The organism is Paraburkholderia dipogonis, from assembly GCF_046027395.1.
Lineage (GTDB): Bacteria > Pseudomonadota > Gammaproteobacteria > Burkholderiales > Burkholderiaceae > Paraburkholderia > Paraburkholderia dipogonis_A.
This window is the reverse complement of record NZ_JAQQEG010000039.1, coordinates 1-57,671: the sequence shown is the minus strand read 5'-3', so window position 1 is coordinate 57,671 and position 57,671 is coordinate 1. Positions and strand designations below refer to the sequence as shown.

General features: G+C 59.9%; 47 protein-coding genes and 5 pseudogenes (1 of these 52 running past the window's edge). 31 read left to right on the top strand and 21 right to left on the bottom strand.

Annotated features, from left to right (window positions below; genetic code table 11):
• Positions 1-935: the 3' portion of an FAD-dependent monooxygenase gene (locus PQR32_RS32210; RefSeq protein WP_408236741.1), read on the top strand. It extends 283 nt beyond the left edge of the window; only the last 935 of its 1,218 coding nucleotides appear in the window; its start codon lies off the left edge, out of view; it ends in the stop codon at positions 933-935.
• A 303-nt stretch (positions 936-1,238) separates the two neighbouring features.
• Here PQR32_RS32210 and PQR32_RS32205 read toward each other — a convergent pair whose 3' ends face one another.
• Complete coding sequence (locus tag PQR32_RS32205; RefSeq protein WP_408236738.1) at positions 1,239-2,141, bottom strand: LysR family transcriptional regulator; 903 nt, start codon at positions 2,139-2,141, stop codon at positions 1,239-1,241.
• Positions 2,142-2,248: 107 nt separating this feature from the next.
• Here PQR32_RS32205 and PQR32_RS32200 point away from each other — a divergent pair, with 107 nt between their 5' ends.
• The 4 genes from PQR32_RS32200 to PQR32_RS32185 all read left to right on the top strand — a co-directional run bounded on the left by PQR32_RS32200 (position 2,249) and on the right by PQR32_RS32185 (position 6,974).
• Complete coding sequence (locus PQR32_RS32200) at positions 2,249-3,502, top strand: MFS transporter (RefSeq protein WP_408236735.1); 1,254 nt, start codon at positions 2,249-2,251, stop codon at positions 3,500-3,502.
• 11 nt (positions 3,503-3,513) lie between these two features.
• A complete protein-coding gene (locus PQR32_RS32195; protein ID WP_408236732.1) occupies positions 3,514-4,401 on the top strand; it encodes an amidohydrolase family protein in 888 nt (295 codons plus the stop codon).
• Between the two features lie 252 nt (positions 4,402-4,653).
• A complete protein-coding gene (locus PQR32_RS32190) occupies positions 4,654-5,946 on the top strand; it encodes an MFS transporter (RefSeq protein ID WP_408236729.1) in 1,293 nt (430 codons plus the stop codon).
• Positions 5,947-6,026: 80 nt separating this feature from the next.
• Positions 6,027-6,974, top strand: coding sequence for a LysR substrate-binding domain-containing protein (locus tag PQR32_RS32185; RefSeq protein WP_408236726.1), 948 nt, complete (start codon positions 6,027-6,029; stop codon positions 6,972-6,974).
• A gap of 11 nt (positions 6,975-6,985) precedes the next feature.
• Here the strand turns inward: PQR32_RS32185 and PQR32_RS32180 are convergent, their stop codons facing one another.
• Positions 6,986-7,789 carry a class II aldolase/adducin family protein gene (locus tag PQR32_RS32180; protein ID WP_408236723.1) on the bottom strand — a complete coding sequence of 268 codons (804 nt, stop codon included), beginning with the start codon at positions 7,787-7,789 and terminating at the stop codon, positions 6,986-6,988.
• Between the two features lie 451 nt (positions 7,790-8,240).
• On the opposite strand from PQR32_RS32180, the gene PQR32_RS32175 reads away from it, so the two are divergent.
• The 3 genes from PQR32_RS32175 to PQR32_RS32165 all read left to right on the top strand — a co-directional run bounded on the left by PQR32_RS32175 (position 8,241) and on the right by PQR32_RS32165 (position 12,237).
• Positions 8,241-9,797 carry a M81 family metallopeptidase gene (locus tag PQR32_RS32175; protein WP_408236720.1) on the top strand — a complete coding sequence of 519 codons (1,557 nt, stop codon included), beginning with the start codon at positions 8,241-8,243 and terminating at the stop codon, positions 9,795-9,797.
• A 76-nt stretch (positions 9,798-9,873) separates the two neighbouring features.
• The gene (locus PQR32_RS32170; protein ID WP_408236717.1) at positions 9,874-11,217 is read left to right on the top strand and encodes an MFS transporter; all 1,344 of its coding nucleotides are present in this window, start codon (positions 9,874-9,876) and stop codon (positions 11,215-11,217) included.
• Between the two features lie 48 nt (positions 11,218-11,265).
• Positions 11,266-12,237 (top strand): ornithine cyclodeaminase family protein, encoded by a 972-nt coding sequence (locus PQR32_RS32165; protein WP_408236714.1) that lies wholly within the window; start codon positions 11,266-11,268, stop codon positions 12,235-12,237.
• Positions 12,238-12,303: 66 nt separating this feature from the next.
• On the opposite strand, the gene PQR32_RS32160 is transcribed toward PQR32_RS32165, so the two are convergent.
• Both PQR32_RS32160 and PQR32_RS32155 read right to left on the bottom strand, forming a co-directional pair.
• Positions 12,304-13,293 carry a LysR family transcriptional regulator gene (locus tag PQR32_RS32160; protein WP_408236711.1) on the bottom strand — a complete coding sequence of 330 codons (990 nt, stop codon included), beginning with the start codon at positions 13,291-13,293 and terminating at the stop codon, positions 12,304-12,306.
• Between the two features lie 158 nt (positions 13,294-13,451).
• Entirely contained in the window at positions 13,452-13,724 is a 273-nt protein-coding gene (locus PQR32_RS32155) for a helix-turn-helix domain-containing protein (protein ID WP_408236708.1), read from the bottom strand.
• A gap of 153 nt (positions 13,725-13,877) precedes the next feature.
• Here PQR32_RS32155 and PQR32_RS32150 point away from each other — a divergent pair, with 153 nt between their 5' ends.
• The 3 genes and pseudogenes from PQR32_RS32150 (at position 13,878) to PQR32_RS32140 (ending at position 16,616) form a co-directional block, all read left to right on the top strand.
• Positions 13,878-14,465 (top strand): hypothetical protein, encoded by a 588-nt coding sequence (locus PQR32_RS32150; RefSeq protein ID WP_408236705.1) that lies wholly within the window; start codon positions 13,878-13,880, stop codon positions 14,463-14,465.
• 869 nt (positions 14,466-15,334) lie between these two features.
• Positions 15,335-15,748, top strand: a pseudogene (locus PQR32_RS32145) (response regulator); the annotation flags it as partial.
• A gap of 130 nt (positions 15,749-15,878) precedes the next feature.
• Complete coding sequence (locus PQR32_RS32140; RefSeq protein WP_408236702.1) at positions 15,879-16,616, top strand: hypothetical protein; 738 nt, start codon at positions 15,879-15,881, stop codon at positions 16,614-16,616.
• 255 nt (positions 16,617-16,871) lie between these two features.
• On the opposite strand, the gene PQR32_RS32135 is transcribed toward PQR32_RS32140, so the two are convergent.
• From PQR32_RS32135 to PQR32_RS32105, 7 genes and pseudogenes are all read right to left on the bottom strand, one after another.
• On the bottom strand, positions 16,872-17,810 hold the full coding sequence (locus tag PQR32_RS32135) for a hypothetical protein (RefSeq protein WP_408236699.1): 939 nt from the start codon (positions 17,808-17,810) through the stop codon (positions 16,872-16,874).
• A 519-nt stretch (positions 17,811-18,329) separates the two neighbouring features.
• Positions 18,330-18,698 (bottom strand): hypothetical protein, encoded by a 369-nt coding sequence (locus PQR32_RS32130; protein ID WP_408236696.1) that lies wholly within the window; start codon positions 18,696-18,698, stop codon positions 18,330-18,332.
• A 935-nt stretch (positions 18,699-19,633) separates the two neighbouring features.
• Positions 19,634-19,816, bottom strand: a pseudogene (locus tag PQR32_RS32125) (hypothetical protein); the annotation flags it as partial.
• A gap of 306 nt (positions 19,817-20,122) precedes the next feature.
• Positions 20,123-20,581 carry a hypothetical protein gene (locus PQR32_RS32120; protein WP_408236693.1) on the bottom strand — a complete coding sequence of 153 codons (459 nt, stop codon included), beginning with the start codon at positions 20,579-20,581 and terminating at the stop codon, positions 20,123-20,125.
• A gap of 383 nt (positions 20,582-20,964) precedes the next feature.
• Positions 20,965-21,393 (bottom strand): hypothetical protein, encoded by a 429-nt coding sequence (locus PQR32_RS32115; RefSeq protein WP_408236690.1) that lies wholly within the window; start codon positions 21,391-21,393, stop codon positions 20,965-20,967.
• A gap of 1,427 nt (positions 21,394-22,820) precedes the next feature.
• A pseudogene (locus PQR32_RS32110) lies at positions 22,821-23,043 on the bottom strand (SOS response-associated peptidase family protein); the annotation flags it as partial.
• 101 nt (positions 23,044-23,144) lie between these two features.
• Positions 23,145-23,459: a hypothetical protein gene (locus tag PQR32_RS32105; protein ID WP_408236688.1), complete on the bottom strand. Its 315-nt coding sequence runs from the start codon at positions 23,457-23,459 to the stop codon at positions 23,145-23,147.
• A gap of 726 nt (positions 23,460-24,185) precedes the next feature.
• Here PQR32_RS32105 and PQR32_RS32100 point away from each other — a divergent pair.
• Positions 24,186-25,493, top strand: a complete 1,308-nt coding sequence (locus PQR32_RS32100; protein WP_408236685.1) for a tryptophan leader peptide — start codon at positions 24,186-24,188, stop codon at positions 25,491-25,493.
• 233 nt (positions 25,494-25,726) lie between these two features.
• Here the strand turns inward: PQR32_RS32100 and PQR32_RS32095 are convergent, their stop codons facing one another.
• Together PQR32_RS32095 and PQR32_RS32090 are read right to left on the bottom strand one after the other, a co-directional pair.
• Positions 25,727-26,215: a diguanylate cyclase gene (locus PQR32_RS32095; protein ID WP_408236682.1), complete on the bottom strand. Its 489-nt coding sequence runs from the start codon at positions 26,213-26,215 to the stop codon at positions 25,727-25,729.
• Between the two features lie 236 nt (positions 26,216-26,451).
• Positions 26,452-26,829, bottom strand: a complete 378-nt coding sequence (locus PQR32_RS32090) for a DUF2442 domain-containing protein (protein WP_408236679.1) — start codon at positions 26,827-26,829, stop codon at positions 26,452-26,454.
• Between the two features lie 258 nt (positions 26,830-27,087).
• Here PQR32_RS32090 and PQR32_RS32085 point away from each other — a divergent pair, with 258 nt between their 5' ends.
• Positions 27,088-27,432, top strand: coding sequence for a hypothetical protein (locus PQR32_RS32085; protein ID WP_408236676.1), 345 nt, complete (start codon positions 27,088-27,090; stop codon positions 27,430-27,432).
• A 52-nt stretch (positions 27,433-27,484) separates the two neighbouring features.
• On the opposite strand, the gene PQR32_RS32080 is transcribed toward PQR32_RS32085, so the two are convergent.
• Positions 27,485-28,288, bottom strand: a complete 804-nt coding sequence (locus PQR32_RS32080; RefSeq protein ID WP_408236673.1) for a tetratricopeptide repeat protein — start codon at positions 28,286-28,288, stop codon at positions 27,485-27,487.
• Positions 28,289-28,855: 567 nt separating this feature from the next.
• Between PQR32_RS32080 and PQR32_RS32075 the strand changes: the two genes are divergently transcribed.
• A complete protein-coding gene (locus PQR32_RS32075; RefSeq protein WP_408236670.1) occupies positions 28,856-29,773 on the top strand; it encodes a dienelactone hydrolase family protein in 918 nt (305 codons plus the stop codon).
• 73 nt (positions 29,774-29,846) lie between these two features.
• Positions 29,847-29,954, top strand: a pseudogene (locus PQR32_RS32070) (2-hydroxy-6-oxo-6-phenylhexa-2,4-dienoate hydrolase); the annotation flags it as partial.
• Positions 29,955-30,139: 185 nt separating this feature from the next.
• On the opposite strand, the gene PQR32_RS32065 reads toward PQR32_RS32070, so the two are convergent.
• The gene (locus PQR32_RS32065) at positions 30,140-30,898 is read right to left on the bottom strand and encodes an IclR family transcriptional regulator (RefSeq protein ID WP_408236667.1); all 759 of its coding nucleotides are present in this window, start codon (positions 30,896-30,898) and stop codon (positions 30,140-30,142) included.
• 146 nt (positions 30,899-31,044) lie between these two features.
• On the opposite strand from PQR32_RS32065, the gene PQR32_RS32060 reads away from it, so the two are divergent.
• The 5 genes from PQR32_RS32060 to PQR32_RS32040 all read left to right on the top strand — a co-directional run bounded on the left by PQR32_RS32060 (position 31,045) and on the right by PQR32_RS32040 (position 36,661).
• Positions 31,045-32,316, top strand: coding sequence for a Rieske 2Fe-2S domain-containing protein (locus tag PQR32_RS32060; RefSeq protein ID WP_408236832.1), 1,272 nt, complete (start codon positions 31,045-31,047; stop codon positions 32,314-32,316).
• A 60-nt stretch (positions 32,317-32,376) separates the two neighbouring features.
• Positions 32,377-33,156, top strand: coding sequence for an SDR family NAD(P)-dependent oxidoreductase (locus PQR32_RS32055; protein WP_408236664.1), 780 nt, complete (start codon positions 32,377-32,379; stop codon positions 33,154-33,156).
• Positions 33,157-33,167: 11 nt separating this feature from the next.
• Complete coding sequence (locus PQR32_RS32050) at positions 33,168-34,133, top strand: PDR/VanB family oxidoreductase (protein ID WP_408236661.1); 966 nt, start codon at positions 33,168-33,170, stop codon at positions 34,131-34,133.
• Positions 34,134-34,232: 99 nt separating this feature from the next.
• Entirely contained in the window at positions 34,233-35,483 is a 1,251-nt protein-coding gene (locus PQR32_RS32045; RefSeq protein ID WP_408236658.1) for an MFS transporter, read from the top strand.
• Positions 35,484-35,575: 92 nt separating this feature from the next.
• Positions 35,576-36,661, top strand: a complete 1,086-nt coding sequence (locus PQR32_RS32040; protein WP_408236655.1) for a porin — start codon at positions 35,576-35,578, stop codon at positions 36,659-36,661.
• Between the two features lie 363 nt (positions 36,662-37,024).
• On the opposite strand, the pseudogene xylB reads toward PQR32_RS32040, so the two are convergent.
• The 3 genes and pseudogenes from xylB to PQR32_RS32025 all read right to left on the bottom strand — a co-directional run.
• Positions 37,025-38,284: pseudogene (xylB, locus tag PQR32_RS32035) on the bottom strand (xylulokinase); the annotation flags it as partial.
• The gene (locus PQR32_RS32030; RefSeq protein ID WP_408236829.1) at positions 38,232-38,783 is read right to left on the bottom strand and encodes an HAD domain-containing protein; all 552 of its coding nucleotides are present in this window, start codon (positions 38,781-38,783) and stop codon (positions 38,232-38,234) included. The pseudogene xylB and the gene PQR32_RS32030, both read right to left, overlap by 53 nt.
• Before the next feature lie 395 nt (positions 38,784-39,178).
• Positions 39,179-39,598 (bottom strand): HAD domain-containing protein, encoded by a 420-nt coding sequence (locus tag PQR32_RS32025; protein ID WP_408236826.1) that lies wholly within the window; start codon positions 39,596-39,598, stop codon positions 39,179-39,181.
• 212 nt (positions 39,599-39,810) lie between these two features.
• Between PQR32_RS32025 and PQR32_RS32020 the strand changes: the two genes are divergently transcribed.
• The 6 genes from PQR32_RS32020 (at position 39,811) to PQR32_RS31995 (ending at position 49,988) form a co-directional block, all read left to right on the top strand.
• A complete protein-coding gene (locus tag PQR32_RS32020; RefSeq protein ID WP_408236652.1) occupies positions 39,811-40,269 on the top strand; it encodes a helix-turn-helix domain-containing protein in 459 nt (152 codons plus the stop codon).
• 53 nt (positions 40,270-40,322) lie between these two features.
• A complete protein-coding gene (locus PQR32_RS32015) occupies positions 40,323-40,553 on the top strand; it encodes a hypothetical protein (protein WP_408236649.1) in 231 nt (76 codons plus the stop codon).
• 367 nt (positions 40,554-40,920) lie between these two features.
• Complete coding sequence (locus PQR32_RS32010; RefSeq protein ID WP_408236646.1) at positions 40,921-41,757, top strand: IclR family transcriptional regulator; 837 nt, start codon at positions 40,921-40,923, stop codon at positions 41,755-41,757.
• Between the two features lie 365 nt (positions 41,758-42,122).
• On the top strand, positions 42,123-43,523 hold the full coding sequence (locus tag PQR32_RS32005; RefSeq protein WP_408236643.1) for an MdtA/MuxA family multidrug efflux RND transporter periplasmic adaptor subunit: 1,401 nt from the start codon (positions 42,123-42,125) through the stop codon (positions 43,521-43,523).
• An 18-nt stretch (positions 43,524-43,541) separates the two neighbouring features.
• Entirely contained in the window at positions 43,542-46,664 is a 3,123-nt protein-coding gene (locus tag PQR32_RS32000) for an MdtB/MuxB family multidrug efflux RND transporter permease subunit (RefSeq protein WP_408236640.1), read from the top strand.
• A 3-nt stretch (positions 46,665-46,667) separates the two neighbouring features.
• On the top strand, positions 46,668-49,988 hold the full coding sequence (locus tag PQR32_RS31995) for an efflux RND transporter permease subunit (RefSeq protein WP_408236637.1): 3,321 nt from the start codon (positions 46,668-46,670) through the stop codon (positions 49,986-49,988).
• On the opposite strand, the gene PQR32_RS31990 is transcribed toward PQR32_RS31995, so the two are convergent.
• The gene (locus PQR32_RS31990; protein ID WP_408236634.1) at positions 49,888-51,495 is read right to left on the bottom strand and encodes an aminotransferase-like domain-containing protein; all 1,608 of its coding nucleotides are present in this window, start codon (positions 51,493-51,495) and stop codon (positions 49,888-49,890) included. The genes PQR32_RS31995 and PQR32_RS31990 overlap by 101 nt on opposite strands.
• Before the next feature lie 71 nt (positions 51,496-51,566).
• Between PQR32_RS31990 and PQR32_RS31985 the strand changes: the two genes are divergently transcribed.
• The 4 genes from PQR32_RS31985 to PQR32_RS31970 are packed head-to-tail and all read left to right on the top strand — an operon-like array spanning position 51,567 to position 55,300.
• The gene (locus PQR32_RS31985; protein ID WP_408236631.1) at positions 51,567-52,460 is read left to right on the top strand and encodes a DMT family transporter; all 894 of its coding nucleotides are present in this window, start codon (positions 51,567-51,569) and stop codon (positions 52,458-52,460) included.
• Positions 52,461-52,467: 7 nt separating this feature from the next.
• Positions 52,468-52,938, top strand: coding sequence for a M67 family metallopeptidase (locus PQR32_RS31980; protein WP_408236628.1), 471 nt, complete (start codon positions 52,468-52,470; stop codon positions 52,936-52,938).
• 3 nt (positions 52,939-52,941) lie between these two features.
• Positions 52,942-54,363 (top strand): molybdopterin-synthase adenylyltransferase MoeB, encoded by a 1,422-nt coding sequence (moeB, locus tag PQR32_RS31975; RefSeq protein ID WP_459252009.1) that lies wholly within the window; start codon positions 52,942-52,944, stop codon positions 54,361-54,363.
• Positions 54,335-55,300: a PLP-dependent cysteine synthase family protein gene (locus tag PQR32_RS31970; RefSeq protein ID WP_408236625.1), complete on the top strand. Its 966-nt coding sequence runs from the start codon at positions 54,335-54,337 to the stop codon at positions 55,298-55,300. The genes moeB and PQR32_RS31970 overlap by 29 nt, the downstream gene beginning before the upstream one ends.
• Before the next feature lie 97 nt (positions 55,301-55,397).
• On the opposite strand, the gene PQR32_RS31965 is transcribed toward PQR32_RS31970, so the two are convergent.
• Both PQR32_RS31965 and PQR32_RS31960 read right to left on the bottom strand, forming a co-directional pair.
• The gene (locus PQR32_RS31965) at positions 55,398-56,168 is read right to left on the bottom strand and encodes an alanyl-tRNA editing protein (protein ID WP_408236622.1); all 771 of its coding nucleotides are present in this window, start codon (positions 56,166-56,168) and stop codon (positions 55,398-55,400) included.
• Between the two features lie 5 nt (positions 56,169-56,173).
• Positions 56,174-56,872: a serine O-acetyltransferase gene (locus PQR32_RS31960; protein WP_408236619.1), complete on the bottom strand. Its 699-nt coding sequence runs from the start codon at positions 56,870-56,872 to the stop codon at positions 56,174-56,176.
• A gap of 599 nt (positions 56,873-57,471) precedes the next feature.
• Here PQR32_RS31960 and PQR32_RS31955 point away from each other — a divergent pair.
• Positions 57,472-57,671 (top strand): hypothetical protein (locus PQR32_RS31955; RefSeq protein WP_408236616.1); only part of this gene is annotated, 200 nt, incomplete at its 3' end.

The following is a 57,671-nucleotide window of genomic DNA, read 5'->3' as shown; positions in this document are numbered from 1 at the left end:
GCTATCGCGAGCAGTTCGGCGGCTCGTACTGGGGCATTCATCGTGCTGATCTGCAGGCGGTGCTGTCCCGAGCCGTCGGCCTTGAACGCATCAAGCTCAGCCATCGGCTGGTCGATCTCGTGCAGCACCCGGATCGCGTGCGTCTGGCGTTCGATAACGGTCAGCGCATCGACGCCGACCTCGTGATCGGCGCCGACGGGGCCCGCTCGATCACGCGGCGTTGGATGCTTGGCTATGACGACGCCCTGTATTCGGGTTGCTCGGGCTTTCGCGGCGTGGTGCCGGCTGAACGCATGGACCTGCTGCCCGATCCCGAGACCATCCAGTTCTGGGTCGGGCCCGGCGGCCATCTGCTGCACTATCCCATCGGCGACAAGGGAGACCAGAATTTCCTCCTGGTCGAGCGTCATCCCTCGCCGTGGCCGATACGCGACTGGGTGATGCCCGCCAGCGAGGGCGAGCAACTACGCCTGTTCAAGGACTGGCATCCGGCCGTCGTGGAGATGATTACGGCTGTGCCGATCAGTCAGCGCTGGGGCCTGTTCCACCGCCCCCCGCTCGGCCGCTGGAGCAAGGGCCGCGTGACGCTGATCGGCGACGCCGCGCATGCGCTTGTACCGCATCACGGCCAGGGCGCCAACCAGTCGATCGAAGATGCCGTGGTGCTGGCCGCGCAACTGGCCGCGGCCGGTCCGGGCAATTGGCGCGAGGCGCAGGAAGCCTACGAGCGCCTGCGCCGGGGCCGCACGCGCAAGGTGCAGTACGCGTCGATAGCCACTGCGGACGTGCTGCATCTGCCCGACGGACCGGCCGCGCAGGCCCGCAATGCCCGCCTCGGCGCGCGCGACAGCGTGCTGAATCACCTGGACTGGATTCACGATTTCGATGCGCTTACGGACGAGCCGAGTGAACGGCAGGGTGGCACCTGGCTTTGAGCAAGCTCTGGTTGAGCGATTCCTGCGCGTATCAAAGTCGCTACGCGGCATGATCCAGGCTGTCATGCCGTGTGGCGATGTGTGGCCAGCAGCTTGTGCAACGAGTTGTTGCACAAGACCCTGAATCGAGGTTGAAACCGCCGTTCGATACCTGGCGCGTGCGGACGTTCACAAGCCAATCGCTAAAAGAAACCACTCCCAGCAACAGCACAGCAGCATGCCAGTGCACGCACTTCTGAAACCGCTAGCCTGCTAAAGGCTTCCAGTCGCAGTGACCACCGCATGAACCCATTGCCCATCCCTCTACACCAGTGAGCTTGCAGGGTAAGGCTCAATCAATTCCGCGAAACGGTCAGCGAGCGTCTGCCTCGCACGCGCTGGCCAGATCGCGCTGAGTTCGAAGCGCGGCAGCGCGGCGCCGTCGATGATCTCGCACAGCCTGACTCCGCTAAATTGCAGCGCCCGCACCGAACGCGGCAGCAGAGACACACCGCACCCCGCGGCGACGCACGCGAGCACGGTCAGTGACCGGTTCGCGTCCTGCACGATCTCCACCGCGCAATCCGCCTGCCGGAACGCGCTCAGGATGCCCGCGCGAATGTTGGGTAACTGGCCCTGCGGGAACCATACGAGCCCATGCTGCGCGAGCTCGCGTAGCGACACACTCGCGCCGGCCTCCAGCGGAAACGTCGCCGGCAACACTGCGATTAATTGCTCCCGCGCGATCAGCTTCTCCCGCATCTTGCCCGCGACCGCCACCGGCGTATGCAGCAAGCCGATATCGATTTCCCCTTTCTCGAGCGCACTTGCCTGCTCCGCGTTGCTCATCTCGCGCAGCACCAACTCGACATCCGGCACCGATGCGCGCAACGCCGCAATAGCGCGCGGCAGCACCTCGAACAGCGCCGCCGACGCGAAGCCCACCGTCAGACGCCCTGCCCGTTGCGCGCCGATTTCGCGAGCGCGGTGCGAGGCGGCGTCGATTCTCGCGACGCTCATCCGCACGTCCTCGACGATCGACAGCCCGGCGGCGGTAAGGTCCGCACCACGCCGCGTCCGGTTGAACAGCTTGACACCCAGTTCCTTCTCCATGCGCGTGAGCGCCTGACTCAGCGCGGGTTGCGCGATGTTCAGCCGTTCAGCGGCGCGCGTGACGCTGCCAGCATCGGCGACGCAGAGGAAGTATTTCAGGTTGCGGGTGTCCATATTAAAACGATATGAAAAATGATCATTTGCATCATATATCTTTATCCAACCGCTCACTAGAATGCCTCCACATACGATGCAGCAAGCACGAACAACAGGAGACAACGATGAACTGGTACCGCGAGATATCGACACTCGAAAAACGCACCCTCTGGAGCTGCTTTGCCGGATGGGCACTCGACGGCGTGGACACGCAGTTGTTCAGCCTCGTGATCCCGACCTTGCTCGTGACCTGGGGCATCGGCAAAGGCCAGGCGGGCTTGATCGGAGGCGCAACGCTAGTCGCCGGTGCGTTGGGCGGACTGCTTGCGGGCATGCTGTCGGACCGCTACGGGCGCGTGCGCGCGTTGCAGATCACCGTGGTCTGGTTCTCGCTCTTCACCTTTCTCAGCGCCTTCGCGCAGAACTTCGAACAATTGCTTGTTCTCAAGGCTTTGCAAGGCGTGGGCTTTGGCGGCGAATGGACCGCGGGCGCCGTGCTGTTGAGCGAGACCATGCGCGCGGAGCATCGCGGCAAGGCGATGGGCATCGTGCAAAGTGCGTGGGGTTTTGGCTGGGCGGGCGCAGTGCTTCTGTACACGCTGGTTTTCTCGTTCGTGTCGCCGGATTGGGCGTGGCGGTTGCTGTTCGGCATCGGCGTGATTCCTGCCGGCCTCGTGCTCTACCTGCGCCGTAACGTGGTGGAACCACCACGCGCCGCCGCGCCGGTCGCGTCGCCGAGGCAGGCGCTCCCCGCCGCACGGAATATCTTCGACCGGTCGGTGATTCGCACGACGATCGTGGGCGCGCTGATCGGTGTCGGGGCGCACGGCGGCTATCACGCGATCACGACATGGCTGCCGACTTATCTCAAGACCGAGCGGCATTTGTCAGTGCTCGGCACCGGCGGGTATCTTGCCGTCATCATTACGGCGTTCATCTGCGGCTGCTTCGTGAGTGCGTGGCTCCAGGATCGGATCGGCCGCCGGCTCAACGTGATTCTCTTCGCCGTGTGCTGCATCGCGACGGTCAATCTCTACGTCTTCCTGCCGATGGGCGACACCGCCATGCTGTTCCTCAGCTTTCCGCTGGGCCTCTTTGCTGCCGGCATCCCCGCCACGCTCGGCGCACTGTTCAACGAACTTTATCCGCAAGGCATTCGCGGCACCGGCGTGGGCTTTTGCTACAACTTCGGACGGATCGTCTCGGCAGGTTTTCCGGTGCTGGTCGGACACATGGGCAACTCGATGCCGCTCGGCTCGGCACTCGGCATCGATGCCGGCATTGCCTACGGACTCGTGGTCGTGGCCGCGCTCATGTTGCCGGAAACGAAGAACCGCCGGATCGCGACGGTAGCAGCCAATGCCACGAGCCGCGCCTAACGGGGAAGCACATGATCGACGAACAGATTCAAACGATGCAGACACAAGGCACGGCGGTGGCGGACCAGTGGTACCACACCAAAGATCCGCGGATCACCGCAATCGACGCGCATGCCCATGTGTTCGTACGCGGCTTGCCGCTTGCGCAGCAGCGCCGCCACGCGCCGGATTACGACGCAACGGTGGATGCCTACGCCGGTCACTTGCTGTCGAACGGTGTCTCGCACGCCGTGCTCGTGCAACCCAGTTTTCTCGGTACCGACAATTCCTTTTTCCTCGAGGTGGCGAAGCGCTATCCGCGACGTTTTCGTGGGGTGGCGGTCGTGGATTGCGCAGTCACCGATAACGAACTCGCACTGCTCAATAGCACAGGTGTAGTGGGTATCCGCTTGAATCTCGTCGGCTTGCAGCTTCCACAACTGACCGCACCCGACTGGCGGCGGCTGTTCGCGCGTGTCAACGCGCTCGGCTGGCATGTCGAGGTTCACCGTCAAGCCGTGGACTTGCATGCCGTTGTCGGGCCGCTGCTCGAGCTGGGCTGCACGGTGGTCGTGGATCATTTCGGCCGGCCCGATCCGCGCACTGCTGCCGACGATCCAGGCTTCAAGTATCTGCTGTCGCTTGCTGCTACCGGACGCGTCTGGGTGAAGTTGTCGGCAGCTTACCGGAGCGCGGTGGACGATGATGGTGCAGCATTGGGCACCGCTCTCGCGAGCCAGCTTCTCGACGCTTACACGCCCGCGCGACTGGTCTGGGGCAGCGACTGGCCGCATACGCAGCATCAGCAACTCGTCGATTACACCGCAACCTGTCGGGCACTCGATCAGTGGGTTCCGGACGCGGTGCAGCGCGCGTCTATTTTGGCGAGCTCGGCGCGCACGCTTTATCGATTCGAATAAGCGCTCGACCGCGCGGCGGCAAATCCGCCGGAGCGGCGCGTCACAACGGCAGAGATTTCAGCCTGCAGCAAACACGAACGCAAAAAGCGCCGGTTCTACCCTGTGACGTTTGCTCACAAAGTCAATATTTTTCGTGCATTGTCCTCCCACCGGTCACGGCGCTTAATCTCCCTTGAGAGCAACCCGCAACGTGTAGATCTGGGGAAAACCATGGACCTTGAGGCGCTCAAACCCGCGATTTCCGATCGGTTGATGAAGCGAATCGCCTGGCGGCTCGCGCCGCTGATGATCCTGATGTACGTCGCGAACCAGCTTGACCGCGCAAACATCGGCTACGCCGCGCTGACCATGAACGCTGAACTGCATATGACAGCGGCGCAATACGGTTTCGCGGCAAGCCTGTTTTTCCTTGGCTATATTCTCTTCGAAGTACCGAGCAACCTGTGCATGCATCGGTTTGGCGCCCGGCTGTGGATGACACGCATCCTACTGAGCTGGGGTCTGCTCTCCTCGCTGACGAGCTTCGTTCCCGACTCCCGCTGGCTCTATATCGCCCGCTTCTTTCTTGGCGCATTCGAGGCGGGCCTGTTTCCGGGTATGGTGTACTACCTCACGCTATGGATGCCCGCACGCAATCGCGTGTGGATGATGTCCCTGTTCGTGACCGCCATCCCGCTGACCGGCGTGCTCGGCGCGCCCGTGTCCACGTGGTTGATGGCACACGCGAACGTGTTCGGCGTGACCGGCTGGCGCGCGATGATTCTGCTGGAGGGGTTGCCCGCGATCATTCTTGGCGTGGTGGCCTATTTCTGGCTGACGGACGACCCTTCCCGCTCGCGGTGGCTTTCCGCTGCTGAAAAGGGCGAAATCGCGGCGGCGCTGGCTGCCGAACGGGCTCAGGCAGCGGCCGCCACCTCACCGTCCGGCGTCTTGGGAGCGCTGCGAAATCCGAAAGTCTGGGCGCTCGGTGTCGTCTACTTCGGCACCAATGCCGGCATCATCGGCTTGCTCTATTTTCTGCCGCAAGTCATCAAGACGTTTGAAAGCACTTTTGGGGTGAAGTACAGCCTCATGGATATCGGGCTGATTACGGCGATTCCATTTGGCGTTGCTGTCATTACGATGCTGATCTGGGGCCGTCTGGTCAGCCGCCACAACGTCGGCGCCTGGCATGTGGCCGGCCCGCTGCTGGTGTGCGCGGCCGCGCTCTCGGTGGCGCTACTGCTGAAGTCGCCCTACCAGTCGATCATTGCGCTTTCGATTGGCGCGTCGGCCTGCTTTTGCAGCATCACGACTTTCTGGCAGTTGCCCAGCCGCCTACTCACGGATCGTGCCGCAGCGGCCGGCATCGCGCTGATTACCAGTATCGGGGTATCGTCAGGATTTTTGCTGCCGTATTTTATCGGGTGGGTAAAGGATACGACCGGCACGTTCGTGCTCGCGTTCGTCGGCATTGCAGCGACGATGGTGCTCGCTTCCATCGTGGTCATGCTGCTCGAGACGCGCTGGCGCGAGGTCGGCCTGCGCCGGCTTGCGAGCGAATAGACGTCGCCAGCGCCTCGCCGCACGAAGGACTATCATCGGCGTATCCATTGCCCATTCCTTTTCGCCAGCAAGGATTCTCGATGCGCCGCGGTGTTCCCAGTCTCAGCGCCCTGCAAGCTTTTGAAGCAGCGGCGCGCCATGAAAGTTTTTCAAAGGCCGCGGCCGAGCTGTCGCAGACGCATGGCGCGGTCTGCAAGAAGGTCAACGAACTCGAAGCGCATCTGGGCATCCCGCTCTTCGAGCGAGTCCGTCAGCGGCTGGTATTGTCCGCGGCGGGCGCGGAGTACGCACGGCGGATCCGCGTCCATCTCGACCAGATTCGGCGCGATACGCTCGAGCTGGTAAGCAAGCAGAGCGAAGTGAAGCTCCAGCTAGCCGTCGGTGTCACATTTGCATCTCAATGGCTGATTCCACGACTGCATGATTTCTACGAGTCCAATCCGGATCTGCAACTCCACATCATGGGCCGCGATCAGCCTACTTTCTTCGACGATTCGAGCTTCGATGCCGCGATCTATTTTGCGCAGAGCTTGTGGCCTGCGATGCCGGGACAGCCGCTCGTCAGCGACGATGAAATTCTCGCTGTCTGTGCGCCCTCGTTGATCGGTACGCGCGGAGCGTTGAGTGGCGAAGGGATCAGCGCGCTGCCCTGGATCCACACTCGCGATCTACCACGCGCGTGGCTTGCATGGTCCGAAACGGCGTGCGCGCAGGTCATCGAACCTAGCACGTCGAACCAGCACTACGATATGTTCATCATGGCCATTAATGCCGCGATTTCCGGACTGGGTGTGGCCTTGCTTCCGCACATCCTGATCGAACGGGAGTTGCGCAGCGGTGCACTCGTCCAGATCCACCCTCATTCGATCCCGAATCCGGAGACCGTCTACTACTCGTTTCCCGAGCAGAAACGCGAGTGGGAACCGCTCAAACGCTTTGATCAATGGCTAGGCGCCGCGGTTCGCGACTATCGTGACGGCTGCCGCGACCGCGCAGCAGCTATCGAAGCGACGCTTGCGCCACATTAGCAACATCCGCTTCAGGCGAGTTCGCGCAGATCAGGGTTGTCGCGCAGGAGTTGCTGATAGAGGCCCTGGAATCCAAGCCATGCGACATAGTCGGATCCCAGTTGCGCGCGCGTGGCCTGCGCCTCCTCGTCGGATAGCGGCTCGATCGGGCCGGCCGCCTCGGCGAGTAACTGCACCTGGCAGCAACGCTCCATCGCGATAAAGCGATACGCCGCGGCGTCGACGGATGAACCGACGGTCAGCAGGCCATGATTGAGCAGAACAGCGGCGCGCTTCGTGCCCATCGTCTGCGCGATCCGGCGACCTTCTTCGGTGGCGAGCACCACTACGTCGCCACGAAATAGCACATGATCCTCGTGGAAGAGACACGCTTCCTGATTGAGCGGAGCAAGCAGCCGTGCGCGCGCGGAAAACGCGCGACCGAAAGGCGTGTGTGTATGGGCTGCTGCAACGACATCGGGATTCGCGCCGTGGATGCCGCAGTGAATCGCCGCAGCAGCGGCGTTGACGGGTCCGGTCCCGTGGTAGACATTGGCCTCCTCGTCGATGCAAACGAGATCGTCGGGATGGATCGACGAAAAATGCTGTGCGTACGGGTTGACCCAAAATCGATCGTGAAACTCCGGGTCGCGAACCGTGATGTGTCCGGCTATACCTTCGGCGAGCCCGAATCGCGCGAAGATGCGAAATGCCGCAGCGAGTTTGAGCTTGCGATGTTGCCGCTCATCGTCGAGGCTCGCGAATACCGGCGGCTCCGGCAAGCGTCCGCCAATTGGCTTGGGAATCTGCAACTCGCGGACTTCCGCGTGGCCCATGACATGCTCCTTCGTGCTGAATGAAGCATTCATTCTCGGCCGCGCGGACCGCACGGTCCATCGACGATTTGTCACAAGTTTGCTTCTTGCGCTCACAACGCGCGCCCCGCTTCTCCAGGCCTGCCGAGGCCGGCCGCACTCACGCTTGCGGCGCCCACGCTTCTTCGAACATCCCCGATGCCTCCCCGCGACCGATCGCGCGGCCGACCGTGTCCACTGCTTTCGTGCGAGACGGTTAACTCCAACGTGAATGAAGCAATCAGTCGACGTTAACCCGCATGGCATTTTGGCAACCAATACTTTCACGAGCATGCGAAATCAGGTGTCGACGCTTGCATGCTGGCGGCCAATCGCCGCGTCGTCGAAAGCAACGCAATGATGCGTTGATGACCCGCCGGGAACACCAGCGTGCGATGCCGATCTGGGTGACGCCGGCGATGAGGAGTGACTGATGAAAAACCCGCGCATTGCCATGCTTGGCTTCGCGATCGAGTCGAACCGGTTTGCACCGGTGTCCACGCGCGCCGATTTCGTATCGCGCGCCTACTTGCAAGCTACCGCGCTGCTGGACGACGCACGCAAGGAAGCGCCGGTGATGACGCCGGAAATTCCCGCATTCGTTCGAACGATGGATGCGACCTCTGAGTGGACACCTGTCCCGATCCTCTTTGCCAACGCAGAGTCGGGCGGCCCGGTCGAACACGCATTCTTCGCCGACACGCTGGGCGAATTCGAACAGCGATTGCGTGCGGCACTGCCGCTCGACGCTGTCTATATCTGTGAGCATGGCGCCGCTATCACGACAGAAGAAGACGACCCCGACGGCGCGGTTTTCACGCTCGTACGCAATATCGTCGGACCCACGGTACCGATCGTCGCCACCGTCGACCTGCACGCGAACGTGTCCGACCGGATGGTGAACGCCGTCGACGCGTTGGTCTCATACCGTCGCAATCCTCACACCGATATGGCCGAGCGCGGCGCCGAGGCCGCCCGCATCCTGAGCGAATTATTGAACGGCATGCGCACGGCTGTCGCGCACGTGCGCATGCCCGTCTGCGCCCCTCCCACCCAGCTGCTGACGGCCCCGGGAACCGGACCGTATGCGGAGATGATCCGGCGCGCGGAAGCGCTGGACGACCCGCGAATCGTGAACGTCTCGATTGTCGGCGGCTTTGCGTTTGCAGACACGCCGAAGAACGGCTTGACGGTAATCGTGACCACACGCGGGGATGCGCCGCTCGCGCATCGAGTGGCCAACGATCTTGTGTCGTATGCGTGGCAAGAGCGTGCGGCATTCACGCCGACGTTGACGCCACTCGACGACGCGGTCCGCCTCGCCAAAGCGACGAGCGACGATCCTTCGTTAGCGCCGCTGCTACTCGCCGACGTGGCTGACAACCCGGGCGGTGGCGGCCGCGGCAACACGCCGTTCGTGCTCAAGGCGCTACTTCAGCACGAGGTGCAGGATGCGATTCTCGGCGTCATCACGGATCCGGACCTGGTGGCGGACGCCTACATGGCGGGCACCGCGCAACCGTTCGTCGCGCGCTTCAATCGTGCTGAAACCACGGTGTATTCGGAGCCGCTCAACGCGCCGGCCCGCGTGTTCAAACTGCACGACGGCAAAGGTGTCGGCCGACGCGGACAACTGGCGGGCTGCAGCTTCGACCTTGGACCGTGCGCCGCGCTGCAGATCGGCGGCGTGACGGTCATCGTCATCAGCAAGCGACATCAGTGTCATGAGCCGATGTTCTTCGAGATGTTCGGCATCGACATTGCGCGTGCGCGCGTCGTCGTATTGAAGTCGCGCGGCCATTTCAGGGCGGCATTCGACGAGTTCTTTTCCGATGCGCAAATCGTCAGCGTCGATGCGCCAGGTCTGACTTCCCCGATCCTCGCGCGATTCGATTTCAAGAAGCTGCCGCGCCCCGTCATACCGCTGGACGACATTTCCACGTGGAGTCCGACGGTCCGTACGGTTCTGCCAAGGCGCGACCCGCGATGAGCGGACTACCCCGCGAAGACGTCCTGTCTTCACAGCACGCGCAAGACACGCACCATTGCAACAGAGGATTTTCCCAATGAACGATACGCCAGATGTGACGCGAATCAGATCACAAACCACCCGGAAGGTCATCTGGCGCCTGGCGCCGCTGCTGATCTTGCTCTACATGGTCAACCAGATGGACCGGGCGAACGTCGGCTACGCGGCGCTGACGATGAATCACGAACTCGGCATGTCGGTCTCCCAGTTCGGGTTGGCCGCCGGCCTCTTCTACGCCGGGTACATTCTCGTCGCCGTGCCGAGCAATCTGCTGCTGGCGCGCTTTGGCGCACGGCTGTGGATGACGCGGATTCTCGTCACCTGGGGATTGATCGCTTCGCTGACTGCATTCGTCAACAGCGCTCACACGCTGTACGCGCTGCGCTTTCTCCTCGGCATTGCAGAGTCAGGATTCTTTCCGGGGATGATCCTGTATGTCACGTTCTGGCTGCCGCGGCAGGAGCGGGTGTGGCTGATGTCGCTGCTCTTTCTCGCCATCCCGCTGTCGAACATGCTGGGCGCACCGATTTCAACTTTCGTGATGGAACATACGCATCTGTTCGGCTGGTCCGGCTGGCGCTCGATGTTCTTCATAGAAGGATTGCCGGCGATCGCGCTAGGTGTCGTCACGTTCATGGTCATGAAAGACCGCCCCGACGACGCCCGGTGGTTGACCGCCGACGAGCGCGCCGAACTGAGCCACGCGCTCGCCGTGGAGCGGCAGGAAGCCCAGCGGGTGTCGCCGAAAAGCGCGTGGCTTGCGTTGCTCGACCGGCGAGTCCTCGCATTCGGACTGATCTACTTCGGGATCAATATCGGCGTCGTCGCGCTGTCATTCTTCTTGCCGCAGATGGTCGCGGAGTTCTCCCACCTGTTCGCTGTCAAATATTCGGTCTTCCAGGTTGGACTGATTACCGCTGTTCCCTTCGCGGTGTCGGCGGTGACTATTCTGTTGTGGGGACAATATGCACGACGTACCGCACTCAGCGCCTGGCACGTTGCGATTCCGACGGCGATCGGCGGCTTGTCGTTCGCCGCTGCGCTGTTCCTTTCGTCGCCGTACGAGGTCATGGCTGCGTTTACGCTCGGCGCGGTCGGCGTCTACACCCCGCATGCCTCGTTCTGGCAGTTGCCTCCGCGCTATCTGAGCAATGCCGCGGCCGCATCGGGCATCGGCCTCATCAATACGATCGGCACGCTGGCCGGCTTCCTCGGCCCCTACGCTACCGGCTGGCTGCATGACGTCACCGGCTCCTATCGCGTGCCGATGCTCGGTGTTGCCGGACTCATGTGCCTGTCCGCGATGATGGTGCTGTTTGTAGAGCGCGCAAGCCGTGCGGCATTGCCGCCAGCGAGCGCGCCGCAAGGCAGTGCCTCCTGAGGCCGGACACACTGCATTTGCCATTCTCAAGAATCAAGGTGTACCACGATGCGTAATGATGCCAAGCTGATCCTGATCGACAAACACCAGGTCGAAGCCTTGCTGAAGCCTGACGATGTAGTCGAAGCAGTACGGGAAGCATTCGCTCTTCACAGCCGGGGCGAGGGCCGTGTGTTCCCTGTTGTCAGGGAGCCACTCGTGACAGGGGGCGTATTCGGAATCAAATCGGGCGACGTGCAGTCGCAAGGCTTGCTCGGATTCAAGGCTGCGGGGTTTTGGCCGGCAAACCGCGGGCTGGGCGGCGAACCGCACCAGGCCACCATTCTCCTGATCGATCCGAAAACCGGCCGGCCGGTGTGCGTCATCGACGGTAATGCAATCACGACCATGCGCACGGGCGCTGCCGGTGGCTTGGGTTTGACGCTCCTCGCGCGTGCGGACAGCGCTCATCTGTGCGTATTTGGCACGGGTGTACAAGCGCAAGTGCAGGTCAGATTCGCATTGCGTGTGCTCGAACAGCTTTCCTGCGTTCGCTATGTCACCGTAGACGATGAGCGCGACGTTTCATTTGAAGCGCAGTTCGCCGGACGTTGCGAAGTCCTGCATGCGACCGACCGCAACGCTGCGGTGGCTGACAGCGATGTGGTAGTCACGGCCACGCCGGGCAAGGGGCCACTCTTCGACGCGCAAGCAGTGCAGCCCGGCACTCACCTCAACTGCGTCGGCGCGGACACCAAAGGCAAACGCGAACTTCCAGAAGAGTTGCTGCCGCGCGTCCGCCTGGTTGTCGACGACCGGACCCAGGCGCGCGAAATCGGCGAGACACAATGGGCGCCTGACACGCCATGCATCGAGATCGGCGATCTGATCACCGGCCAGGTCCGGATAGATCGGCATCCTGACGACATCACCCTGTTCGACATGACCGGTATCGCCCTGCAGGATCTGACGGTCGCGCGAATGCTTTACGAGCGTGCCTGCGAAACGGGTACGGCGACCTCGTTGTCGTGGCCCTGGTAGTGGCATCGGTTCACCGGTCGTCAGGCCCGCTCCGTTCAGACCGGCGCGGGTACTCGACCACATCCGTCAGGCGACGCTCGCGCGAGCCGTCAATCCACCAGCACCAGAGCCCTGTGCACGTTTGCCGCTGCTAGATTGTTCGCTGTCACGCGGCAACCAGGGTTGTTGCAACGTCGACGCATGCAGAAGGTCCAGAAAGCGCTGAGCGCGCAGCGAGCGTCCATGCCGCGAACTGATTAGCGCGACAATATCCGCGTCCGGCTGCGTCCACGCTTCGAGCAGCGGGACGAGCCGCCCCGCGTGCAGATGCTCGGCCACGTCCCATTCGGAGCGCGAAATGATCCCAAGCCCGGCAAGCGCCCAATCACGCACGGTGCCGCCATCATTGCTCGTCAGCATCGGCTCGACTCTGACGTTCGCCGGTGCGCCCTGATCTCTCGGCGTGAAGCGCCACATCGTCACGTCTTCATCGTTTTCGCGCAGCGCGATACAGTCATGCGTGAGCAGTTCCTCCGGATGCTTTGGTTCACCGCGACGCGCCAGATAGCTCGGCGCCGCGCACAGGATGCGGCGATTAGGTGCGAGGCGCCGGCTGACGAGCGACGAATCGCGCAACTCGCCGATATGCACCATCAGGTCCCACATGTCATCCGAAATGCGCGCGGGGCGATCGGACAGCATCAGACTTGCGCTCACTTCGGGATAGAGGGCACGAAATTGCGCAATGACGGGCGCGACGTAACGCTGCCCGAAACCGAGCGGTGCGATCACGCGCAGATGGCCGGCCACCGTGCCGCGCCGCGATGCCAGCGTGTCTGACAAATTGCCAATGTCATCGCAGATCCGGCGCGCGTGTACCGCAAGCAGTTCGCCCTCGTCGGTGAGCACCATGCGCCGGCCCGATCGATCGATCAAGCGCATGCCCAACCGGTTCTCCAGAAGACGCAGCCGCTGCGTGACGGCGGGCGGCGTCACATCGAGCTTGCGCGCGGCATCCGCCAGCGACAAAGCGCTCGCAAGCGTAATGAAAAAATGTAGGTCCTCGGTGGAAATCATTGACTTGGGTGTGAGAGCAGCGATCCGACGATGGTATTCTGTGGCGTTAATGATCGCCATTATTTTTTTACGCCTGACGTGAGCGATTCCTGCCCATCCGTCCTCGTGTTCGCGCGCCAGCAGATGTGCGCGATCTACTCTTCGTTGATTTCTCCACCTCAAACCCTCTCCGCAGTCGAATCGGCCCCGACAAGTGCACGGCGGTCCAGCATATATTGGCCCGGTGGCACCCCGAACGCTCTCTTGAACATGATGATGAACGCGGTGGTGGACTCGTATCCAAGGGCAAGCGCTACCTGTTGAACACTGGCCCCACCAGATAAATCGCGCAACGCGACAATCAGTTGAAGTTGTTGACGCCAGCGACCGAAGCTTTGCCCGGTCTCCTTCATGACAAGCCGGTCAAAGGTGCGCTCACTCATTGCGACCATGCTGGCCCATTCGGCTCGAGACCGTCTGTCCGCGGGATTGTCGATAAGGGCGTTACACACGTTTCGTAACTTCGGATGGGTCGATATCGGCAGAGACAGCTGCTCGACAGGCGCTCGCGATAGCTGATGAAGTAATACCTGACAAAATTGGGCATGGTGCATCTGATCCGCAAACGTATCTCCATGGTCGGCGAGGTGAATCACCATCTCCCGAATGAGCGGGTTTCGTTGTGTTTGGAGATAACGATGAGTTCTACCCCTGTCCGGTCAGCCGGCGTCGCCATGCAACGCGAAGCGATGAGCCGAAGTGACATTAAAACCCTCGCCTTGGCTTCTTTAGGAGGCGCGCTCGAGTACTACGATTTCATCGTTGCGGCTGTCTTTACAAAACTCCTCGCGATTCCCGAACCGATTCCCGAACCGCTTCTGTGGGGTGCTTACGGGGCGTTGGGAGGAACGGGCATCCTGACCTGTGCGGTATTGGCCGAGCACTTTCCTGCGCGTCTGCTCGGTCGCGTGAACACGACGTTCACGCTGGTCATCTTTGTCGGCGTCTTCGCGACGCAAATCGGGATTGGTGCAGCGCTCGGTCATTGGACCGCGGTGCAGGGACACTACCCAGCCATCGCGCATCAGGCAGTCTGGGCCGGCCTCGTCATCATTCAGACGGCCGGCGCGTTTTGGTACTTCGCACCGAATCGACGGAAAAGCGTCGGAGCGTACGCGGTGGAGTCGCAGTAGATAGAAGGCTTCACTCGGCGGTCGCAGTGTCGACGTCGAAAGATCGGCCACCGTGAGCCGCAGACCCGTAGCAGTTTTAAGGAATGGCGCCCGTCATTGTTCGCGGAATGCACCTTGCGCGCAACGAAGTCATTCCAAACAAACGGGGCGCATGGCTACCATGCCAGAAGGAAGAGCACCGCGACAAGCGGACGGTCCGAGGAGAACGTAGAAAGTCCAGACAATCGGCTGATGTTTCGACGCCAGCCGCAACAGAAGCAAGAGTAAAGCACCCAGGCACGCTGTGCGCCGAGCGCAAACCACCTTTCGATACTCTATACGCCAGACACCCCAAGTGCCCATCAATCGTACGAGTCACATAGGGCGGCAGGCGCCATCCAGTATCCTTACACCGCAATACACACACCGCCCGAAATCAAGCAATCTTCAACTCCCGCCCGAAGCCGGATTGGTAGCAGACGCCGGCATGGCGGCGCCGGACTTCTTATGCATCTTCTTGTGTGACGTAGTACCAGAGGGTGCCATGCTATTTGCCCCTGATGCGCCCGACACTGTATCGGTCGAACCGCCCGCGCTCGGCTTGCTCATACCCGTGCCACCTTGCCCCGCGGCGGCTCCTCCACCACCCGCGCCTTGTGCGTAGACACTCCCTGATATACCGATAAATACCGCTGAAATCAGAATTCCTTTTGTCGCGACTCGCATGGCTGTCTCCTTAAACGCAAAGCGGTCGTTAGCACTGCAGTGTGCGAACCCGCTTACAGGTCCCCGCAATTCCCATGCCGCAGCCCCACCAAGCGCCCTTCTATGTCGATTGAACCAGCCTTCCGGCACCACGCGGGTACGAGGACGGCGGACTACGAGGGGCGCTCGAGGCGCTTCTTGGAGGCGATGGCTACCGGGTCCGCACAGCGGCCGACGGCGTGGATGCAATGCAGGCGGTAGCACAAGAACGCCCGGATGTCGTCGTGTCGGACGTCATGATGCCAGGAATGGACGGCGCCAAGCTGGTTCGCTCTCTAAAGGCAGCGCCGGCGCTTGCAGATAGCAAGACGTCGTTTATCACCTTTTTACTTGCTGCTGGATTTCAAGGCCGCCTAGAATCTCAGGAATACCAAACAGAGGACAGATGCCGTGGACAATCGATGTCGTCGATTTCCGAACAGTTTCGCTGCCTGAGCGACAGGACGTCCGCGCCCGCATTTTCCCGGCCGCCATTTTGCCAGCAGGCAGACCTTGCGCGCCGTGGTGACTCTCTCTGCGCACCTCAATTAGCGCCATAGGGCCGCAGCGATTGCGTGCGTCCGCATGGCACTGCGTTGTGACGCGTCGACTCGCGGCTGCGTTCGTTAGCACCTTTTCGAATCACCGCGTGGGCAGACGCGCGCCCCCTCACCAAGACACGAGAAGCCTATGCATGCAGACAACGCCGCACTTGCAGCGGAATACCAGCAGTACCTTGGCGAGGCCGAAAGATGGCTCCGTCACGCTAAGGAAGAGACACACGCCGGGGTCGACACCCGGAGCGCCCGGGGAGTCGCGACAGGATACACCGGCGATCCGTATGGCCCACTGTCAGTGTTCAACGAATGGGCCGACCGGCAGTTCGCGAAGCAACTCGCGCCGGGATACTTTGATGCCGCGAATCTGAGCGACCGTGCCGCGTTCGACGTATGGCAGGCCGAAATGGTGCGAGATATCCGCGCCCATTGGTCAAAGAAACGCATGTCCGAAACGCGCGGCAAGACCCATCAAATCGAATTCCCGCCCCTGCCGTTTCTGCAAGCTTCGCGGCTGGCCAACAGTTTCATCAAGGCGTTGCGCGTCAAATGCAATAAGCGGCCGCACGTACTCGAGGCGATTCTTGCCAACGGACACGTGGTGCTGAACGCGCCGACGTTGGCCGTGCTCCACGACCTGCACAAGAAACTTTCAGAGTACAACTTGCTGCAAAGCGAGGACGAAGTCCAGCAAAGCTATCGCTCGATTCAACGGCGCGCGCGAGACTTCTGTGCCGAATATGGCGGCTCTCCGCTACTGTTCGATGTCTTCGCGCGTAACAAGCGGCCGGACCTTGAAGGCAAGGACCTGGATTCCCGTTCTTCTCTGGTTGGCCGGTCGCGAGGTCAGGCCCATCTCCTAACCTGCTGAAGAATGGCTTTTGTTTCGGCGAGGGTCATATTCTGTGTCTTGTCGTTCGTGATTCCGTTTAGCCGCTTGTGGAACACTCGCCACTTCACACCGATGAAATTCGTGATGCCGTGCTACGAGTGCTGGGCCTTGGGTGATTGGGGTACCAGGCCGTACACACTCGGACAGACAAAAAGCAGCCGCAGTCGGAGAGCACGCGGTGAAGCAGCCAAATAGAGGTGTAAAGAGTAGCCGGGCTACACACGAGCCTGTTACCTACTTGATGTCTGCCGCCCACACCGCTATCTGCACCGGGGCGTCGCCTCGCGACGGCGTAATTTCGCCGGAGTTATCAAGGATGATGGTGTAGTCCGAAGCGGGATACTCGCCCCAGTCCGACTCGAATTCGCCATAAGCGCCCTTCTTTGCTCCAGGCCACAGGAAAAGGTCCGCTTCGGAGAAATCCTTTTTTGATGGCTTTCCGTAAACGCTGTCATCGCCAAACATCTCGTACAGAGATTTCTGCGCCTCGTGGAACGCAACACCGTTAAGGAGGTTGTCGTAACCGACGTCGGTCACCTTGAAGGGGACGATGACCAGGTCGATGGGTACCTGCTGGTCGATTCTAAGGGAAATCTTGACGTTCACGTCCTTGCTGATGTGCAACGGGATGACCACGCGTTGCTTCTCCGGAACGTAATGCGATTGCTGGAGAAGGAGATGAACGGCAGGCTCGGCCGCAGCAGGGGCCGGGGCCACCGCCTGTGCTTGCGCCTTCACTTGCGGCGCTGACGCACTCGCTTGCTGACTAACCAACGGTTTGTCGTCCTCGGCCGCAATCTGAGTGACACGCTCGTATACGGTCGGGGCTTCCTTGGGGTCACTATTGGCCAACGTGAGCGAGGTCTTGCTCAGCGAGGTAATGGCTTCGTCATCGTGATTGGCTTTGACCTCGACTTCAGGCGCGGCGAGCGTATCAATCAGCAACCGTCCTTGGGCTACCTTCCAGGTTCCTCGCAAAACCAAGCTGGTCCCATCGCTGACGAGTGTCATTTTGAAGTCAGAGGACGGCGTTAAATCCATGTAGTAGCTGTCTCCGTCCTTTTTCAAATGCCAAAGCCCGATTATGCGCTCGCGCAGCACAGTGTCGCTACCAGTCGCGCCGCTCAACGGCTCGTCGGATTTCGAGCAGGCCACGAGCGAGAGCGCGGTCATGACAGTGACAGCTATTAACCTTGTCTTCACGGCCGGCCCCGCGTGTCGGAAAAAAAGCACCTCGTCCACGCCATGAATCTGACGTGTTCCCGAGGAAAGTCTTTCAGCAGGCTATCAGCCCTCACGCTCGCGATGGTGACGTTTTTCCAGACGCACTGTTACCTACCGCACAGACCGCAGCAAAACCGGCGCCAGTTTGGACCGGCTATCGCGCTCACTCGTCACACCCGGACCAGGTTCTGGACGGTCTGAAGTTCTGGCAACAGGCCACCGCGGACTTAAGCTGATTGCAGGGCGGAGAGGATCCCGGTCTTTGCTCTTTCACGTCCCAGGAGCCCAGTCGCTGACGCGGATGTCGCGCACGCAAGGGGGTACTTCTCCAGACCGCTAGAACGTCACTTGCGCACCAAAGTATTGGTCAACGAGTAGCGCTGTGCCGTTGGGGTCAACAACGAGCCTACGGCCCTTGCCAGCGGCGCGCCAGACGGTGGCCGGACCGTCCGTTATCCGCAACTGCGTTTAATGCGCCTCGATAAATTGCACGATCTCACCGCTATCGCGCTTGAGGTAAAGGTCGTCGCCCTTCATGCGCACCTCGTTGCAGGCGTAGGGGATCTTGCTGCCCTTGCTGCAGACCTTGCCGTCCTCTGCTTTCCAGTCGCCGTGGTCGGCAAATCCCTTGCTCGACTTGAAATCGTAGTCGCTTCCGTTGCCGTATTGGACATGCCACATGCTGCCGTCTGCAAGTTTGATGTCGAATGCCTTTCCGGCGAGGCGTTGCTGGATGTCAGCCGCGCTGGGTGTCGTGGCGCCGTCGGGGAATGCCGTTCCCTGCGCAAAAGCCGTGACAGCGGGGATAAGAAGCAGAGTGACGAGCAGCTTGTTCATTTCAAGCCTCGAGAAGAGCGGTGTTACAGATTACGCTCGTTGACGGCGCAACCGAACCGACGGGAGTGCGATGATTTGACGTCGCGGCGTGGCAGACGGGAGTTTGCTTAGAACAGGCGCTCTCTTGTGACATTCTGAATATACGCGGCCGTGCGAGGCGGTTATGTGGCCTGGCGCACGGAGTGCAATCGGGTTCGAGTATCCTTGGCGGTCGATACCCAACCCTTTGCTGCCGGTCAAGCCGCACGAGTTCCAAGGACGGGTACACGGCAACAACAGTACCATCGAACACCCTGATAGCAGGGTTCACTTGTGGTGAATTTAATTTTCTAGTTTTCCGAATATCTCGTTTATCGAAATCGACGAATGATGTTCGAACAGAGATAAGCGAATTCATTATTCCGCGCGCCTAAACTCTCAACACCCATCTTTCCGATTCACAAGGGCAAAAACGCGGGTTGCCATTATGACCCTCAAGTTGACGACTCCAGAGCTGCCATGTGGCTTCTGTTGCGTGCAGTGCGGTGGCTATGTCATTGACGTGATGTTGACCGGTGCGCAAACGAATTGATGGGGTGGACCTTGGCTCGGTCCTCGACAAGCTCGAGCATTTGGCATGTGTCCCAATCGGTAGTGCTCTTCTCGCCGCTCGCCTTTGACTGCGCCTACACCCTTAAGCGTGCGGTCCTGGTGCAGAGGCTCAGCGGCCGACTTGCCGGCAATGTCAGAGCATGGCGCGCAGGGTTGCATCCAAAGTTACATTCGTCGGTTGTCGGCAAATTTTGAGCAACATGCGGCCATGTCGATGCTGGTAGAAAGCATAGGCTTCAAAGTAAGGAATATCTGCGACGGGGCGTTGCAAGGTAGGCCATTTAAGGTAAGCGCATCATTAGTCAAGCCATCAGGAATGAACAACGAATCGATGTCTTTCTCGGTTAACCCCCAAACGGGTTGCCGGTCTCTTTCACTTCGGTGTTAAGGTTGTATTCCGCACGCACGGCCTTGAGGATGCCCTCGATGTCGCGCTCAAAGCCGACCGCGTTGCCGAAGTGGGTCATGTTCCAGTTGCAGCCTGTCTTGTCAGCCTCTTGCAACTGCGGCCGCGGCACACGAATCTCACGCCATCGGTCTTCGGCGCCGCCGTCTTGACCGCACCCTTTGCCTTGCTCGCAGTACCTGCGTTCGCCGCAACAGTCGCTTCAGCGCCGCCTGCAATCAGGAATTTGGTGCGGTCCTTCAGCCACGCCGCGCAGTCGTGCCGTTCGAAATCGAGGCTCGGGCAACTAGCGATGCTTTCGCCTAAACGAAAGAATTGCCCCGCATGATTCTTCTAATGGAGATTCCATCATGAGAGCGGATGAGTGGGTTTGGGAAGGCATAATGCATCACTCAATGTCACCCGTTATTACTACCGCGCGCTTTGTTCAGCCCCTTACGCCGCGGATAGTAGATGGACTGAATCCGTTCTTCCAGCAGCTTTCGAAATCCATCGGCTTCGGTCCCGATGGATGCACCTTCACGAGTCTCTGCGGCAGGTGGTGGACCGCCGTGTGGAAGTGAATATCCGGACGAGAATCGTAAGGCAGAGTACTGGCGAAATCAAAGTGTGAGAAGTAGCAGAACAGACTCATCCATTTGCCCATTTTCTCGTCTTCCATCAGGTCCCCCAAGGGGTCCATCTCGTCAATGTCGAACGGAAATTGCATCGTGAAGCTGCCTTCGTACGTCTCGACGCGGAGGCTGCACTCGCCCATCGCGAAGATGGCAGCGGCAATCGTTGCGGGATGCGTCGTCGCGAGAAGTCGCGCTTCGTCGTCGAACAGTTCGCCTACCCATTCGCCGCGCGAATTCGCGTAAAACGTCAGTATTTGCGTTTCGTCCACCCCTTACGTTAACGGAGCAAGGACTTTTATCACAACGACGACTCTACGAGCATTTGGTCACGCGGGTAAGCATCCACAGATTGATATTGGAGAAGCCGCAGAGTCGTTTGCCATTTTAGTAACCTCACTCGAAAAGCGACAGGTGCGCGAACTTCTAATCCGCGCGCTGGGGTAGGCCCATGCAAGGGCGTGACAGCTATCGAACATTATCGTTGTGAGCAATGCGGTGCTGTCATGGCGCGCCAACTTTATGGGTGCTTGTCTGAGAAGGTTTGGACAGTACTCGCGTGACCAGGAATTTGTTTTCCGGGCGCACAGTCACTCGACCGCCGCTAGAAGCCCTTACCAGCGCGTCCCACTGTATGAAGCGCAGCAGTGCTCCGCTACGCAAACGGTCCGCTGATGACAATGTCATAATGCCATGCGCCCTCGTCGAGTCCGGACAGTCGCATGTCGGTCGCCAAATTGGGCACAAAGACCCGTGGGCTGCCTTGGATGCCCACCTTCACGAGATAGCCACTACCGAAGTTTCGAACAATTTCAACACGCTCAATGAGGTTCGACAATTCGAACCCGCTGTTCACGAGATCAATCTTCTTTTCCACCTGTATGCTTTGAGTCGCATAGCGCGGTGCCAGTAGTATCCAAGGTGGCCCTCGACGCGCTTGCCGAGGGTGATAACTCATGTTCGCCTGGAGGTAGAAGAGGAACTGCGGCTCGTCCAGTTCATGCCCGAACGTCGCTGTCATTGCTGCCAGCCGCATCCCCACCTGCTGAGGATTGTCAAAATAGTTGTCTAGCCATGTTTCCATATACGCACCTCCGCCATGAGCTTGCATCACTGTTTTGGTTGGCGGCCGGGACGGCAAGCGGTACATTCGCCGTTGCCCACCGGCAGCTGCGGAGGCCCAGTTATCTATCGATGTAGGTAAACGGGCGCCGTCGATTGGCCATGAAAATTCATGCAGGCTAGCTGCCCTGATAGATATCGCAGGACAGGCCCACCACGCACGGGGCACCGTTTCTGGCTCTGCCGCTGCCGCTGCTTCCGCCGGGCTGGGGTCCGTATCCCAGGTCAGGGCCGCGGTCCATAGTCGTGGCCGGCTGGGCAGTCGTCATGGGCGGCTGGGAAGCTGACGGGCCGGCGGTACCCGAAGGTTGCATGTCCTGCGAATGGGCGGCTCCCGCAGCGAGCAGCGATACCGCACTGATTACAGCGAAAAGTTGCACTTTCATCTCGTCACCTCTTTCTCGTCGGCACCAGGCACGGCGGCCCGGTTAATTTCCGTGATAAATATCGCAGAACGCCCCGCAATACAGGGCGCACCGTATAGTGTTCGCCCGCCCGTTTGCGTTCTGGACATCCGCATGCCACTTACCGAGGTGTCACGCACCTGTTCCTCTGTCGGCGCCGCACCCTGCTGTTCTGCCGACTGACTCATTTGCGCACACGGAGTTTGCTGCGCGTCCTGTGCATACGCGGCACCGGCTGCCGTCAATAGGCGAAGCGCGCACTTGCCGTTACCATCACTTGTACTTTCATCTTGACGCCTCGCTTGGCGAGCAAATTTCCAGACGACCACCTCGGGGTACTTGCGGCTTTCACTTCCGCCCACCGAATAGCGGGACTCCTTTCCACCATTGGTGAAAGGCAAGAGCGCTGCGGAAACGGTCGTGTTCCGGGAATGCGGAGCAATGTTGTCGGTGAATCGACGCGAGACTGCCGCGACCGAGTTCGACCGTGTGGATGAGGGTGCTGCGTCGCTAAATATGTATGTAGCTGATTAGCGCTGGCAGATAGGTGCTGAAGGGTCGCACGGAAGTCTGCACGTGATGACCTCGTGGGTCCGCAACGGCAATAAGATTGCGTCACTCAATCAGTTATAGACCAACGCCAGCAGGAAAATCAGACAAATGCGCAGTAGTTTTGGCATTTTGCAATTCGCGAACTTTCAGGACTGGGGTGGAGGCGCTGCCCGCCGCTGGCCAACCTGGCACGTTCCGCACCGCAACAGGTTATTTATGACAGCAAGCGCAGCGTCTGACGTTGTTCCAGACGACATGGTGCATCCTGCCTGCCAGTTGAGTCACCTCTCGCTATCCGCGCAGTTCGCTGCAGCTCAATCGGAGATTTAAGTACAACGGCATGCTGGCCACGGTATTGGTCGCAAACGCTTTTACGTCCTGCCCACCGACGCCAGCGCGCGTTCGCGCGTGGAATGCCGTTGTGTTTGGGTGCACGGTGCTCAAAGTATGGCCGGCCCCTGTCATCAAGTATCGCGTACATTGCTTCCAAGTCCGACGAGTTGGGAATAAGCCATGCGTCGATATGCTCCTCTTTCATGGGCACAATGCATCGGTCCATAGCCCGCCGCTGCAACCTCCTTAGACGGCTCGTCCGTTATCGCCGCAAACGACAGCAAGACCGGTTCGCCAGGCGCCGACCAGCGTGACCACAGGCATTCGCTCTATCAGATGTGGGTGAGAGCATTCACAAGGCGAGCCTGTCGTGCATAGTCCTTACGCACGGCCGTTGCGCGACAATAGCGCCCACCCGAGTGGACTACTGGCCGTTTTCGCTTGAGCCGCCCGGTCCACTGTTGACGTCGCTGTTCGCGCCGCTACGCGTGCCCCTGTTCAGACCATTGGTCTTGCCGCTATTGGAACGCTCCGTCGCAGGATTACTGCGCGTCGCGCGGTCGACATCACCCGTGACCTCGGGAGAACCGTAGCCCGTCTCGTTCGGGGTCTTCATCGAACCGGCGCCGACGTTGGGTGTCGGGAGCCCGCCAGCGCTGCTGCCGGCTTGTGCGTATGTAATTGCCGAGAGTGCCATCACGAGAGCTGAAGCGAAAAACGTCTTGGTTATATGTTTCATGGTTCACCTCCATGCGAGCGTCTGCCGCTCACATGAATAGGTACCGCAAGGGATGTGCCTTGCGTCGCTGAATCTTCGCCGTTGCCAAGGCAAACAGGCCACGAAATCGGCAACGGACGCTCACGCAACGCGTGATATCCGGAAAATGCCGCCATCACGGCGGTCCGTCGCAATGCCTGACACTCCGCCGCGTTCTTCATTGCAGCGGGCCGCTCGTGGGCTCTCGGCTCTCGTGGCTTTCTGGTATGGATTGGCGCGTGCTTCGAGGGAATTATCCCGCCGTTTCGGCGGGCTAATTTCCATGCGCCATACGTGAAAAATCGCGATAGAGGTTTTCGGCCTTACCGCCCGGAAAGTTCAGGGCAGCCTGTTCATTGGCAGGATTCTTGAGGTTTGCCGAGGCGAGGCGTGGCTTCCATTCGCTACTCCAGAGCCCCGCCTGATTCCGCGCGCGTGAGGTACGCGGTCAGCGCGATAAAAATAGACGCAGACCTCTCTTTTGGCCTGGAGAGCGGGCGGAAAAAGCCTTGCTCATGACGGCATCAGTCTAACCATCGGTGGCGCACATGCGGATATCGTCACGTTCCGGCTACAAGCATCACTCACCCCGCGCGGACTGCGTCGAACTGTCCCCGGACGAACAAGGGCAGCCGCCGGTTTACGGCCTCGGCCGAGTGTGCAACTATCGTTGCCGGGCGCATACCGCATTCCTTTGCGAGGTTCAGGATGGCCTGGAAACTCTGGAAAACCGAAAAGCGGCAAGATGAGGCGCGCAGCTGGCCTAGCGATGCGAATCAGTCCATAAAGCAGCTTCTGGGCATGTACCTAGGCAGCCATGCAGCACCGTTCGCAGGGTGGGCCGCGCCTGGCATCATATTCGCGCCAGACGTCGAACCGGTCCTGCGAAACGGAGTTCGAGGATATCAGCTCGCTCTCTGGTTCTGGCTCTTTGCCGAGAAGCACGGCACCATCGCGGCACGAATGGTACGTGAGTCCTTCTGCCTGCTCGCTGAGGCGGCGCAACAGGCGTCCGGCGACAGCATTGATGCGCTCCTCGACTTCGAAAACCGCCTTGCGCATTCTATCGAGGAGATTTCCTCCGAGGCGCGGTCGTTCCGGCTGGAGGGCCTGTCGGTAGAGGTACCGATGGAATTCTTTCTGGCCACAGGCTTCCTCCGACTCGCACCCGACTCGCCTTATGCTGGAAATGCGAGCGCCAGCCTGCAAGGCAATGACTACAAGCTCGCCGACTGCTTTAGCCATGCAACTGAGGAGGCGCTAGCGGTGTTCCGACCGATGATAGACACGGTCGACTTTGATGCTAAATCGCTATCCAACTGGAAATGGAGCGCCCATCCCGGCGCTGCCGAGCGACACCTGCAACGCCGCCACAGCAATCCATTGTTTCCCCTGCACCGCCAGATGGTGACGGCTCATGAGGTCTATGAGGCACGTCTTGCCGACGGCCAGGCCCTTCACGAAATCAGCACCGAGCTTAGTGAGCTTAGCAACTCGTTCTCGCAGACGACCGAACTACCGCTGAACTGGCAATCGTTCCTCGAAGGATATCGGGACTACGTCGACCGCCTCGATGAACGCCGCCTCGCGGCGGGTGGGCAGAACGCGCCACTCGGTGACGCAATTGAACGACTGCGCACTGACATCCTCACGACCTGGCGCACTTCCCTTCACAGGAACCGGCACAGCCTTGCCACACTGGACCATGAAGAGGCGCAAAGAGCCGAGCGACGCGCGCTTCTGTACGGATGCGACTGGACCGCACAGCTTCTAAGTAACGGCTCTCTGATACCGCCAGAAGAGGTCGTTCCTGCCCTGCTGAGTGAGTCCCCATCCGAGCTCGAAAGGGTGGTGACCGCCCTTCAGGCCGAACCACGATTGCATGAGACGCTTGCGCAGTGTCGTGCAACCGCGCACCGACTTGTCAACGAGCCCCGCTCGGGCGGTCAAAATATTCCCGACATCGGCGACAAGCTTCGTATTCTTGACGGTACGCCCGGGCAGGTGCCGGCGTGAACTCGCAGCTCGAAGTCTGAGTTCCATGTTGCAAAGGGGCCGATTCGACACCCTTGCTTTTTTGTGGGAAGGTAACGGTCCAACTGGACAACTAAAAAAACTGAGCAGTAAATGCCTTGAAGTTTGCCGGCGCCAGAGGGCTGGTGCTCTGCGCGCCCGGCAACATGCTTGTCCGCACTCGCTACGTCAAGTACAGAGGGCCGCTGTCCGTGGTTTGCTATGCACTGTCCGCGTCACAATCCTGGGCCATCTTTGTCGTCGGCCCCGGCCACACAAGTCTGGTTCCGCCCTCGCCGCTTCGCCGCATATAGCGCTCTATCCGCGGTTGCAACCAGGCTAAGGCTGTCTCCGCCACTGTCCACTTGTTGCGCCGCCACTCCGCAACTGACCGTGACAATACCGGCGGGGGACGCGACATGTGGAATCTGGAGACTTTCAACGGCCTGCCGGATGCGCTCGGAAACTACGCGCGCTCCGTCCGGGTCGGTTTCCTTCAGAATCAATGCAAACTCGTCCCCACCGTAGCGCGCGACTATGTCTCCAGGACGTTTCGCCGAGGATGCAATAGCTTGCGCTATCGCGCGCATACATTCATCGCCAGCCTGATGACCGTATCGGTCGTTATAGCTCTTGTATCCGTCGATATCGACCATGACAATCCCGACGAAATTGCGGCCTTCTTTCCAGAACTCCGGCTGCGATTGAAGTGCCAGTTCGTTCAACCCGAGTTGGCGGTCGGGTGAGGATTCGGGCCGGCGGAAGGCTTCACGACGCGCTCACCAAAACGCTCGTGCGCTTTGCGAATCAGCGTGCTGCCAACCAGCGACCGGGATAACGCAAACGGGGCGAATCATGCAGACATCGCCCTGAAAACACCAACCGGCAAGTCGAGAATGCAGAAATAGCAACGCCATGTTCGACGGAAAACGTCGAACGCCCGAGAGGAACCAGGCAGGACCTAGTGCCGCGTACGGTCTGGCAAGGACTGCAGCAAAGCGGTGACGTCCATCTCTTCATGCAGTTCCGGCCAGTACAACTGCTGGCGGTCCAAAGAGATGGCAAAACACCCTCGCTCCGCTGTTGTGGCTGCCTGCAGGGCAGGAAACCAGCCCAACGGAAATTCAACGGCCTGGCCGTCGGACAGGTCGAGAAACAGGCGTCCGCTGTCGAAATGCACGCTTACCGCCCCGCTGTCCATGGCCGTCTCCTGAATGAGAAGCAACTTAAAGATAGGTCGCCGCGAGACGCCAAACAAGAAAGAATGCCGGAAAGCGGCGCCGCGACTAAAGTGATTCAGCTCTTCATTTTTCAAGACCATGTCGCGGCCCAGACCCATTGCGCTAACTTCCGCACAAATTGGTATCCATGTCCAGGTCGAAGGGGCGAGGAGCCTCGCCAACGCTCCTTGCGGCCGTTGCTGAAAGTGCGAAGGCAGTTGCCGCGCGGCAATAGCCCCCCTTCATCGCTGTCCCAACCAGGTCCTAGCAATCATGCCGGTGGTCTTAAAACAGGGTCGAATGACGACCCTGTTGATTCGTGTGTCTTCGCCCACATGTGTTGGCCTTGCTTAACTGCAGCGGGCAAGCCGATAGACATGACCAAACCTGAATTTGACGAGCCCGAAAGTGCGCGACCCGACTTGCTATGTTTCCTGGTGGCGATTGCAGCTGCATCCTACGCGCTGACCAACGAATGGCGAGTGGACCATATTGTTGAGTGCTGCCGTCGATGGCTCAGGAAAAATGGGCTGAAGATGGACTGGCTGGACAGGGTCCGCATCGGTCAACTCGCTCTGAAGATTGCCAGCAAGGACTTGCTGGAGGCAGGCGTCGCGGTCCGGCTGTCCAGCGTAAACGCTCTCTTCACCAGCGAGACGGAACTCAACGGGTCAAGCACAATGGTCCAGAGGATGATGGCGCTTTGCCACGACGCACTCTGAATACGTTCGAGTTCAAGCGCTCGTAGCAACTGCTTTCACGCAACGGCCGCCATCAACCAATGAGCCTGCGGTATGCACTTAGGTGCCTTAAGAGCCCCTGTTTGTCGCCGCGTATCTCGCTTAGCCGGGCGAGATTGAAGTGAGCGTCAGCATGCGCCGAGTCGAGTTCGATGCATCGCTCGTACGCTTCTACCGCCACATCGTAGCGTTTGAGTTCTTCGAGGACGACGGCGCGATTGAAGTGCAGATGTGCGTCGTCCGGAAAATGCTTCAGTGCTTGGTCAAACACGGACAGCGCCTCTTCACAACGCGTTTCGGCCTCGCATAGCAACACACCCAGGTTCGTATATGCATGGTAGTGCGGCTTGGGTGCTAGCTCGAGCGCCTTCCGGTAAGCCTGCTCCGCCCCGACAACGTCGGTGTGAGTGAACTGTTCTCCGGGTGCAAACCACTCCTCGGCTTGGTGCTCCCGGCTTTTCAGATTTCGTGGCGCTGTGTCAAGGAACGCAACATCGCCCTGAATGGGCGCGACTTCGAAATCGAGCAGATGCTGGCCTGAGGCCGCGTCCCATTGCGCCCGTCCAGTCTTGACAGCCACAGTGTCACCGACCGCCGTGATGCGGATGCCGGAAAGCGGCAGTTCTTCTGGCAGGTCGGCCTTCAGCTTGGCGAGGGCGCGCAGAATCTTGCGCGAAGCGATGTTCGCGGATTGCAGCTGGAATGCTGTGCGCAAATACAGCACGCGATACTCCCGTCGATGGTAGCGCGAAATTTGCAAGGACTGACGGTCATCCGAAGACGAATCACTCGTGGGGCGCCAACGGCTGCCGCCGACGCGCGCGGTTGAGATTGGCATCCAGCGTGCCGCTAGGGGCACTGGGCTTTGCGCATGATTGATGCCAGCTTGGTGAGGAAGCACGCGGTGGCGTTGTTCTTGTCGCCAGGGCCGACTCCGAAGGCACTCGTTATGTGCGCTACCGCACATAACGTCGGAAGCTCCCTAGCACTCACCCCAGCCTTGCCCTACGTTACGAACGGTAAGGCGCGCCGCCTCGGGGGCTCGAAGTCGTACTTGCCCACAGGTGCAGTGGCAGCTACAAAAAGACCTCTCAGAACGGGTAGCCCTCGCGGCCTCTCGCGCTCTTCGAGTCCAACTGCCGTAGGGGTACGCAACGTACTTCCAGGTTTGCGTGTGCAACGCATTCGAGCCAGCCATCCTTGTATTCCGGTATAGCGTCGCTGGTGTCGCGAGCCGACGGCAGGCATCCGAGCTACCGCCCAAGGAGCAACCATGAGACACGTCTTCGTCACTCGGATTTTCCATACGCTACCGTCCGTCACGGCCTTAGTACTCTCTGGCTGTGGAGGAAGCACGGCGACGCTTCCGACGTCGACCGGGCCCATAGCCACACCAGTGGCGACAATGCCGGTATCGCGCGTGGAGGTTATCCCTTTTCAAACACTCACGTTGACTGACCAGGCGTTCCTCAGTGGCCGAGAAGACGGAACGCTTGTTACGGTGGCGGGAGAATTGCGCCTGCCGCGTGCCGGCACTGACCGGCTCCCGCTCGTTATCATCCTCCACCCCGCAGGAGGCATAGGGTCAAACATCGTCGACTGGGAGCAGGACCTACTGGGACTGGGCATCGCCACTTTTGTCGTGGACAGCTTTTCCGGTCGCGGCATTGTCAACTTGCTCAATAACCGCGGAGAGCTGGGCTTGCTCGCACAGTCCGAGGACGCATACCGCGCGCTCGCACTACTGCAAAAGCACCCTAGAATCGACCCGACGAGAGTCGTGCTTATGGGATTCTCCCGCGGAGGCAAAGCCGCGCTTTACGCTAGTTTGAAGCGATGGCAGCGCATGCATGGTCCGGCTACGAATGCAGAATTCGCGGGGTATATAGCCTTCTACCCTGGTTGTGACGTCACCTTCCGGGACGAGACCGATATCACCACCAAGCCGGTCCGCATCTTCTACGGAAGTGCCGACGATTTATTGCCGGTCGCTGCATGCCGCGCCTACGTCGAAAGATTGAAGGCAAGCGGCAAGAACGTACAACTCACTGAGTACCCAGGGGCACAACACCTGTTCGACTCCCGTTCGTTCAGGCAACCGACGAAGCTTCAGCAGGCGCCAACGACAAGGAACTGTCAGCTGGTGGAAGCGGAGAACGGACAAATCGTGAATGCCAAAACGAAGCAACCGTTCGCCCTGAGTGACCCCTGCGTCGAATATGGCCCGACCGTTGCCTTTGACGACGAAGCCACAAAGGCGGCGAGGCAAGCCGTCAACGACTTTGTGATGAGCATCCTCAAACCTGAACGGCCCCCTTCGTGAGCAAAGTGCTCCGAAGTCTCACCGAGGCCGCAAAATCTAGAAGTCAATATTGTGAGCGCGAGCATGTTTATGAGGCATGCCGAACGCCGAGTTCCATATTTTCAACCGTTGCGGACACTGGGCGCAGTGGGAACACGCCGACAAGTTCAATCGCATGGTGCTTGACTTCCTTGCGCACTGACGGAACGGTCGCGCGTGGACTAAGGCACTGGGGTCTAGTTGGGCGTCCACCGAGCAGTCGGTGGGCCTCGTAGCAGCAGTCCGCCCGGCGCTGTCTGGTGTCTTTTAACTTAAGCGAAAGGCGCATAGCTTCACTCGACACAGACATGCACTCAGGGGTCGACACCACGTTCGAATATCTAAGGTTCAAGGCTTATGCTGTCCAAGCAGTCGCGATAGGTTGCCAGTCGCCTGCTTGAGCAGTTCACCGAAAAAAGCAACACGCTGCTCGTTGACGCGGACGCTGGGACCAAAAATACAAAGCGAACCCGCAACCTGATTCGCGCCATTGAAGAATGGCGCTGCCACAGCGACTGCACCCTCAATCAGTTCGTGTTGACTCGTGCCGAACCCCTTGGTGCGGATGTGCTCGAAATCACTCATTAGCGTCGACACATCCTGGTCGGGGTCAACAAGATAGCGCCGCAGTTCGTCGGGCGTGAGGCGCATCTGCGAAAGAATCGTGCGCCCACTCGCCCCGCGCACGAGCTTCTCGCGATAGCCGACGCCGCGTCGGAAGCTGAGTGGCTGATTGCTCTCTAACTCGGCGACGCAAATTCGATACGTGTCGTCGGGAACGAACAGAGCGACGGTCTCCGACGTGGCTTCCCAAAGATTTCGAAGCACCGGTTGAGCGAGCTCCGCGATTCGGTTGTCACTCAGCCAAACGTGAGCTAACTGTGCAACCGACCTACCCAGCTGGAACCGCTGCGGTTCACCCGACGAGGAAAGAAACCCTGCCTGCTCCAACGTATTAAGTAGCCGATACAGAGTTGGACGGCTGAGATTCACTCGAGTGAGTAGTTCAGCAACCGTCAGCGATTTGTCCCCAGCTTTGAACGCCAAAAGTATCTCCAACGCCCGCTCGACCGCGCGAACGCTCTCGTGCGCCTTCTTTTCTTCCATTTTTCCTTATCCCTTTGGGCGATGCCGTCTGCGCCATTGTAGAGAAATCCCCTATCTCCCCATGCTTGAAGTTTACGCCGCCTGTCCGTAGAATGAAATTACAGTCTCATCAGACGGACACATTCACGAACGATTTGGAGTTAAGCATGGACAAGAACATGTCGGAAACACTGGTGCGCACCGGACCGGGCACCGCAATGGGCAACCTGATGCGGCGCTATTGGGTGCCGATTCTGCTGGCGAGCGAAGTCGCCGAGCCAGACTGCCCGCCCGTGCGGGTACAAATCCTCGGCGAAAAGCTGCTCGCGTTTCGCGACTCAGACGGCAATGCGGCACTGATTGACGAGTTCTGTTCGCATCGTGGGGTGTCGCTGTATTTCGGCCGCAACGAGGAAAACGGCATCCGGTGCTCGTATCACGGTCTCAAGTTCGACCGAAACGGGAACTGCGTGGAAGTGCCGTCGGCGCCGCAGGCGTGCAAACACATGAGCATCACGGCTTACCCGTGTATCGAGCGCGCCGGCATTGTCTGGGCCTACATGGGGCCCAAGGACAAGCAGCCGGCACCACCAGACCTCGAATGGTGCAATCTGCCGGCGGACCACGTTTTTGTGTCCAAGCGCCTGCAGGAGTCGAACTATCTTCAGGCGATGGAAGGCGGCATCGACACGAGCCACGTGTCGTACGTGCATCGTTATGAAGTCGATGAAGACCCGATGCATCAGGGCACCAAGGCGCTCGAGTACATCAAGGCCGACGGCAACGTTATTTTCGAAATCGAGAAGCAGCCGTTCGGGCTCACGCTCTTTGGACGACGCAATGGAGAGCCGAACTCATTCTACTGGCGCATCACCCAGTGGCTCTTCCCGTGGTACACGCTGATTCCTCCGTTTGGCGACCACTCGTTGGCAGGCCACGTCTGGGTGCCGATTGACGACCACAACTGCTGGTCATGGAGCATCAATTTCCGACCGGACCGTCCGTTGTCCGAGGAAGAAATGAACGACCTGAATGCGGGCAAAGGCATTCACTGCGAATACGAACCGGGAACGTTTCGTCCGAAGGCCAACAAAGACAACGACTACCTCATTGACCGTCAGGCACAGAAGGACAAGCGCGCGTACTCGGGCGTCTTTGGCTTCGCGATGCAAGACGCATCGTTGCAAGAAAGCATGGGGACTATCCAGGACCACAGCAAAGAGAAATTGCTTCCGACGGACCGCGCCATCGTAATGGCTCGACGCATGCTGTACGAGGCCGCCACCGCACTGACGGACGAGTCCCAACCTCCCGCTATCGATGCCGACCAGCAGCGGGTGCGTGCTGCGGGCGCATTGCTTCCGCGCGACCAGAAGCCGCAAGAGTGGGCTGTTATTCACCTCGCGGACGGGAAAGGCCAGCCGATTTACTCCATCTGAGCGAGCACAACGTCCGTCATTCATGTCTATCAAAGGAGGCCGGCGTCACGCCGGCATCAGATGCAAGGTTTAAGACTTAGAGACAAGGTCGCGCTGATTACAGGCGGCGGAGGTGGCATCGGGGCCGCGACTGCACGCATATTCTGCGACGAAGGCGCAGCAGTTGTCCTCGTGGACGCGAATGCACAAGCGCTCGCCAAGGTTTGCGACGACCTGCTCAGCCGCAACTCCGAAGCAAGGGTTCAAACGTATGTCGCTGACGTGGCGAGCGCTGACCAGGCGACTGCAGCAGTCGAACTCGCCACGCGTACGTTCGGCCGACTTGACGTGCTCGTCAACAATGCCGCGATGCGTAACTACAGCACGCTCGCCGATGCGACGCCGGAAGAATGGCAAAGCATGGTGTCGGTGAATCTGGTGGGAACATCGAATTACTGCAAGGCCGCGCTGCCGCGTCTGCGAGCTGCGGGCGCTGGGAGCATCGTCAACGTGTCGTCCTGCTACGCGGTGACGGGTCGCAAAGGCATGGGTCTGTATGACGCGACCAAGGCCGGCATGCTCGCAATGACGCGTACTCTCGCATTTGAGGAAGCGGACCAGGGCGTCCGCGTGAACGCCATTTGCCCGGGCTCGACGCTCACCGACTTCCACGTCAATCGTGCAAACGCAGCCGGAAAGAGCGTGGAGGTGCTCAGGACACAAAGGCAGGACACGTCGTTGATAGGTCGATGGGCATCTCCGGAGGAAGTCGCATGGCCAATTCTCTGGCTTGCGAGCGACGAGGCGTCGTTTATCACCGGCACCACGCTGATGGTCGACGGCGGTCTATCGATTATGTGACGGTAAGAGCGATGAACGATTCCACAATGACCCTTCGCGTTGCGCGACGAAATGTCGAGGCTGATGCCATCGTCAGTTTCGAACTCGTGAGCCTCGACGGTCGCGATTTGCCCGCGTTCGATGCCGGTTCACACATTGATGTCCACTTGCCTACGGGACATGTGCGGCAATACTCGCTTTGCAGCGCGCCTCACGAGCGGACTCGTTACCAGATTGCCGTGTTGCGTGAGCCTCAGTCTCGGGGTGGTTCCGCACGCATGCACGAAGCAGTCCATGAAGGAGCGGAACTGCGAGTTAGCATGCCTCGGAATCACTTTGCGCTCGCGCCCGGTCCAGCTACGCATCTCCTGCTAGCCGGGGGCATCGGACTCACGCCGCTACTTTGCATGGCCCAGCACCTTGACCGGGCAGGCGGAGACTTCGAACTGCATTACTGTGCGCGCTCACGTTCACGAGCAGCATTCGTAGAGCGACTTGCGAACGAACCCTGGTCCGATCGGGTGCAGTACCACTTTGACGACGAAAACGAGCAACAGCGACTCAACCTGGATTGCCTGCTTAAAGAGCCAGGCTCCAATACGCACCTTTACGTCTGCGGCCCGCAAGGCTTCATGAACGCGGTGCTGGATGCGGCGCGCGCAGAGCGCTGGCCGGAAAATCGGCTGCATTACGAGTTCTTTTCGGCCCCCGCCATCGACACGTCGTCCGATGAGAGGTTTGAAGTGTCCCTCGCACGCACAGGGAAAACGGTGGCGATTCCCGCAGACCGCACAGTGACGCAGGCCCTTGCGGATGCTGGAGTTGATGTTCCAGTTTCGTGCGAGCAGGGCATCTGTGGAACCTGCCTCACTCGCGTACTCGACGGGGAGCCAGACCATCGGGACCTGTTCCTGTCTCCGGAGGAGCAGGCACGCAACGACCGGTTCCTGCCGTGTTGCTCACGCTCGAAATCCGGGAGGCTCGTGCTGGACCTTTAACGCTGCAATCCCCGCAATACACGCCCTGCATTCTTTGAATGCCGGATGTCGAACGAAAGAAAAAGAGGGCGGCAAACGCACGCCCTTCCTGGAGGAGTCGTGGAAAAGAATCTGACGTCATCGAATGACGCCCCGGGTGCGGCCTGGGCCGCGTCAATTGCCGGTGAATCGGAGGCAAGCCCTTACCGTTGGGTTGCTTTATTCATCGTGTGGGCAGCATTCCTTCTCAGCTACGTCGACCGCGTCGCTTGGAGCACGGTTGCAGCGCCCGTTGGTTCATCGCTTGGTATCCAGGTTTCACTACTCGGCGCCTTCGTGACCGCGTTCTACGCAGGGTATGTCGTCGCAAACATCATCGGTGGCATGCTGACAGACGTCCTCGGCGGAAGGGTCATGATGACACTTGCGTTGCTGCCGTTGGGCGTCTTCACATTCTGCTTTGGTGAGACGACGTCGTTGACAGTAGGTATCCTGATTCAACTGGCAATGGGTTTTGCCGCCGGCGCAGATTATTCCGCTGGCATGAAAGTGATTCCAGCGTGGTTCACGCGAGACCGTGGCCGAGCGATGGGCATCTACACTACGGCGACGTCGCTGGCTGTGGTGCTCGCGAACGCAATTGTGCCGTCAATCTCGGCCCAGTACGGTTGGTCCAGCGCCTTCCGCATACTGGGCATTGCCACATTTTCCTGGGGCATCGTCTCCCTTCTATTTCTCAAGAATCGCCCAGGAGGCGAGCAAGCCCCGACACGGAACAGTGCAAAAGAGATGCTCAGCCTCTTGCGCAATCGCAACCTGATTTTTCTATCGATTGCTGGTTGCGGAGGGCTTTGGGCGACCGTCGGATTTGGGGCGTGGGGAAATGCTCTGATGACACGGCAATACGGAATATCCCCAGTCGTGGCTGGCTCAATTATCGCGTCCTTCGGCATCGGCGCTGTCATCGCGAAGCCAACGCTCGGATGGATTTCTGACCTGCCCGGAATTTCAAGGCGGCTGATGTCCATCCTGGTCCTCGTCGCGTTCGCCATCACGCTGGTGATCTTCGGGATGTGCTCGACGGTCACACAGTTTTATATCGTCGCGCCGGTTCTGGGCGCATTCTCATACGGCTACCTGCCGGTGCTGATGGCACAGGTGAGCGACGCATCCGGAAAACGTCTGGCGGGAGCGAGCGCCGGTTGGACAAACGCCATTTGGCAGCTGGGTAGTGCTGTGTCTCCATTGGCCGTCGGGCATGTATACGGCGGGACACACTCCATCGTGCTCGCGGTCCTCACGCTCGCTATCGGGCCGGTCGTCGGAATGATAGCGATGTTGTTCGTGGGCAAGCGCATCGCCCAGGTCTAAACCGCTACACAAGGTGTGACGCGAGTCGAGCAATTCGGTCACACGCAAATCTATAAATTAGTACACCTACAAATATGAACATGGAGATAAGCTTGAAATCGAACCATACTACCGAACTGGCAAAGACTGTGCTCGCCGCTACGATATGTTCTTCGGTGAGTATCGCGGTGCATGCTCAGTCCTCGGTGACGCTATACGGTATCGTTGACTCGGGTGTTGAGTACGTAACTCATGCTGCCAAGCAAGGTTCCGGCAACGTATTTCGCGTAAACACCGGAAATCGTATCAATTCTCGTTGGGGTCTCACCGGAAAGGAGGACCTCGGAGCAGGCCTGCGTTCGATTTTCACGCTCGAATCTGGCTTTGCGACGAATAACGGGACATTGCAACAAGGGGGCCGGTTGTTTGGCCGCCAGGCGTTTGTCGGACTGGCGAGCGACAAGTTTGGCGCCGTCATGGCTGGCCGGCAAATGACGCCGATGTATCGTTTCTTCTTGACGCTCGACCCGCTCAACTATTCCAGCTATGGACTTTCGGCGCAGGATTCGCAGTTTGTTGGACGCGCAGATAATGCGCTCGAGTATCTGGGGCATGCTGGCCCGTTCGAGCTCAACGCGCTTTACAGTTTTGGCTACGATTCGACGATTACCAACGGTGCCCAGGTCCCAGGAGAGTTTCGTGTTGGCAAGCAATTTGATGTCGGTGGCCGGTATCGGCAAGGCCCGTTTAATCTGAGTTTGGTTTATGAGCAGCGCCAAGGCACGACTGTCGCCTCGTCCGGAAATAGCGAACGACGCTATCTCGCGGGCGGTTCGTGGACCATCGGTGACGCGACCATGTACGCTGGTTACGAACTTCTTTTGAACGACATTGTCGCTACGCTTGCGGCCTCCCCGCCTCAGACCATGGCATTTGGAGGCCTCCGCTATAAGATAACGCCCACGTTTCAAGTATCGGCGGCCTCTTACTATCATGCGTTCCGGACAACTTCTGCGCACGCGGTGAGTTCAGGGGTCAACGCAGATTACCTGTTATCGAAGCGCACCATGCTTTACACAGATATAACGTACGTCATCAACAGCGCAAAATCTGCCTTGAGTGCAACAGGGTCGACCACCCCAGTCGCAACTGGTGCGAACCAACTTGCGGTTGTTGTCGGAATTGTGCATTCGTTCTAGGTCGGTCTTGGTCGCCGGGACACTGCGGATTGCAAAAGATTGAATGCGTTGGCGGCACGCGTCCGCCACTTCTGGAAGCGTCGGTCTTGCTGGCAGCTGGTCATCGCCATCATTGAGCGCCGCCGCGATGCTTCTTGCAGCCAAATCCCATACCGACGCAGACCACCGACGGTAGCCGCGCAAGCACGCCATATCGCACGTGAACTCGTTTGCTGCAAGCCGGCAAGCTGCGACAACGCCGTTCCCCAGCAACAATTCACGGCGCCAGCGAGGGCGAACCTCGCTTGCCGCTAGTGGGCTAAGTTTAGAGAAAATGTAACGTCGCACCCACTACGTCAGCCCCGCTCCAAAATTCACTGCACGTCACGTTGGAAAAAGCGGACGCCAATGCCTGTAGAGAACTCGGAATGACGCTAGCCGTTCCAAGAGCATTGAATGCCGCTCGTCGTCAGGAACGAATTCCTGCGATACCGACGGGGCACGGACGACGACCGAAAAATCGCCGTCAGCCGCTAACCAGCCGAGACGCGCGGCTCCGAGCGCAGCGATGCATTGTGAATCGGGCGGCCGCCTTATCCGTACTCCAAACGCGTCAGCAATCAACTGCGTCCAGAACGTACTGCGTGCACCACCACCGATAAGACTCAGCGAGGTTTCGCGGGTACCATCCGCACGCAGAGCATCAAGACCGTCTGATAAAGCAAACGTGACGCCCTCAAGAACCGAATAGGCAAGCGTGGCGCGGTCGGTCGAATCAACAAGTCCAAAAAACACGCCTTGGGCGTACGGGTCATTGTGGGGTGTTCGTTCACCGGAAAGATATGGCAAGAACAATGGAGCTTTGGCGCGGCGGTTCGCACTGACACTCTCGACCTCACCTAGCAAACATGCTTCGTCGGCAGAAGTAAGGCTGCATAGCCAACGAACGCAGCTAGCCGCAGACAGCACGACGCTCGTTCGGTGCCACCGGCTCGGAATTGCGTGGCAGAGCGCGTGTATGCCTAAGTGCGGGCTCGGCCGAAACTGCTCGGTGACAACGGACAGCACTCCCGAGGTACCGAGAGACAGAAATCCATCCCCGGATTCCGCTGCGCCCACGCCGAGCGAGCTCGTCGCGGTGTCGCCCCCGCCAGCCGCAACGATTACATTTGCGGGCAGGCCAAGCTCGTCAGCGACACTGCGACGAACGACGCCGGCCGCTCGGCTCCCTTCTTCAATCGGTGGCACCTGCATTCGCGTCATGTCACAGGCTTGCAAAAGCTCGTCGGACCACCCGCAACGCCCGACATCGAGCCAAAGGGTCCCTGACGCATCGGATGGGTCCGTGACCTTTGAGCCGGTCAAGCACAGACGCAGATAGTCTTTCGGCAGCAGGACGCACGCCAGTTTCCGGAAGTGCTGCGGCTCGTGTTGTGCAACCCATAACAACTTTGGTGCCGTGAGCCCTGGCATTGCGCAATTGCCTGCGATTTCATGCAGCCTTGGTGCGCGCGTCGTGAGTTCAGTGCATTCGCTGACGCTGCGCATATCGTTCCACAATATCGCTGGGCGCAGCGGCCGGTCATTGGCATCAAGGAGAACGGCACCGTGCATTTGACCAGAGAGACCAATGGCCGATAGCTGCCCCAAAAGACTTGTCCGCAGTCATGGCCTGCACGAGATTTCGAGCCACTGCCTTAGCTGTCTGCGTGCTTCCGGCGAGCCCAGCTGTTTTTGAGTCTGTGCGCAAAAAGTAGCTCTCATATTCGATGGGAACACCCCATGCCTCGTCATCAAGCGCCAGCCATTTGATGAGCCGATTCTTTGACGCGTGCCGGATTACTGTCATAGCTTTCGCGGACCCGTTACGAATTTCACCAAGGCGAGGTGGTGTATTCAGCGTCGTGCCGACCACTCTGCGCCGCAGCTCGACTGGTACCAGAGCGATGGTCCTTTCGGCGCCGAGGGTCCGCAACCAGGACGTGGTCACAATGATTCGGACCTGCGGCCATGGCTCGAGCACGTCTATGAGATAGGGCGCGAACTCAAACGATGGTCGCCCCGTGTCCAGCGTGACTGCACCGTTGTCAACCACCAGGCCGTGGCCGACATTCAGCACGCCGCCGTAGTTGAGAAAGAGCATGGGGGTATCGGAGACCAACCTGTCGTGCTGCTCGCCTGCCATCATCGCCTCCCATGTCGGCGAGTGCGGCGTATCTCCCGGGACACCAGACACATTGAGAGAGGAAGGCACGTCCGCGGCGGCGAGCACAAACGAAAGAGCACCCCGTTGCTTTGCCGCGTCCACAGGGTTACTCCGCGGCCTCAGCACTGCTCTCGAAAATGCTCGGCACAAGAGTTGAAAGACATCTCGTTTCGACACGCTGGCTTCACCTCGCCGCGTCAGAGGTTTCCGGCGCCGGGCGAGATGTCGCCGTAACAGGCGTGCCATCTCTTTGGCAACCCCCTTCAGCGCGTACCCAAGAACGCGCGATGTTTCGGAGCTGGTTGCTCCGCGACGCCTCTGCCGCTTTGGCTTCATGCCGGGCGCTCCGGAATCAAAGAGTCAATGAACGAGAGAGAATCCCGTTGCTCGAACATCAACTTGAGGCGGCTAGCAAACAACCGCTGCACGTCCTTGTCCCCAAGTCCTACCCCATGCTGGCAATGCACCCAATGCCCCTCAGCGCCTTCGAAGCCGTCGCGCATGTCGTCAAGTGCAAGCCGATTCTTGATTCCATGCTGTTTTACATGCCGACGGACCTGTTGACCGCGAGGTATCCCGCGCCACGTTTGTACGCGGTCTCCTTCGGAATTGAAGGTCGAGTCGTTTAGTCGTGCCCGAAGTGTTGAAAGTGGCAGGCTGTCGCGCGCCGCTTCGAAGCCGAGTACTTCCACCCAGCTTGTTGACAAAACGATTTGCAGTGCGGGATATGGAGCGAGCAGGGTCTCGAGTATGCCGGCGAACGCAAGAAGCTTTCCGTCGGGACGCTGGGCACAATTCGGTCACCAGCTTTGTACGCGTCGCAAGCGTGGAGGCAATTGTCGTAATCCAGGTAAAGCAAAGGTACGGTGGCCAGTATCCTCGCGGCTGAAGGCGCATGCTCCTGCAGCGCACCTGAAGCACAAAAGCCGATTGCTGCCATCATGTTTGCCCTCATTTAAATGGCGTGGACCATCGGCACATCCTCGACCGCGCGAGCGCCCTAAAACGGCGCCTTCCTTCCCCGCTCCACCGTCAGTTGCCGCCCCCTTGGACGCTCAGCCGCGCCGCCGGATTGGGCGTGCATACCGTAACCAATATCGAAAATCGGGCGGCAAATGTCCGCCTGGATACAGTCAACCGGCTTGCCATTGCCCTGAACGTCGACCCCTGTCTGCTGCTGTCAACTGACCCAGCGGAAGCGCCTGGCGACTACGTCGAACGACCGCTTGGCGACTCGGTAACGCAAAATCTGAAGCGACTTCGGCTTCGGCTGAGCCTCACCCAAGAACAGGCCGCAACTTCGGCAGGTCTCGGTCGCGTCTATGCCTACAAAATTGAAAGCAAGACGGTCGCAGCAACGCTCGATGCCTTGGACGCATTGGCGCGGGTGGTAGGCGTTGAAACTTGGCAGTTGCTGGTTTGATACCGGCAGGAACACCCGCCGCAGGGCGAATTAAGTAACTTCTGAATTAGGGAATGTCCGCTTGGACTGACAGCCTGCACATCGACTCGATGGTGATGGCAAAAGACCCAGAATTGCTGTGGCGCAGCGACAAAAATCCGAAACCTGCAGACTTTGTTGCACGCAGGGGCGTTTTAAGAATGCCGCAGATTTTGTTGTGCGCCGATAAGCCGAAAAAAAAGGCGTCACGTTGCCGTGACGCCTTAAAAAGTTCTAGCCATTCCGAGGGCCGTGCTAGAACCTGAGAGACGGTATTCGAAAGTTTGGCCTGCGATGCGCCGCCTGTATGCTGCGCGACATGGACTGTTACGGTGGACTATGAGAAGACACTCGACACAGACATTGTGCGGGCCACGGCAGGTTCGAAAACTTCAAAAATGCAGAACCTGAAACCGTCTTTCGAAATGAGATTCCATTTTTTATGGTTATGCTGACTAAGTCAAGCAAAATCTAAAGAGGCTTCATTCGTTGCGGCAAAATATTCCGATACAATGAATGTTCTGATGAAAAATGACTCTGATGCCCCATTTTGGGGCCGCCGCTGGCGCTTTGAGAGACGGTTGCCAGCAAGGCTGTGAAGAAAAAATTTGAAATAAAGTTCCAGAAAAACACATGAACCGACCCACGCCCTCCCGACCCGCCGCAGACCCGGCCAAAGACAAAGACGGCTCCGGCGACGAAGTGACCGCCCTCGCACGCGGCCTGACGGTACTGCGCTCCGTCGCAGCCGCCGACGCGCCGCTCAGCAACCGCGAACTGACCGAACTCACCGGCATTCCCAAGCCCACCGTGTCGCGCATCACCGCCACGCTGGTCAGCGCGGGCTTCCTGTTCCGCCTGCCCGACAGCGAGCGTTTCGTGCTGACCTCGTCGGTGCTGGAGTTGAGCAATGGTTTTCTGCGCAACTTCGACATCCGTGCTCGCGCGCGGCCGTTCCTGATCGAACTCGCCGAACGCACGGCGCTGTCCGTGCATCTGGCCGTGCGCGACCGCCTCGACATGGTGGTCATCGACGCGATCCGGCCGCGTTCGGCCGTGCTGGTGTCGCGCCTCGAGATCGGCTCGCGCATGAATCTGAGCCGTACCGCTATCGGCCGCGCCTATCTGGCCGCGCTCGAAGCGCCGGAACGGGAAAAATTGCTGATCGGCTTGCAGGCGGCTGAAGGTGACGACTGGGGCCACGTCAGCAGCCGGCTCGAAAGCGCATTACAGGAAACCATCGAGCGCGGCTTCGCGATTGCCACGGGCGAATGGTACGACGGACTGAACGCGATCGCACTGGGTTTCACAGGACCGTCGGGCGAACGCTATGCGGTCAATTGCGGCGGCTCCGCCGACCAGTGCCCGCGCGACTGGCTGATCTCGCGCGCCGCGCCGGCCTTGCTCGAGTGCGTCGCCAGAATCGTGCTGGAGATCGGCGGCACGCCGGGGCGCCGGCTGGATACCTGAAACAGCCGCGGGTTCGCCGGCCGGCGGCCAAGGTAATTGGAAGCCATCCTGTAACCTTCGTAATCAAAAGAAAAATACGCGGGTGGACTGTTACAGAGCCCGCGACGTAGGATCATGCCTTCCTGTCGCGGGACGCGCGCCCGGCTTGCCGTTTTCCCCTTCGATAACGTTCCGGCCACCTGTTTTCGATGCCGCATTGCGTTAACATCTCTGTCCCGCGCCTCGGGTAGCATCGCGCTGAACGAGCGCGGCGCACCCGTTGTCGAAACCGCCTGTCATGCCATTCGCGTGCCGGTCCGCCGAACTGTCGAAACGGCACGAACGCGCGAGCGGCTCACATCCAAGCCAGTCACCTGACCGAACCGATGGACGAACAACAAAAGCATTCGGAAACCACACGCCCTGTTCCTCCGGCTTCCCAACCGTCCTCCAGCGGCGGCCCCGCCGGCACACCGAACCCGCCGCCAGGCATGGTGAAGCGGCACCGCGGCCGCAATATCGCGTTGATCATCGCGGCGCTGGTCATCCTCGGAGTCGTGCTGTGGCGCTGGCATCCGTGGGGCGGTCCCGGCGGCAGCGCCAGCGGCGCAGCCGGCGCGAGCGATGCGAGCGGCGCCCGGGCCGGGCGCGCTGGCCGCGGCGGTGCGGCGGGCAATATGCCTCAGCCCGTGCATGTAGCGGCCGCGACGCAAGGCGAAATGCCGGTAGTGCTAACCGCGCTAGGCACCGTCACGCCGCTTGCCAACGTCACCGTGCTGCCGCAGTTGAGCGGCGTGTTGCAGGACGTGTATTTCAAGGAAGGCCAGATGGTCAAGAAGGGCGACGTGCTGGCCCAGATCGACCCACGCCCCTATCAGATCTCGCTGGATAACGCGCAAGGCACGCTCGCGCGCGACGAGGCCCTGCTGCAAACCGCCCGCCTCGACCTGAAGCGCTATCAGACGCTGCTCTCGCAGGACTCCATAGCCAGCCAGCAGGTGGATACGCAGGCCTCGCTGGTGCGGCAATACGAAGGCACGGTGAAGTCCGACAAGGCCAATATCGACACCTTCAGGCTCGACCTCGTGTATGCACGCATCACCGCGCCGGTGTCGGGACGCGTCGGTCTGCGCCAGGTCGATCCGGGCAACTACGTGACGCCGAGTTTGACCAACGGCCTCGTCGTGATTACCCAGCTGCAGCCGATCAGCGTGATCTTCACCACCTCCGAAGACAATCTGCAGCAGATCATCCAGCAGACCCAGTCGGGCGCGAAGCTCTCGGTCACGGCGTATGACCGCAGCAACACCACGTCGCTCGAAGGCGGCATGCTCGAAACGCTGGACAACCAGATCGACACCACCACCGGCACGGTCAAGCTGCGCGCGATCTTCCAGAACAGCAAGAACCTGCTGTTCCCGAATCAGTTCGTGAATACGCGTCTACTGGTCGATACGATCAAGGACGCCGTGATCGTGCCGACACCGGCCGTGCTCAACGGCTCGATGGGCCCGTTCGTATACGTCGTGAAGACGGACAACACCGTGACCGTGCGGCCGGTCAAGGTCGGCCCCGTGGATGGCGAGCGCACCAGCATCCAATCCGGCCTGGCGGTCGGCGAGCGCGTCGTGATCGACGGGTCGGACCGGCTCAAGGAAGGCGCGAAAATCACGATTCCGGCCGATAAGCCGCGCGGCGCCTCGGGTGCTCGTGGCGCGGCCGCTGCGTCGGGCGCATCCGGCGCCCACGCGCATCATGGCAAACACGCGGCGCAAGCCTCGCAATAAAGGCACGGCACTTACCGCATGAATCCATCTCGCGCCTTTATTCTGCGTCCCGTCGGCACCGCGCTGCTGATGGCCGCGATCATGCTGGTCGGTCTCGTCGCGCTGCGCTTTTTGCCGCTCTCCGCGCTGCCCGAGGTCGACTATCCGACGATCCAGGTGCAGACCTTCTATCCGGGCGCGAGCCCGGACGTGATGACGTCGTCGGTCACCGCGCCGCTCGAGCGCCAGTTCGGGCAGATGCCGTCGCTCAATCAGATGTCGTCGCAAAGCTCGGCCGGCTCGTCGATCATCACGCTGCAGTTCAGTCTCGACCTGCCGCTCGATATCGCCGAGCAGGAAGTCCAGGCCGCCATCAACGCGGCCGGCAACCTGCTGCCGTCCGACCTGCCCGCGCCGCCGATCTACGCGAAGGTCAATCCGGCGGACGCGCCGATCATCACGCTCGCCATCACCTCGAAGACGCTGCCGCTCACCCAGGTGCAGGATCTGGCCGACACACGTCTCGCGCAGAAAATCTCGCAGGTGGCGGGCGTGGGTCTCGTCAGTCTGTCGGGCGGCCAGCGCCCCGCCGTGCGGATTCAGGCGAATCCGCGCGCACTCGCCGCGTACGGTCTGAATCTGGACGACTTGCGCACCACCATCTCGAACCTGAACGTCAACACGCCGAAGGGTAACTTCGACGGGCCGACGCGCAACTACACGATCAACGCGAACGACCAGTTGACCGATGCCGACGCCTACAAGAGCGCGGTAGTCGCGTACAAGAACGGCCGCGCGGTAATGCTGACCGACGTCGCCACCATCGTGCAGGGTGCGGAGAACACCAAGCTCGGCGCGTGGGTCGACGGCACGCCCGCGATCATTCTGAACGTGCAGCGCCAACCGGGCGCGAACGTGATTCAGGTGGTGGACAGCATCAAGAAACTGCTGCCGCAATTGCAGCAGGCGCTGCCCGCCGCGCTCGACGTGGAGGTCGTCACCGACCGCACCACTACGATCCGCGCGTCCGTGCGCGATGTGCAGTTCGAACTGGCCATGTCGGTCGTGCTGGTCGTGCTGGTCATGTACCTGTTCCTCGCCAACGTCTACGCGACCATCATTCCGAGCCTCTCGGTGCCGCTCTCGCTGATCGGCACGCTCGCCGTGATGTACCTGTGCGGCTTCTCGCTCGACAACTTGTCGTTGATGGCGCTGACCATCGCGACCGGCTTCGTGGTCGACGACGCGATCGTGATGATCGAGAACATCGCGCGATATGTGGAAGAAGGCGAAGCGCCGCTCGAAGCCGCGTTGAAGGGTTCGAAACAGATCGGCTTCACGATCATTTCGCTGACGGTCTCGCTGATCGCCGTGCTGATTCCGCTGCTCTTCATGGGCGACGTGGTCGGCCGCCTGTTCCACGAATTCGCCATTACGCTTGCCGTGACGATCGTGATCTCGGCGGTCGTGTCGCTCACGCTCGTGCCGATGATGTGCGCCAAACTGCTGCGCCACACGCCGCCGCACGAGAGCCATCGTTTCGAAGCCAAGGCGCACCGCGCGATCGACTGGGTGATCGCCCGCTATGCGGTCGCGCTCACCTGGGTGCTGAATCGCCAACGTTCCACGCTGGTTGTCGCGGTGCTTACGCTGGTGCTGACCGGCGTGTTGTATGTGTTCATTCCCAAGGGCTTCTTCCCGGTGCAGGACACCGGCGTGATCCAGGCGATCACGCAGGCGCCGCAGTCGGTGTCGTATGCGTCGATGGCCGAGCGCCAGCAGGAACTCGCCGCGCAGATCCTGAAGAATCCGGATGTGGAGAGCCTGACCTCGTTCATCGGCGTGGACGGCAGCAATATCACGCTCAACAGCGGCCGCATGCTGATCAACCTGAAGCCGCGCGACGACCGCAGCAACACCGCGAGCGAAGTGATCCGCCAATTGCAGCGGGACGTGGCGCACATTCCCGGCGCATCGCTATACATGCAACCGGTGCAGGATCTGACGATCGACTCGACCGTGAGCCCGACGCAGTATCAGTTCATGCTGACCGATCCGAACATCAGCGAATTCACCACGTGGGTGCCGAAGCTGATCGACCGCTTGAAGCAGTCGCCCGAACTCGCGGATGTCGCCACCGATCTGCAGGACAACGGCCAGTCGGTGTACATCGAAATCGACCGCGCCACCGCGTCGCGTTACGGCATCACGCCGGCCACCGTGGACAGCGCGCTGTACGACGCGTTCGGCCAACGCATCATCTCGACCATCTTCACGCAGTCGAACCAGTACCGCGTGATTCTGGAAGCGCAGCCGGAGATGCAGCATTACACCGAGTCGCTGAAGTCGATCTATCTGCCCTCTTCCACGTCCACCGGCGGACAGGTGCCGCTGTCGTCGATCGCGCGTTTCATCGAGAAGCCCGCGCCGCTGCTGGTCACGCACCTGAGCCAGTTCCCGGCCACCACCGTGTCGTTCAACCTCGCGCCGGGCTCGTCGCTCGGCGCGGCAGTCAAGGCGATCGACCAGGCGGAGAAGGACATCGGCTTGCCCGCGTCGTTCCAGACGCGCTACCAGGGCGCGGCGCTGGCGTTCCAGGCGTCGCTGTCGAACGAGCTGTTCCTGATTCTCGCGGCGATCGTCACGATGTATATCGTGCTGGGCGTGCTGTACGAGAGCTTCATCCATCCGATCACGATTCTCTCGACGCTGCCCTCGGCCGGTGTCGGCGCGTTGCTGGCGCTGCTGATCACCGGGCACGACCTGGACATCATCGGCATCATCGGTATCGTGCTGCTGATTGGTATCGTGAAGAAGAACGCGATCATGATGATCGACTTCGCGCTCTATGCCGAGCGCGAGGAAGGCAAGCCGCCGCGCGAAGCGATTTACCAGGCGTGTCTGTTGCGCTTCCGGCCGATTCTGATGACCACGCTCGCCGCCCTGCTCGGCGCGCTGCCGCTGATGCTCGGCACCGGCGCCGGCTCCGAATTGCGCCGTCCGCTCGGTATCGCGATTGCGGGCGGGTTGATCGTCAGCCAGTTGCTGACGCTGTTCACCACGCCGGTGATCTACCTCGCGTTCGACTCGCTCGGCCGCCGCGCGCGTGAGCGCTTCAATCGGGGCAAGCCGACCCCGCCCGTCACCGATGCAGGGAACTGAGCGATGAATCTGTCGCGTCCGTTTATCTCCCGCCCGGTCGCCACCACGCTGCTGGCGATCGGCATCGCGCTGGCCGGTATTTTCGCGTTCACGAAGCTGCCGGTGGCGCCGCTGCCGCAGGTCGATTTTCCGACCATTTCGGTGCAGGCCACGCTGCCGGGCGCGAGTCCGGATACCGTGGCGACCAGCGTCGCCAGTCCGCTCGAACGGCATCTCGGCTCGATCGCCGATGTCACCGAAATGACCTCGTCGAGCTCGGTCGGCTCGACGCGTATCACCATGCAGTTCGGCCTGAACCGCGACATCGACGGCGCCGCGCGCGACGTGCAGGCCGCCATCAACGCGGCGCGCGCCGATCTGCCGGCGAGCCTGCGCAGCAATCCGACGTACCACAAGGTCAATCCGGCTGATGCGCCGATCCTGATTCTGGCGCTAACGTCGAAAACGCTCACGGCCGGCCAGTTGTACGACTCCGCGGCCACCGTGCTGCAACAGTCGCTGTCGCAGGTGGACGGCGTCGGCGAAGTGGATGTGAGCGGCTCGGCCAACCCGGCCGTGCGTGTCGAACTGGAGCCGAATGCGCTCTCGCATTACGGCATCGGTCTCGAAGACGTGCGCGCGGCGCTCGCCGCAGCCAACGCGAACAGCCCGAAAGGCTCGATCGAATTCGGCCCGAACCGCGTGCAGATCTATACCAACGACCAGGCCAGCAAGGCCTCGCAATACAAGGATCTGGTCATTGCCTATCGCAACGGCGCGGCGGTGAAGCTCTCCGACGTGGCCGAGGTGGTCGATTCGGTCGAAGATCTGCGCAACCTCGGCCTCTTCAACGGCAAGCGTTCGGTGCTGGTGATTCTGTACCGCCAGCCGGGCGCGAACATCATCGACACCATCGACCGTGTCACGGCGATGCTGCCGCAACTGCACGCGTCGCTGCCCGCGGACGTCGACATCGCGCCGGCCGCCGACCGCTCCACCACGATCCGCGCCTCGCTGAAAGACACCGAGCGCACGCTGGTGGTCGCGGTGGCGCTGGTGGTGATGGTGGTGTTCCTGTTCCTGCGCAACTGGCGCGCCACGCTGATTCCGAGCGTGGCCGTGCCGATCTCCATCATCGGCACGTTCGGCGCCATGTACATGCTGGGTTTCTCGATCGACAACCTCTCGCTGATGGCCTTGACCATCGCGACCGGCTTCGTGGTCGACGACGCGATCGTGGTGCTGGAGAACATCTCGAGACATATCGAGAACGGCGTGCCGCGCATGAAGGCGGCCTTCCTCGGCGCGCGCGAAGTCGGTTTTACCGTGCTGTCGATCAGTATTTCGCTGGTCGCCGTGTTCCTGCCGATTCTGCTGATGGGCGGCATTGTCGGGCGCCTGTTCCGCGAGTTCGCGCTGACGCTCTCGCTCGCAATCGGCGTGTCGCTGATCGTCTCCCTCACGCTCACGCCGATGATGTGCTCGCGCCTGCTGCGCGAGCCGCACGAGCAGAAGGAAGAAGGACGTTTCGGCCGCTGGCTGGAACGCGGCTTCGCGTCGATGCAGCGCGGCTATGAGCGCACGCTCGGCTGGGCGCTGCTGCATCCGCGCCTGATCGTGACGATCCTGCTGCTGACCATTGGTCTGAACGTGTGGCTGTACATCATCGTGCCGAAGGGCTTCTTTCCACAGCAGGACACGGGGCGGCTGATCGGCGGCATTCAGGCCGATCAGGCCACCTCGTTCCAGTCCATGAAAGGCAAGTTCGCGCAGATGATGGAGATCGTCGGCAAGAATCCGGCGGTGGAAAGCGTGGCCGGATTTACCGGCGGGCGGCAGACCAATTCCGGCTTCATGTTCGTGACGCTGAAATCGAAGTCCGAGCGCAAGGCCTCCGCCGATCAGGTGATCCAGCAACTGCGCGCGCCGCTCGGCGACGTGGCCGGCGCGCGGACCTTCCTGCAGGCGGTGCAGGACATTCGCGTCGGCGGACGGCAATCGAACGCACAATATCAGTTCACGCTGCTGGCCGATTCGACGCCCGACCTGTACCTGTGGGGACCCAAACTCACCGAAGCGCTGCAGGCGCGCCCCGAACTCGCGGACGTGAATTCCGACCAGCAGCAAGGCGGCCTCGAAGCGATGGTGACGATCGACCGCGCCACCGCCGCGCGCCTCGGCATCAAACCGGCGCAGATCGACAACACCTTGTACGACGCGTTCGGCCAGCGCCAGGTATCGACCATCTATAACCCGCTCAACCAGTATCACGTTGTGATGGAAGTCGCGCCGAAGTACTGGCAGAGCCCGGACATGCTGAAACAGATCTACGTCAGCACCTCGGGCGGCAGCGCGAGCGGCGCGCAGACCACCAATGCGCCGGCGGGCACGGTGACGAATGCGGCCTCCGCTGCGACGACCTCGTCGATCAGCGCGACGACGGGCGGCACAGCAGGCACGACCGCCTCGAGCGCGGCGAGCATTGCCGCCGACTCCGCGCGCAACCAGGCGATCAATTCGATCGCGGCGAGTGGCAAGTCGAGCGCTTCGTCGGGCGCGGCGGTGTCGACCGCGAAGGAAACCATGGTGCCGCTGTCGGCGATCGCGAGCTTCGGACCGGGCAGCACGCCGCTCTCCGTGAATCACCAGAGCCAGTTCGTGGCCTCGACGATTTCGTTCAATTTGCCGCCGGGCGTTTCGCTGTCGACGGCGACTCAGGCGATTTACGATACGATGGCGCAGATCGGCATGCCGGGGACTATCCACGGCAGTTTCCAGGGGACGGCGCAGGCGTTCCAGCAGTCGATGTCCGATCAGCCGATTTTGATTCTGGCCGCTCTGGCCGCTGTGTATATCGTGTTGGGGATGCTGTACGAGAGCTATATCCATCCGCTGACGATTCTGTCGACGCTGCCTTCGGCGGGCGTGGGGGCGTTGCTGGCACTGCTGTTGTTCAAGACGGAGTTCAGCATCATCGCGTTGATCGGTGTGATTCTGCTGATCGGTATCGTGAAGAAGAACGCGATCATGATGGTGGACTTTGCTATTGAAGCGTCGCGGCATGGCTTGTCGTCGCGGGATGCGATTCATCAGGCTTGTTTGCTGCGGTTCCGGCCGATCATGATGACGACTTTTGCTGCGTTGCTGGGGGCTTTGCCGTTGGCGTTCGGGCGGGGTGAAGGGGCTGAGCTTCGGGCGCCGCTTGGGATTGCGATTGTTGGTGGGTTGATCGTCAGTCAGATGCTCACGCTTTATACGACGCCGGTTGTGTATCTTTATATGGATCGGATCCGGGTGAGGTGGGAGTCAAGGAAGGCTCGCAGAACAGGGGTTGCGCCTTCCTGAGGTTATTGGGGTTTCGCGGCGCGTGTTGTCGCAACGTGGCTGACAGCGCCGCGAACCCCGTTTGCAGGAATTCATCGCGTTCGCCGGTATTGCTGACGCTCGCGCGCACGAACTGAGGCACGACGCTCTGCCCTACCGCGAACAGGTCAGCGGCACTGACAAGACAGTTCTGCTGCCCCAAAACCGCCTGCACATCCGACGCGCGCCCCGGCGCCGGAACCTCTATCCAGAAGTGCAGACTCTGCGGGTGCGTCATGTAGTTCAGTCCGGCAAGATAGCTCTCCACGAGATGCTTTCGTCGTTCGAGTTCAGCCGCCTGCTGACGCACGAGCGTCTGCGCCACACCTTGTTCTATCCAGCGGCTCGCAAGCTCCATCGATAGAGGCGTCGCCATCCAGCAGGTGGACCTCACCACTGCACTAAAGCGGCTGATCAACGGCAAAGGCGCATGGACATAGCCGACGCGCAGGCCCGCCGCGACGACCTTGCTCAAACTGCCGATCACGATGCCGCGCTCGGGCGCAAACAGACTGATTGGCGGCGGGCGGTTTGCCATCAATACGCCATGCGCTTCGTCTTCGATAATCAGGACATTGTGGACCCGGCATATCCTCGCAATGGCCTCGCGGCGTTCGGCCGAAAGCACGGCGCTGGTCGGATTCTGGATGCTCGGCGTGCAGTACAGGGCAGAAACACGATGAGTGCGGCAAACCTCCAGTAGCGCTTGAGGCATAAGTCCCTCTTCGTCCATTTCGATGCCGGTCAGCTTGATGCCGAGCAAGCGCGCCGCGCTGATCAACCCCGGATAGGTGAGGCGTTCGGTGACCAGAATATCCCCCGCGCGAAGCAGAGCCATCAGCGCGCAGAGCAGCCCGTGCTGGCCGCCGTTGACGCACACGATCTGATCCGGCTCGGCCTTGAAGTCGCCGTGCGACAACCATCGCGCCCCGGCCTGACGATGCCGCACCGAACCGAGGTCCGGCGTGTAAAGCGTGAGCTCGCGCAAGATCTCGGCATCCCCGGCCAGTTCCTCCAGGCTCCGCGCGAGCATGGCGGCTTCCTGTCCGGGAATGTGCGTGCTGCGGCTCATATCGATGCACGCGTGCGGCTTGTCGATAAAATTCTTAAAACCGCGGTCGCGTGAACGCTCCAGGCCGCGTTTGCGCACGAAGGTCCCATCTCCCACCCTCGCGACGACCAGTCCAATGCGCTCCAATTCAGCGTACGAGCGACTGACCGTGCCGGCAGTCACACCAAGCTTGTCGGCCAGCAGCCGATGCGGTGGAAGCTTGGCGCCGCCCGCGATCGAACCGTCGTGAATCCGTGCGGCCAAGGTCTCTGCGAGGCGCTTGTATTTGGCTGCCCGCCCGCCCTCGAGCGCCGGCTTCAGAATTGAAACCATGTCAATAATTGGTTTGACTGTCATTAGGCATCCTAATACGCTTATTGAAGCGACCAATACCCATTCTACTGATTCATCGAGATTTAAATTAAGATAAGGGATCAATTGACACCATGGCGATAACGGCCACTATCGATAGTCCGCAAAAGGCACACGGAGGTTGGCGCACTGGGTTCGTGACGTCCCTCCTCTTTCTGATCGTTTGTCTGAGCTGGGGCACCACTTGGCTGGGCATCAAGATAGCCGTTGAAAGCGCGCCGCCACTGACTTCCGCCGGCCTTCGCTTTCTGATCGCCTTCCCGCTGTTCCTGGCCTTTGCGTTGATCCGCAAGGAGTCGCTTTTCTTCCCCCGCGAAAAGATCGGCTTTTTTATTTTCGTCACGTTGGGCTACTTCAGCGTTCCGTATTATTTGCTCAACTACGGGGAGATGCATGTCGCGTCGGGATTGACGGCCCTATTGTTTAGCAGCATGCCAGTCTTTATCCTGATATTTTCTGCATTATTTCTCCGGGAAAAGATTTATCTCTCGCAATTCATCGGCATCGCCGTCGGTTTCGGCAGTCTGTTCATGATCGTGAAAACTCAAGGCATGCACATGGATCACGCCGAACTCTTTGGGGTTCTGGCGATTCTCGCCGCAGCAATCATGCATGCCTTGTGTTACGTGATCACCAAGCGTCAGGGCGCGCTCATCAGCGTGATCACCTTCAACACGCTGCCGATCGGTATCGCCGGGTTAATGCTGTTCATTGCGGGAACGTTGCTCGAACACCCCAGACTCTCCGAGATCACACTTCGCTCATGGAGCGCGCTCACCTACTTGGGATTGGCGGCTTCAGTCGGTGGATTCATCGTCTATTTCTTTTTGCTCAAGCGACTTAGCCCGGTCATTCTTTCGTTCGTATTCATCGTCTTCCCCGTGTTTGCCGTCGTGATCGGCTCCTGGTACGAGGGGCTGCCGATTTCCAGGGACCTCTGTTTCTATTCAGCTGTGTTGCTCCTCGGCTTCGCCATTACAAAGTTGCCCGTTGAAAAACTCATGGCGAAAAACAGCCAGACGTCGTTGTGAGGCCGAGATGGATACGCTCAATCACGAAAATCTGCAGCGAATTTACCACCACGCCGGCAGCACGTATCCCGAGGAGTGTTGCGGCTTTGTTTTCGCCGACGGCACCGTGCACCGCGGCGTCAATATCCAGAGCGAGTTGAATCGTCGCCAGCCTGATATCCATACACGCACCGCCGCCAACGGCTACACCTTCTCCGTCGCGGATACGCTTGCAATGAACCAAAGCTTTCGAAGCAGCAACCCCGTCACGATCATCTACCACTCGCATCCGGATGTCGGCGCCTACTTCAGCCGTGAAGACGAGAACAAGGCGCTGTTCATGGGCAAGCCGGCATACCCGGTTGCCTACCTGGTCGTGGATGTCTACAAGGCTCAGGCCAGGTCGGCAAAGCTGTTCCAGTGGAACGGCAAGTGTTTTGCCTGCATTCAGGAGTTTCAAGTCAACGAACAAGACTCAACGACACACGTCAGGAGCTGACCAATGAAAGTAGTGATCGTCCCGGAAATTCTCGCGAGAGCCGCACACCTGCCATCCCAGCGTGTGGAAGCCGACGGCAAGACGTTGCGCGAAGTAATCGAACGCGTTTGCGTGCGTCATCCGCGGCTTCGCGCCCACCTGTTTTATGAAAACGGCGCCTTCAAGGAACACTTTCTCCTGAGCTGTTCGGGTGAACTCGCCGACCTCGAACACGTGCCCGCGGCCCACAGTGAAGTCGAAATCATGCTGGCTACTTCTGGCGGTCTCGATACCGACCACCTTTCCAACGACGAGATCCGTCGCTACGCGCGTCATATCACGCTGCCGGGCGTCGGACGTGCGGGTCAATTGCGGCTCAAGAAGGCGAAAGTGCTGATTATCGGCACAGGCGGATTGGGCTCACCCGTCTGCCTCTATCTGGCCGCAGCCGGAGTAGGCACCCTCGGGCTGATCGACTTCGACGTGGTGGAGAGCAGCAATTTGCAGCGCCAGATCGTGCATGGAAACAGCACGCTCGGCATGCTCAAGGTGGAGTCAGCGAAACAGCGGCTGCATGATCTGAATGCAAACATTGCGATCAACACCTATGCTGCCGCGCTCGACGCGGACAACGCGCGGCATCTGATCGGAGAGTACGACGTGGTAGTCGACGGCACGGACAACTTCGCGTCGCGCTACCTGGTGAATGACACGTGCGCGCAGTTGGGCAAACCGCTCGTTTACGGCGCGGTGTACTGCTTCGAAGGGCAAATGAGTGTTTTCAATCATCGCGGAGGGCCCTGCTATCGTTGCCTTTTTCCGAAGAGCCCACCTCCGGAACTGGCGCCAAACTGCAGCGCCGGCGGCGTCATTGGCGTGCTACCCGGCATCGTCGGTCTCATTCAGGCAACGGAGGCAATCAAGCTGATTCTCGATATCGGCGAATCACTATCTGGGAGGCTGATGCGTTTCGACGCGCTGACCCTAAGATTTAACGAGGTTCGATTCCCGCGCCGATCGGACTGCCCGTCGTGCTCCCCACATCGCGAAGGCAAACTCTCCGAACCCGAGCAGTTACTGTGCGCAAGCGCAAACGCAAACGCGGGTCGACATCGACTGGCGTCTGAATTTTTCATCGAACCGCGCGCACTCAAAGCAATCATGGCGCGTGCAGACAGTGAACATATATTGCTCGATGTGCGCGACGCGAATGAACTTGAAGTCTGTCGACTGCCCGGCATACTGCACATCCCTCTGGATGAGCTGAACGAGCGCACCGCTCTGCTGGATTCGCGCCGTACACATTATCTGATCTGCTATGGCGGTCTGCGGGCCGAGCGCGCCGCAACCATCCTTCAGGAGGCCGGCTTCGCTGACGTGAAAGTGCTGGAAGGCGGAATGAAGCGCTGGGTACAGGATGTCGATCCCGACATGCCCATCTACTAGTCTAAAATCGAGCGCCGATGCGATGATTTGCCAGTCGATACTCGAAGTCATAGGCAACACGCCTATCGTTCGTCTGAGGGCGCTCTCTGGCGAACTTGGGCTGGATGTCTATGCGAAGCTCGAATCCTTTAATCCGGGCGGCAGTCACAAGGCGCGGATCGCTCTGGGTATGATCCTCGACGCTGAGCGCAAAGGCATTCTTGTACGAGGCAAGCAACAAACGATCGTGGAACCCAGCGGCGGCAACACCGGTATTGGACTCGCAATCGCCGGCAATATTCTCGGCTACGAAGTAGTACTGGTGATACCCGATAACTACAGTCCAGAAAAGCGACAACTGCTGCGACTGTATGGTGCCAGGGTGGTGCTCTCAGACAGCCGCTTGGGAAACAATTCTCACGGTCAACGTGCAATGGAATTGCAGCTTGAGAATCCCCACTATGTGATGCTCAATCAGCAGCGCAACCAAGCCAATCCAGAAACGCATCGACAGTCCACGGCTCAGGAAATCATTCGCGACTTCGGCGACCGTCAAGTGGACTGCTTTGTGGCAGGCATCGGCACCGGAGGACATATCACCGGCATTGGCGAGATGCTCAAGCGGCATTGGCCCGATATTCGCGTGTTCGGCGTCGAGCCGGAGCAATGCGATCTGCTGGCAGACCAGCATGCTCCGCATGGAATCCAGGGATTGTCGATCGGCGTTGTTCCGGCAGTCTTGAACTTGTCCGTACTTGACGGGATGGTGAAGGTTTCAAAACCCGACTGTCAGGAGATGGTTCGCCAAACCATGCGGAGCGACTCGATCAGCCTCGGAATTTCTTCGGCGGCCAACCTCGTAGCAGTCTCCAAACTGAAAACAACGCTGCCCAGAGGCGCTATCGTGCTCACCATGATTTACGACGGCGTCGAGTCTTACCTATCTTATTTCGAGTAACGGCAACGATGCCCCGTTGCCGTCGTTTCCTATCGCGCTCCAGACAACCCGCTTCGATGCGACCAGGCAGGGTTGTGTGCGCGCGATCGGACAAAGTTCATGGATGAAAGATGTCTGTAGCAAATGTGGCGTCGTTGAATGAACAGGATAGACGCTCTTTTCCTGCCCCCATGCTCTTGCGACGTATCTCCATCCGCCCAATCAACCTCGTGTTGTCAAGATGAGTGCCGCCACAAGGGATCTCGTTACCCTCGCATTCCCAATATCGGGCGTCTGGATGGATCGCGTGTGGATAGACGCGCACATCGCTGGCTCGCAGGACGAATGCATTGGCAATGTCTTCTATCTCGCGGATTTCTTCGGTGGTGATACGCTCGTCTACGGCGAAATCGAGACGTGCTGCGTCGGTCCGAATATGACATCCGAGTATCCAGGCAGCCGCGTCAGGCCTTATTTGCTGCACTCCGATCAGGAGCAGGTGGCAAGCCGTGTGGCTTAGGGAAAGTTGCGCGCGGCGCAAGCGGTTGATTCTCACCTCGACCGGGTCGCCTACCCGCACGTTAGCAAGATGCCCTATGTCATCAGGATGAACGATATGTTCAACCACCCCGCCTACCTGGATGTCAGGAAAATCCGCGATTGTCAGATGATCGCCATACATCTTCTTTGCATGGATGAAGCGAATGTGGACGCCATTCTGTAAAACGATGACTCCGTGGTCGGCGTCCTGCCCTCCGCCCTCCGGATAGGCAACAGTGGCATCGAGCTCCACATAGCCCGCACCGATCTTGACTACCGTTGCGACGCAACGGTCCAGATTAAAATCTTCGTAGTAGCGCTTGCTGGTCGTTCGATTCAATGAAAACATGGCAGTCAGAATAGATCTAGCAGAGTGGTGGCGGGGCGTTGGGACTTTCTCTTCCGTGTCAGTTGAAGTGCGGACTTGAGCGTGACGATCGAATCAGACGGAATGTTCTCTGTAATCACGCAATGCGGCGAGATGAATACATCATCGCCAATCACAATGTCGCCGAAGATTCGCGTGAATGCACCGACTTCGGCGCGGTTGCCCAATGTCGGATGTCGTTTGCCGGACGGATTGGCGGATATGCCCGTGGCACCGAGCACGACGCCACCGAGGATGTAGCAGTCGTCGCCGATGCGGGACGTCTCACCGATCACCGTGCCCCACCCGTGGTCCAGAACGAAGCGCTGGCCGATATGACAGCGCGGATGAATCTCCGCGCCCGAGAGCAGCTTGCCTCGCGCCGATACCAGAGTAGCGACACTTTCGATTTCCCTGTCGAGGTCACCACCGAGCGATGCCATGTCGAGAATTGCGTGAGCAAGGCGGTAGTGAAGGACCGCTTTGTAGGACGAGTATCCGAAGGCGATATCTTCGACCGAACCGCGGGATGCGGGGTCTTTGGTGGCGAAGGCGTTCAGATCGTTTTCGGCCGCTCTGGCTGCCGCAAGCCACAAAGCATGCGTTGCAATTTTATTGACCAGAGCGGGGGAGCAGCATTCCATCAATGCTGCGGTGAGGAGGTTTTGAACGATCTTTTTTGGCATTTATACGTCCACGTTCGCGAGAACTATGGTTATGCCAATGGGTGACGTATGCGGCTATGGGATAAGTCCGAAACCGAACGAACAATGGCATGGCTGCCCGCGTGCCATGGAGACGTCGCTTAGCGTGAAGTTATACATGCCGCCGCTCATTGAACTCTGTGTGCCGTTCGAAGCTTAACCCGTCGCAATGATTTGACAGTAGAACCGGAACCGCCCGTACCTGAAGCTCTTCCAGTGCGCTCAAAACAGATGGCGCGCGCAGGCGGCCCCCGTCGACCGCCCCCTCGATTCCCGCTTGCCGTGGGCCTCTCCTTGCCCCGCCCGGGCCTCCTTTTAACACTCCGGTTCCCGCGGTCGATGACCTCGCGCCGCCCGCACGGGCGGCAATCGCCTCAAAAGAGATTTCCCAATTTTGCATTCCTTCGTTAATCATTTTTGTGATTATGCGGAATACTTATCCATTTAATTTCATTGACGAATCTTTACAGCAATCCTATATACGCGTGACAGCGCCGATCTGATAATAAAAAAATTAAACGGGGAACCGCATATGAAGGCATGCGAAGGTCTGCTGTATCAGATCAGTCAATGGAGGGGCCATGTATAGCCCCACCCAGTCACGCAGCCTGAGCGTTTCGTGCGATGCCTTCCCGGTCGAGCGCGGCAAGCAGACCCTGTTTCCCGTGCGGCTACGTGGTACGGAGGCACTCGGCAAGCTGTACAGGTACACGCTGGACATGGCGACAATCTACTCGCCAACCATTTCCCGGTTCGGCACCCACGTTCAGATCGTTCCCGA

What these genes read in the sequence shown, in the direction of transcription:
- PQR32_RS32205 (WP_408236738.1), bottom strand. Translation starts at nt 2,141, where the DNA reads ATGGACACCCGCAACCTGAAATACTTCCTCTGCGTCGCCGATGCTGGC.
- PQR32_RS32200 (WP_408236735.1), top strand. Translation starts at nt 2,249, where the DNA reads ATGAACTGGTACCGCGAGATATCGACACTCGAAAAACGCACCCTCTGG.
- PQR32_RS32195 (WP_408236732.1), top strand. Translation starts at nt 3,514, where the DNA reads ATGATCGACGAACAGATTCAAACGATGCAGACACAAGGCACGGCGGTG.
- PQR32_RS32190 (WP_408236729.1), top strand. Translation starts at nt 4,654, where the DNA reads ATGAAGCGAATCGCCTGGCGGCTCGCGCCGCTGATGATCCTGATGTAC.
- PQR32_RS32185 (WP_408236726.1), top strand. Translation starts at nt 6,027, where the DNA reads ATGCGCCGCGGTGTTCCCAGTCTCAGCGCCCTGCAAGCTTTTGAAGCA.
- PQR32_RS32180 (WP_408236723.1), bottom strand. Translation starts at nt 7,789, where the DNA reads ATGGGCCACGCGGAAGTCCGCGAGTTGCAGATTCCCAAGCCAATTGGC.
- PQR32_RS32175 (WP_408236720.1), top strand. Translation starts at nt 8,241, where the DNA reads ATGAAAAACCCGCGCATTGCCATGCTTGGCTTCGCGATCGAGTCGAAC.
- PQR32_RS32170 (WP_408236717.1), top strand. Translation starts at nt 9,874, where the DNA reads ATGAACGATACGCCAGATGTGACGCGAATCAGATCACAAACCACCCGG.
- PQR32_RS32165 (WP_408236714.1), top strand. Translation starts at nt 11,266, where the DNA reads ATGCGTAATGATGCCAAGCTGATCCTGATCGACAAACACCAGGTCGAA.
- PQR32_RS32160 (WP_408236711.1), bottom strand. Translation starts at nt 13,293, where the DNA reads ATGATTTCCACCGAGGACCTACATTTTTTCATTACGCTTGCGAGCGCT.
- PQR32_RS32155 (WP_408236708.1), bottom strand. Translation starts at nt 13,724, where the DNA reads ATGGTCGCAATGAGTGAGCGCACCTTTGACCGGCTTGTCATGAAGGAG.
- PQR32_RS32150 (WP_408236705.1), top strand. Translation starts at nt 13,878, where the DNA reads ATGGTGCATCTGATCCGCAAACGTATCTCCATGGTCGGCGAGGTGAAT.
- PQR32_RS32140 (WP_408236702.1), top strand. Translation starts at nt 15,879, where the DNA reads ATGCATGCAGACAACGCCGCACTTGCAGCGGAATACCAGCAGTACCTT.
- PQR32_RS32135 (WP_408236699.1), bottom strand. Translation starts at nt 17,810, where the DNA reads ATGACCGCGCTCTCGCTCGTGGCCTGCTCGAAATCCGACGAGCCGTTG.
- PQR32_RS32130 (WP_408236696.1), bottom strand. Translation starts at nt 18,698, where the DNA reads ATGAACAAGCTGCTCGTCACTCTGCTTCTTATCCCCGCTGTCACGGCT.
- PQR32_RS32115 (WP_408236690.1), bottom strand. Translation starts at nt 21,393, where the DNA reads ATGGAAACATGGCTAGACAACTATTTTGACAATCCTCAGCAGGTGGGG.
- PQR32_RS32105 (WP_408236688.1), bottom strand. Translation starts at nt 23,459, where the DNA reads ATGAAACATATAACCAAGACGTTTTTCGCTTCAGCTCTCGTGATGGCA.
- PQR32_RS32100 (WP_408236685.1), top strand. Translation starts at nt 24,186, where the DNA reads ATGGCCTGGAAACTCTGGAAAACCGAAAAGCGGCAAGATGAGGCGCGC.
- PQR32_RS32090 (WP_408236679.1), bottom strand. Translation starts at nt 26,829, where the DNA reads ATGGGTCTGGGCCGCGACATGGTCTTGAAAAATGAAGAGCTGAATCAC.
- PQR32_RS32085 (WP_408236676.1), top strand. Translation starts at nt 27,088, where the DNA reads ATGACCAAACCTGAATTTGACGAGCCCGAAAGTGCGCGACCCGACTTG.
- PQR32_RS32080 (WP_408236673.1), bottom strand. Translation starts at nt 28,288, where the DNA reads ATGCCAATCTCAACCGCGCGCGTCGGCGGCAGCCGTTGGCGCCCCACG.
- PQR32_RS32075 (WP_408236670.1), top strand. Translation starts at nt 28,856, where the DNA reads ATGCCGGTATCGCGCGTGGAGGTTATCCCTTTTCAAACACTCACGTTG.
- PQR32_RS32065 (WP_408236667.1), bottom strand. Translation starts at nt 30,898, where the DNA reads ATGGAAGAAAAGAAGGCGCACGAGAGCGTTCGCGCGGTCGAGCGGGCG.
- PQR32_RS32060 (WP_408236832.1), top strand. Translation starts at nt 31,045, where the DNA reads ATGGACAAGAACATGTCGGAAACACTGGTGCGCACCGGACCGGGCACC.
- PQR32_RS32055 (WP_408236664.1), top strand. Translation starts at nt 32,377, where the DNA reads ATGCAAGGTTTAAGACTTAGAGACAAGGTCGCGCTGATTACAGGCGGC.
- PQR32_RS32050 (WP_408236661.1), top strand. Translation starts at nt 33,168, where the DNA reads ATGAACGATTCCACAATGACCCTTCGCGTTGCGCGACGAAATGTCGAG.
- PQR32_RS32030 (WP_408236829.1), bottom strand. Translation starts at nt 38,783, where the DNA reads ATGCTCTTTCTCAACTACGGCGGCGTGCTGAATGTCGGCCACGGCCTG.
- PQR32_RS32015 (WP_408236649.1), top strand. Translation starts at nt 40,323, where the DNA reads ATGTCCGCTTGGACTGACAGCCTGCACATCGACTCGATGGTGATGGCA.
- PQR32_RS32010 (WP_408236646.1), top strand. Translation starts at nt 40,921, where the DNA reads ATGAACCGACCCACGCCCTCCCGACCCGCCGCAGACCCGGCCAAAGAC.
- PQR32_RS32005 (WP_408236643.1), top strand. Translation starts at nt 42,123, where the DNA reads ATGGACGAACAACAAAAGCATTCGGAAACCACACGCCCTGTTCCTCCG.
- PQR32_RS32000 (WP_408236640.1), top strand. Translation starts at nt 43,542, where the DNA reads ATGAATCCATCTCGCGCCTTTATTCTGCGTCCCGTCGGCACCGCGCTG.
- PQR32_RS31995 (WP_408236637.1), top strand. Translation starts at nt 46,668, where the DNA reads ATGAATCTGTCGCGTCCGTTTATCTCCCGCCCGGTCGCCACCACGCTG.
- PQR32_RS31980 (WP_408236628.1), top strand. Translation starts at nt 52,468, where the DNA reads ATGGATACGCTCAATCACGAAAATCTGCAGCGAATTTACCACCACGCC.
- moeB (WP_459252009.1), top strand. Translation starts at nt 52,942, where the DNA reads ATGAAAGTAGTGATCGTCCCGGAAATTCTCGCGAGAGCCGCACACCTG.
- PQR32_RS31970 (WP_408236625.1), top strand. Translation starts at nt 54,335, where the DNA reads ATGTCGATCCCGACATGCCCATCTACTAGTCTAAAATCGAGCGCCGAT.
- PQR32_RS31965 (WP_408236622.1), bottom strand. Translation starts at nt 56,168, where the DNA reads ATGTTTTCATTGAATCGAACGACCAGCAAGCGCTACTACGAAGATTTT.
- PQR32_RS31960 (WP_408236619.1), bottom strand. Translation starts at nt 56,872, where the DNA reads ATGCCAAAAAAGATCGTTCAAAACCTCCTCACCGCAGCATTGATGGAA.